The following is a 50,629-nucleotide window of genomic DNA, read 5'->3' as shown; positions in this document are numbered from 1 at the left end:
AGTCGCCTGCATCGCAGGCAAGCCAGCTCCCACAGGTTTACATCGAGTTTAGATCCAGCCGCTGCTTTGCATGGCCTTGTACACCGCCACCACCGCCAGGACGAAAAACGCCGTAGCCGCCAGTCGACGAATCAAGGTCAGCGGCAGTTTTTCCGCCGCAAAATTCCCCGCCAATACCACCGGCACGTTGGCAATCAGCATGCCCAGCGTGGTGCCGATAATCACCAGCCACAACTCCGGGTACTGCGCCGCCAGCATCACCGTGGCGATCTGGGTCTTGTCACCGATTTCGGCGAGGAAGAACGCAATCAGCGTGGTCAGGAACGGCCCGAACTTGCGCGTGGTACTGGCTTCGTCATCGTCGAGTTTGTCCGGCACCAAAGTCCACAGCGCGGTGGCACAGAAGCTCGCTGCGAGGATCCAGTGCAACACCGCATCCGAGAAGAAACTGCCGAACCAGGCCCCCACGGCACCGGCGGCCGCATGGTTGGCCAGGGTCGCGGCGACAATGCCGGCGATGATCGGCCAGGGTTTGCGAAAGCGTGCGGCAAGGATGAGCGCGAGCAGTTGCGTCTTGTCGCCGATTTCGGCCAAGGCAACGATTGCGGTAGGAACGAGTAATGAATCCAGCATCAGGTAGGTTTCCAGGGGCGGGCCGACACGGCTATGACACGTACAGCCTTCCCGCCCCGGGTAAGGTGTGCGTGTCATAGGTCTTGTCAAACCCCGGTCCGTCTGTGCGGACTCCTGGGTCGCATACGCCATGGTCTGTTGACCAAGTATGTTGACGTATGCCGGACGAGCATGGCGCTCGTGGGAGACTACTCCCCTAGGACGGAGCGGATTCTGCCTAGGCAAAACCCATTCGGCAAGCGTTCTTTTTCAAATCGCCCTCAGCCGCGTTTGGCACGGTAAATGCGAAAACCATTGCCCTCGGCCTTGATCGCACACACGCCCAAGTGCTCTTCGATCAGCGGTTGATACTTGAGGAAACTGTTGGCGACCAAGCGAAGTTCGCCACCTTTTGCCAGGTGTTTCGCCGCTTTTCGCAGCAGGTTTTCCGTAGCGAAATAATCCGTATGTACACCGACATGGAACGGCGGGTTGCTTAAAATCGCGTTCAAACCCATCGGCGCGGCGTCGATACCGTCACCGGTCAACACCTCGGCTTCCAGACCGTTGGCCGCCAGAGTCAGACGGCTGCTGGCGGCGGCGAAGGCGTCCACATCGAGCATCGTCACGCTGTTATGCGGGTAACGGCGCTTGACCGCAGCCCCGAGCACGCCGGCGCCGCAACCAAAGTCGAGCAGATGCCCGCTCGGCAACTTATCCAGATGCTCCAGCAGCAGCTCGGTGCCGCGATCCAGCCGACCATGGCTGAACACGCCGGGCAGGCTCACCACCTTCAGCGGCCCTTCGGCCAGCGGCACCTCGAAGACTTGCGCCAGGCTTTCCAGCTCGACCGCTTGCGGGGCGTTGGCCACGGTGACTTGCCACAGCTGGCAATGCCGCGCGTTGTCGAGCTTGCGCGGCTTGCCGTACGGAATCATCTGCTTGGCGGCACTTTCGATGCCGCCCTTTTTCTCCCCGACCAAAAACAGCTCGGCGCCGGGCAAGCGTGCGGCCACGGCGTTGAGCAGGTAGTCGGTGAGGTCTTTGGATTTTGGAAGGAAAATCACTGCCGCATCAAACCCGCGTTCGGGCACGTTCACGCCGAACTGGCTGCGCTCGGGAAAGCGCGCATCCAGTGCGGCCTGGTCGCCGGCATGCCAGCTCCAGCCGTGGGCATTGGGCAGTCGGCCGAGCAAGTCGTCAGCGGGCAAACCTACCAGCAGCAGGTTGCCTTGAAAAAGTTCGGCCTGACGAAGCAGTACTTCACTGCGCGGATCCATTAGTCTGCTCCTTGAAAAGGGGCGCAGTTTATCAACTGACGACGCGCAGCGGGGCACCGCTGAAAAAGCCTCGGGCGTTTTCGGCCAGTTGGCCGACGATACGCTGGCGCGCTTCGCGACTGCCCCAGGCGTTGTGCGGGGTGACGATCAAGCGGGGAATGTCGCCGGCCAGCAACGGGTTGCCATTCACGGGCGGTTCCACGCTCAGCACGTCGGTGGCCGCGCCGCCCAAATGGCCGCTGCGCAAGGCATCTGCCAGCGCCTGTTCGTTGATCAAACCACCACGCGCGGTGTTGACGATAAACGCGCCCGGCTTGAGCAGTGCCAGTTCACGGGTGCCGATAAAGTCGCGAGTGTGTTCATTGAGCGGGCAGTGCAAGGTCAGCGCGTCGACCTGTGCGAGCAACTCATCCAGCGGCACGCGGTCGGCGCGGGCAGGGCGCCCGGGAATGGCGCCGAGCACCACGCGCATGCCAAAAGCTTCGGCCAGGCGTGCCACCGCGCCGCCCAGTTCACCATGGCCGAGCAGGCCGAGGGTTTTGCCTTCCAGCTCGACAATCGGGTAGTCCAGCAGGCAGAACTGCTTGGCCTGTTGCCATTTGCCTGCCGTTACATCCTGTTGATAGTCCTTCAGACGCGTCGCCAGGTTGAGCAGCAGCATGATCGTGTGTTGCGCCACCGATGGCGTGCCGTAGCCGTGGCAATTACTCACGGTAATGCCGTGTGCGCGGGCGGCGTCGAGGTCGATGTTGTTGGTGCCGGTGGCCGACACCAGGATCAGCTTGAGCTCGGGGCAGGCCGCCAGGGTTTGCGCGTTAAGGGCAATCTTGTTACTGATCACCACCTGGGCGCCTTGCACGCGTTCAAGCACATTCTGTGGCGTGGTGTCGGTGAACAGCTGCAAATCACTGAAGCTGTTACGCAGCTCGCTGAGGTCGAGGTCGCCCAGGTCCAGGGACGGGTGATCAAGGAAGACGGCGCGGCGATTGTTCATTCTCAACTGTACCTTTTGCGACGAGGTTCGAAGGCGTAATCTGCCGAGCCTATCAGATGAGATAATCAGTTACTTAATGGAGTGAGCATGTACGTCGCCGAGTTTTTGACCGTAGCCCTGATTCACTTGTTGGCAGTGGCCAGCCCCGGCCCGGATTTCGCCGTGGTGGTGCGCGAAAGTGTTACCCATGGCCGTCGCGCCGGCACCTGGACTGCGCTGGGCGTGGGCTCGGCGATTTTCCTGCACGTGGGGTACTCGCTGCTGGGCATCGGCTTGATCGTGTCGCAGTCCATTGTGCTGTTCAACGCGCTGAAGTGGGCCGCCGCTGCGTACCTGCTGTACATCGGCTTCAAGGCTTTGCGCGCGCAGCCGGCCAAGCCGCCCGCGGAGGGCGAGTTGCACCGTGAAGTCGGCGAGCGCACCCCACGCGGGGCGTTTACCGCAGGGTTTGTCACCAATGGTTTGAACCCGAAGGCCACGCTGTTCTTCCTGTCGCTGTTCACGGTGGTGATCAACCCGCACACGCCACTGGCGATCCAGGCCGGTTATGGCGTGTACCTGGCAGTGGCGACGGCGTTGTGGTTCTGCCTGGTGGCCATGCTGTTCAGCCAGCAGCGCGTGCGCGCCGGGTTTGCGCGGATGGGGCATTGGTTTGATCGGACCATGGGCGCGGTGCTGATTGCCATTGGTGTGAAGTTGGCGTTTACCAGCATGAAATAAAGCCACACGGGTAACACACGGCCACTGTGGGAGCCGGGCTTGCCCGCGATGCAGGCGCCTCGGTGTATCAGTTGCACCGAGGCGACGCTATCGCAGGCAAGCCAGCTCCCACAGGGAATCGCTATAAGGCTCCAGTAGTGGCGCAAAGCTAGCATTTATTGGCCGCTGCAAATCATTCCTTTGGCTGATTTGGCTGAAACATTAGCGCTCTACAGTGCAGGTCTTAGCCAAGACCGTGCAGTCAGATAAGGGATTCGTATGTTGCAGACCCGTGTTATCCCGCCCGCCGAAGGCGCTTACCAATACCCGTTGTTGATCAAACGCCTGTTGATGTCCGGGGCGCGTTACGAGAAGACCCGGGAAATCATCTACCGCGACAAGCTGCGTTACACCTACCCAACCCTGATCGAGCGGGTCGCGCGCCTGGCCAATGTGCTGACCCAAGCCGGGGTCAAGGCCGGTGACACCGTGGCAGTGATGGACTGGGACAGCCACCGTTACCTGGAGTGCATGTTCGCCATCCCGATGATCGGCGCGGTGATCCACACCATCAACGTGCGCCTGTCGCCGGAACAGATTCTCTACACCATGAATCACGCCGAGGACCGCTTTGTGCTGGTCAACAGCGAGTTCGTGGGGCTCTACCAGGCGATTGCCGGGCACCTGACCACCGTCGACAAGACCTTGCTGCTCACCGACGCTGACGCCAAGACTGCCGAGTTGCCGAACCTGGTCGGCGAGTACGAAACCCTGCTGGCGGCCGCCAGCCCCAAGTACGACTTCCAGGACTTCGACGAAAATTCCGTCGCCACCACCTTCTACACCACTGGCACCACCGGCAACCCCAAGGGTGTGTACTTCACCCATCGCCAGTTGGTGCTGCACACCATGGGCGTGGCCACCATCATGGGCAGTGTCGACAGCGTGCGCCTGCTGGGCACCAACGACGTGTACATGCCGATCACACCGATGTTCCACGTCCACGCCTGGGGCTTGCCGTATGTGGCAACCATGCTCGGTTTGAAGCAGGTCTACCCCGGCCGTTACGACCCGGAATACCTGGTGGAGCTGTGGCGCAAAGAAAAGGTCACCTTCTCCCACTGTGTGCCGACCATCCTGCAAATGGTGCTCAACGCCAAGGCCGCCCAAAACGTGGATTTTGGCGGCTGGAAAATCGTCATCGGCGGCAGCGCGCTCAACCGCACGTTGTATGAAGCGTCCAAGGCGCGGGGCATTCAACTGACTGCCGCGTATGGCATGTCCGAAACCGGGCCGCTGGTGTCCTGCGCCCATCTCAACGAAGAGTTGATGGCCGGCACCGAAGACGAGCGCACCACCTACCGCATCAAGGCCGGCGTGCCCGGGCCGTTGGTGGAAGCGGCAATTATCGACGGCGACGGCAACTTTTTGCCCGCCGACGGCGAGTCCCAGGGTGAACTGGTGCTGCGTGCGCCGTGGCTCAGTGAAGGTTATTTCAATGAGCCGCAAAAGGGCGCCGAACTGTGGGAAGGCGGCTGGATGCACACCGGTGACGTGGCCACCCTGGACGCGTTTGGCGTGATCGATATTCGCGACCGCATCAAGGACGTGATCAAGACCGGCGGCGAGTGGATTTCGTCATTGGCCCTCGAAGATCTGGTCAGCCGTCACCCGGCGGTACGCGAAGTAGCGGTGGTGGGCATCGCCGACCCGCAATGGGGCGAGCGCCCGTTTGCGTTGCTGGTGGTGCGTGATGGCCATGTGATAGGTGCCCGAGAGCTTAAGGAGCACCTCAAGCCGTTCGTGGAGTTGGGGCACTTGAGCAAGTGGGCGATTCCAAGCCAGATCGCCGTTGTTACTGAAATTCCCAAGACCAGTGTCGGCAAACTCGACAAAAAACGTATCCGCGTTGACATCATCGAGTGGCAGGCCAACAACAGTACGTTCCTGTCCACGCTCTGACCCCCTTCGCCGCGCCCGTTCGGGCGCGGCAATGCTCTAACTCGCGGCTTCACTTGTGATTTCAGAATTTTCAGCCATCCTTCCCGCGCCGGCCTTCGTCGGCGTGGCGAAAGGGTTGTGGCAGACAGGTTGGTGATGCAAATCACACTTTAGAGGGATCAAGCGCTACCCCCTGCTGGCTATAGTCCCACTCAGAGTTTTTCACGGATGTTGCGCTGCGGGCCATGGGGGCCCGGTTGCCGTTCGGCATTGGAATCGTTGTATTCCGGCCGTTACATGCATCCAGAAGAAAGAACTCACTGCCATAACAATAATGCACATGGAGTAGCGTCGATGACCTCAGTAAACCAGTTCTGGCGCCGGGCAAGACTGCCCCTGGCCGTCAGTCTCGCTTCTACGCTCGCCGGGCCCGCATTCGGCGTCAGTTTCAACATCGGTGAAATCGAAGGCAGCTTCGACTCATCCCTGTCGGTGGGGGCGAGCTGGTCGACTGCCGGTCGCAATAAAGACCTGATCGGTGCCAACAACGGTGGCAGGGGGTTGTCGCAGACCTCCGATGACGGCCACTTGAACTTCGACAAGGGCGACTCCTTCTCGAAGATCTTCAAAGGTATCCATGACCTTGAGTTGAAATATGGCGACACCGGCATCTTTGTGCGTGGCAAGTACTGGTATGACTTCGCGCTGCAAAACGAAGACCTGGACTTCAAGAACGTCAGCAACAACAACCGCAAAGAGGGCGCCAAGTCTTCCGGTGGGCAGATCCTCGATGCCTTCATCTACCACAACTACACCATCGCCGATCAGCCGGGTAACGTGCGGTTTGGCAAGCAGGTGGTGAGCTGGGGTGAAAGCACCTTCATTGGTGGCGGTATCAACTCCATTAACCCGATCGACGTGTCCGCGTTCCGTCGTCCGGGCGCCGAGATCAAGGAAGGCTTGATTCCGGTCAACATGTTCTACGTCTCTCAGACGCTGACCGATAACCTGTCCGCAGAAGCGTTTTATCAGCTGGAGTGGGACCAGACCGTCACCGATAACTGCGGCACATTCTTCTCCCAGCCGGACGTCATCTCGGATGGTTGCAGCAATAACCTGCGGGTGCTGAACAAGCGCTCCACCATCCCTGGCGCGGCCTTGCCCACCCTTAACGCCCTGGGCGTGGACGTGAACAACGAAGGTGTGCTGGTACGTCGCGGCGGTGACCGTGATGCACGCGACAGCGGCCAGTTCGGCGTGGCCATGCACTACAACTTCGAGCCGCTGGACACGGAGTTCGGTGCGTACTTCATGAACTATCACAGCCGTGCGCCGATCTTCAGCGCCACCGGCGCGCCAAACTCGGCCTACACCCGTCCGCTGGGGCCGCTGGCGGCTTTGCGTCCGTTGATCGTGGCAGGCAGCTCCCAGTACTTTGTTGAGTACCCGGAAGATATCCGCCTCTACGGCTTGAGCTTCTCCACCACGCTGCCTACCGGCACCGCCTGGAGTGGTGAATTGAGCTACCGGCCAAACGCGCCGGTGCAACTGAGCACCACCGATATCCTGTACGCGGGCGTCACGCCGATTCCGGGCTTTGGCAATGCATCGGTGCTCAAGGGCACACCGGGCCAGGACCTGCACGGCTACAACCGTAAGGAAGTGACCCAGTTCCAGACCACCTTCACGCACTTCTTCGACCAAGTCATGGGCGCTTCTCGCCTGACAACCGTGGGCGAAATCGGCGTGACCCATGTGGGCGGCCTGGAGAGCAAAAACCAGGCACGTTATGGCCGTGATCCGGTCTTCGGCCCTGGCACGCTACCCGGCGGCTTCTGCAATGCGCTTAACAATTCGACAGCCAACGGCGCAGGCCTGCCCAATGCGTCCGGCCTGAACACCAATTGCAACAACGACGGCTACACCACTGCCACGTCCTGGGGCTATCGCGCCCGGGCCATCTGGGAATACCCGGATGTGTTTGCCGGTGTGAACCTCAAGCCCAACGTGGCCTGGTCCCATGACGTCAAAGGTTATTCGCCTGGCCCTGGCGGCAACTTTGAAGAAGGTCGCAAGGCCGTCAGCCTGGGTGTGGATGCCGAGTACCAGAACACCTACACCGTCAGCCTCAACTACACCAACTTCTTTGGTGGCAAGTTCACCACCGTGGATGACCGTGACTTCATCGCGCTGAGCGCCGGCGTGAACTTCTAAGCACAACCTCTTTAAGCAGTCTGTTTTCAGGAAGAACCAGAACATGAAAATAACTAAAAGTCTGTTGCACGTGGGTGTGCTTGGGCTGTCGATCCTGGCGAGTAACGTCATGGCGGCAGTCTCGGCGGATGAAGCCGCCAAGTTGGGCACGACCCTGACGCCGATGGGCGCCGAAATGGCCGGTAACGCGGCCGGCACCATTCCTAAATGGTCGCCGCTGCCTACCAACGCCGGCGCCGTGGATGCCCGTGGCTTCCTGGCCAATCCGTATGCCAGCGAACAGCCGCAGTTCACCATCACCGCGCAGAACGTCGAGCAGTACAAAGACAAGTTGGCGCCGGGGCAGTACGCGATGTTCAAGCGCTACCCTGACACTTTCAAGATGCCGGTCTACCCGACCCATCGCGGCGCTACCGTGCCGGCCGATGTGTTTGCCTCGATCAAGAAGAACGCCACCAGCACCAACCTGGTGTCCGGCGGCAACGGCCTGGAAAACTTCGAAACCGCGATTCCGTTCCCGATTCCCAAAAGCGGCGTGGAAGTCATCTGGAACCACATCACCCGCTATCGCGGTGGCAGCGTGACCCGCCTGGTAACCCAGGCCACGCCGCAAACCAATGGCTCGTTCAGCCTGGTGTACTTCCGCGATCAGTTCGTGTTCCGCGACAAAATGAAGGACTACGACCCGAAAAACCCGGGCAACGTGCTGTTCTACTTCAAGCAGCAAGTGACTGCACCGGCGCGTCTGGCCGGTGGCGTGCTGCTGGTGCACGAAACCCTGGACCAGGTGAAAGAGCCGCGTTCGGCGTGGGTCTACAACGCCGGCCAGCGCCGTGTGCGCCGGGCGCCGCAAGTGTCCTATGACGGGCCAGGTACCGCCGCCGATGGCCTGCGTACCTCCGACAACCTCGACATGTACAACGGTGCCCCGGATCGCTACGACTGGAAGCTCGAAGGCAAGAAAGAAATCTACATTGCCTCCAACAGCTACAAAATCGACGATCCGAAGCTCAAGTACGCCGACATCATCAAGGCCGGCCACATCAACCAGGACCTGGCTCGCTACGAGCTGCGCCGCGTCTGGCACGTGGTTGCGACCTTGAAGGAAGGCCAGCGCCACATCTATGCCAAGCGTGATTTCTTCATCGACGAAGACACCTGGCAAGCGGCGGTCATCGACCACTATGACGGTCGTGGCCAACTGTGGCGCGTCGCCGAAGCCCATGCCGAGAACTACTACGACAAGCAAGTGCCGTGGTACGCCATCGAAACCCTCTACGACCTGCAGTCCGGCCGCTACCTGGCCCTGGGCATGAAGAACGAAGAGAAGCAGGCCTATGACTTCGGTTTCACCGCTTCCACCGCAGACTTCTCCCCGGCGGCCTTGCGCCAGGATGGGGTTCGCTAAGCTGCTTTAACTGAGGCCGCACCCTCAGCGTGAAGCCCCGACTGGTTCGGGGCTTTTTTATGTGGGGATATTTTTTGTCGCAGTTCTTTTTCAGGCAAATGCCGCAAAGATCTACAAACCCGCCGCTTTTACCGCTAGTCTGCGGACATCTGCAATGCCGACAACAGCCTTCTACAAGAGCCCGGCGATGACTGATCTGTCCCGAATCCAAGGGCCTGCGAGCGCGGTGATTCCGACCCTGGAAGCGCGTTTCTACAGGCCACCGCTGCCTGACGGCTATGTGCTGCGCCCTCGCCTGTGCGAACGCCTGAGTGCTGGCCTTGCGGGACGACTGTTGCTGGTGAGCGCCCCGGCCGGGTTCGGCAAGAGTTCGTTGGCGGTGGAGTTTTGTCAGAGTCTGCCGGCGCATTGGCAAAGCCTGTGGCTGGGCCTGAGCCCACGGGATAACGACCCCGGCCGCTTCCTTGAGCGCTTGCTCGACGGCTTGCAGCAATACTTCCCGCAACTCGGCGCCCAATCCCTGGGCCTACTGAAAATGCGTCAGCGTCACCAACCCTTTGCCTTTGAAGAATGGCTCGACGGCTTGCTCGACGAGCTGACGTTGCACCTGTCCACACATGCGCCCTTGCTGCTGGTGCTGGATGACTACCATCTGGCCCAAGGCCCGGTGCTGGATCGCTGCCTGCAATTTTTCCTCAATCATTTACCCGATGGGCTGCTGGTTTTGGTCACCAGCCGCCAGCGCCCGGACTGGCACCTGGCGCGGCTGCGACTCTCGCGCCACCTGCTGGAGCTGCACGAACAAGACCTGCGCCTGACCCACGACGAATCGCTGGCCGTACTCGATAGGCACAGCAGCTCGTTGCGCGGCGAAGCCCTCGACAACCTGATTCGTCGCAGCGAGGGCTGGGTGGCTGGCCTGCGCTTCTGGTTGCTGGCCCTTTCCGAAGCCGGCAATGAGGCCGCGTTGCCACAACATTTGCACGGTGGCGAAGGGCTGATCCGCGACTACTTGCTCGAAGAAGTCATTGATTGCCTGCCAGCAGAAGTTCAAGCCTTCCTCTACGACACTGCGCCTCAGGATCGTTTTTGCAGTGAGCTGTGCGACGCCGTGCGCGAAGCCCACGACAGCGCGCATATCCTCGGTTATTTACAGGCCCATCAGGTGTTTCTGGTGCCGCTCGATGAGCAGGGCCACTGGTATCGCTACCACCATCTGTTTTCCGACCTGCTGCGTACCCGCCGTGCGAGCAGTGCCACCGTGCCGATTGCCAGCCTGCACCTGCGTGCCTGCCGCTGGTTCAACACCCAGGGCTTGATCGATGAAGCGGTGGAACAGGCGTTGCGCGCCGGCCACCTGGATGTGGCGGCGAACCTGGTGCAGAACCTGTCGGAGGAGCAACTGCTGGCCGAACAGAACGTCGGCATGCTGCTGCGCTGGAAGATGGACTTGCCCGACAGCCTGCTGATCAGCACGCCGCGTTTGATCGTGCTCTACAGCTGGGCATTGGGGCTGGCCTGCCAACTGGATGCGGCCGAAGAACTGTCCGGCTACCTCAGCCGCTTCCTGCCGGCACCGTCGGCCACTGCGCAAAAGTCGATGCTGGCACAGTGGCTGGCGCTGAGCGGGATTATCGCCCGTGGCCGAGGCGATCGTGAGTCGACCCTGCGCTACTGCAGCGAGGCGTTGGAAAGCTTGCCGCAAAAACGTTACGGCCAGCGCCTGATGTGCCTGTCGACCCTCTCAAACCTGGCAATCGTCGATGCCGACCTGTGGCGTGCCCGTGGCCTGAATCGTGAATCCCTCGAGCTGGCGCAGCGCGTCGGTAACCCGCTGTTCGAGGCGTTGGCCCATTACGATCGCGCGCGGGTGTTGCAGGCGCGGGGCGAAATCCTGCGTTCCCTGGACGAAGTGCGCCAGGGGCTGCAACGTCTGCATGGCTTGGCGCCGCAGCGGCTGTACGCGGTGCGCGCGCGGTTGTCGCTGTACGAGGGCTATCTGCTGCTGGTGCGCTATCAGCCCGAGGCCGGCCTTGTCCGTTTACGCGCGGGTCTGAACGAAGCCCGCGCCTGCCGGGATATCAGCGTGCTGATCGGGCATTGTGTAATTGCCAGCTTTGAAGGGCGCCGTGGGGACTTTCCCACAGCGTTTGCCGAGCTTGCCGAAGCTGAGCGCTTGATGCACATCTGGGATGTGCCGCCGATCTACTACCTGGCGATGATCACCCTGATCAAATGCGAGCTGTGGCTGGCTCAAGGCCGCACTGACTTGGCAGATGCCTGGTTGACCCGGCTGGGGCAAACCTACAACGGTGAACACGCAGCAGCAGCGCCGGAATTTCACCCGCACTTGCCACAACATATCGAGCTGCAACAGGCTGCGCTGGACGCCACCCGTCATCAGCCGGCCGCCGCGTTGCAACGCCTCGAGGAGCTGGCTCAGCAAGCGCATAACAGTGGGCGGCAAATGATTGCCCTAATGGCCCTGACCCAGCAGGTGCAGTTGCTGCTGGAGTGTGGGCAGCAAGACCAGGCCCGGCAAGTATTGGCCCGCGCCCTTGAGGCGGGCGCCGGTGGGGCGTTGCAACCCTTTCAGCGGCTGCTGGAGAGTTATCCGGACTGGATGCGTGAGCAGCTTGGCCGGGAGGCTCATGGCTTGCTGAACCAGAGTTTGTTGGTGCTGTTGCCGGTTGTAGCTGACGCCCAAGTACCGTCCGGCCAGGAAACCCTCAGCGTCCGCGAACTGGCGGTGCTGCAACTGATCGCCCAGGGGTGTTCGAACCAGGAAATCAGCAATCAGTTGTTTATCTCCCTGCACACGGTGAAAACCCACGCCAGCCATATCAACAGCAAACTGGGTGTAGAGCGCCGGACTCAAGCGGTGGCCCGTGCCAAGTCGATGGGGCTACTGGCCTGATAATGGGCCAGCTTTCCTGTAGAAGCTGGTGTGTGTGGGAGGTGGCTTATGTGGGAGCTGGCTTGCCTGCGATGCAGGCACCTCGGTCTATCAGTCAAACTTAGGTGATGCTATCGCAGGCAAGCCAGCTCCCACACTGATCTGACTGTCTCGCTACGGCGCAGTCGGGCACGCTTTCAGCGACGTGTCGGCGGTTTTGCTGACCAACGCGGCAAAACGCTTGAGGTTGTTCTGATGCGCCACCACCAGGTCGTCAATGCTCGGGCCTGCGGGTGTCTGCAAGGTGGTGCGGCAAGTCAGCGGTGCGGCATCTCCCCCGCTTGTGGACCGCAGGCGCCAGCGCACATCGAGCAGCGCGTACTGGCCCGGCACCGAGTCAAATCGCTGCACTTCAAGGCGCAACGACAGGGGCTGCCGGGCGTGACTGTTGGCCAGTTGATCCACCAGCGCGCTTTTCAGCTCATCGGCCAGGGTTGCGGCCCACCATTGGGTTTCAAGGATCGCCACGCCACTGTCGCCCTGGCGAATCACGATTTGTGCGCGGTCGACCTGGGGCGGCACGCTGATGCTTTCAATGCGGATATCGCTGGCCTGTGCCTGAGTGCTGTTATTCCAGTGCACCGGGGTGAGAGTGTGGAACGCAATCGGCTCACTGCGACAGGCCGCGAGCAGCACCAGCGCGGCGACCAGGGTAAGTTTCAAGGGAAAGGTCATGGCGGCTCCAATGGTCATTTGCGCGGCGGCCCTTGCAGGTCTGTTGGCGCGGCGTTGTCAGGGCGACCGCGAATCAGCGATTCCGGATGCCGGCCCAGGTAGTCCGACAGTTCGCGCAAGGAGCGCGACATACGCGCCAGTTCATCCAGGGTCTGGGTCAGTTGTTCACGTTGCGGCGAGTCTTCGGCCAGGGTTGAGTTGGCCGACTGCAAGGTCTTGCTCACGTCGCCCAGGGTGCTCTGCACGCCAGGCAGGGTCTTGGCGTTGAACTGGGCAAGGCTTTTGCGCAGCTCAACCAGGCTGCCGTCGAGGTTGCCGGCGATGCGCTCCATCGGCAGTTGGTTGACCTTGTTGACGATGCCTTCGAGTTTCTCCTGCAACTGTTCCAGATTGCCGGGGATGGTCGGAATGTTGACCGGGCGCAGGTTCGGGTCAAACGTGACTTTGTCGGCTTTCGGGAAAAAATCCAGGGCGATGTACAGCTGGCCTGTCAGCAGGTTGCCGCTGCGGGCCTGAGCGCGCAGGCCGTTTTCGATAAAGGTGCCGATCAGGCGCACGCCGCCCGCTTCATCGTTGGGGTCATGGTTGGTGGCCTTGAGCAGCTTGGTGTTGGCTTCGCCGAGCAACTGCGGGTAAATCACGATGCCGACGTTGATCGGGAAGCTGCGTTTTTTGGCATCGAAGTCCAGGTTGATCGACACCACCTTGCCGAATTCGACCCCAAGAAATTCCACCGGCGCGCCGACCTTGAGCCCACGCAATGCCTGATCAAAACGCAGCGCCATGTATTGCCCTTGACCGTTGGGCGGGGCGAGGGCGCTTTGCTGGTCGTCGAACAGTTCATAGGTGTGATCTTCGCTGGCCGGTTTGTCGTTGGGGCTGTAGGGCGGTGCCTGGAATGCGATGCCGCCGGCCAACATCGATGACAAGGACTCGGTTTTCAGTGCGAAACCATTGGCGCCGACGCTCAGGTCAATGCCGCTGGCATTCCAGAATCGCGTGTTTTCGGTGACGTACACATCATTGGGCGCATGCACAAAGACCTCGATCTTCACGCCCTTGCCATCGTCATCCAGCTCGTAGGCCACCACCTGGCCCACCGGGATCTTGCGGTAGTACACCGGCGAGCCGATATCCAGGGAGCCCAGGCCCTGGGTATGCAACGTGAAGCGTTTGCCCGGCTCGCCATAGGTGATGGGCGGCGGGTTTTCCAGGCCCTTGAACTGTTTGGCGCGGGTATCGGATTGGCCGATATCGGCACCGATATAGTCACCGGACAGCAGGGTATCGATGCCCGACACGCCACCGGCACCGATGCGCGGGCGCACCACCCAGAACTTGGAGTCTTCACGGGTGAAGCTTTCCGCCTGCTTGGCCAACTTGATGGTGGCGTTGACGCTTTTCTGGTCATCGCTCAAGGCCACATCCGAGACTTGGCCGATCACCACGTTGCGGTATTTGACTTCGGTTTTATTGGCGACCAGGCCGTTGCCGGTCTTGAAGTTGAGGATGATGATAGGCCCCTGTTGCAGCACGCTGTGTACCACCAGTGAGATGCCCACCAGCACCGCCACGATCGGCACGATCCACACCAGCGAAACGCTGAAGCGCCGCGTCTTGATCGCCGGTGAGCCGGCGGGGGTGTCAGTGTTGCGTGAACTCATCCGAGATCTCCTCGTTGTGTGGGTTTTCCCAGATCAGGCGCGGGTCGAAACTCATCGCCGCGAGCATGGTGAACACCACCACCAGACCAAAAAACAAAATGCCCAGGCGCGGCTCGATGGTGCCCAGCGCCTGGAACTTGACCAGCGCGGCCACCAGCGCGACCACAATCACATCGAGCATGGACCAGTAGCCGATCAGCTCGACAAACCGAAACAGCTTCGAGCGCTCCTTGCGCGCCCACTGGCTGTTGCGTTGCACGGTGACCAGCAGCAGGGTCAGCGAGAGAAACTTGATACCCGGCACCGCAATGCTGGCAATGAAAATGATCAGGGCAATGTCCCAGGCGCCATGCTGCCAGAACTCCAGCACGCCGCTCATGATGGTGCTGTCGGCGCCGGAACCAAGCAGGGTGGTGTTCATCACTGGCAATAAATTCGCCGGGATATAAAACGCCAGTGCCGTGAGCATGTAGGCCCAGGTGCGGGTCAGCGAGTGGAGTTTGCGCCGATGCAGCGGCGCGCCGCAGCGTTCACACTCGCTGGGTTCGTCGCGCATGTCGCACGGCTGGCCGCAGGTATGGCACAGGCACAGGTTGAGTTCACGGGCGGTCGGTGGTGAGTTCATACGGCGTCCCACAAGTCGCGTACGTCACGCCCGGCGATGCGAATCAGCAGCAAGGCGAGGGCGGCGAGGGCGAACAGGCCGGTGCCGGGGATCACGTCGAGCATGCCGGCCAGCTTGAACACCGCAACCATGGCGCCCAGCAGGCAGACTTCGAGCATGCTCCACGGCCTCAGCGCTTCCAGCCAGCGCATGCACAGTTTGAACGCTGGCGAGCGCTTGCCGGCCAGGGCGAAACTCAGCACCCACATCAGCAAGAGCAACTGAAACACCGGCGCGATGATGATCGAGATCGCCGCGACCAGCGCAATAAAAGTGATCGGCCCCAGGCTCAGCGCGACCACCGAGTCCCACAGGGTCGCGCTGTTTTTCAAGCCTTTGAGGCTGATGCTCATCACCGGATAGAAATTGGCAAAGGTCCACAACACGGCTGCGGTAACGGTGAGCGCGAGGCGCTGTTGCACCGACAAACCGTTGTAGCGCTGCAACACGCCCGCGCAACGGGTGCACAGGGCTTTTTGATGTTTGGCGAGCGTGACCTTTTCGTACACGCAATCGCAGTGTTCGCAGATGATCCGAGGATTGGCCATACGTCTTGCTCCAAATGCGACGCTGCGGTGCGGGTTCCATGGCGCTGGAGTAGCTTAGCAGTTGAGGCTCTTCGAATCCGCAGCAAGCTCCACCATACTGCGCCTGGAATGTGCCATAGAGCTTGCAGGAACGCCCATGAATATCGAAAAACCCGTGCTGATCCGCGAAACCTTCCCCGTTGGCCCTTTGCAGTGCAACTGCACCATCATTGGCGATCCGATCAGCAAAAAAGCCATTGTGGTCGACCCGGGCGGCAATCACGAGCTGATCCTGGCGCGCCTTGATGCGCTGGGCCTCAAGGTGGTGAGCATTATCCACACCCACGCCCACTTGGATCACTTCCTGGCGTCCGGCCAGTTGAAAGAGAAGACCGGCGCCACGCTGCATTTGCACAAAGAAGACCAATTTCTTTGGGATAACCTGGAAATGCAATGCCAGATGTTTCGTGTGCCCTACACGCCGGTGCCGTCGCCGGACCGCTGGCTGGAGGACGATGAGGAGTTGGCGTGTGGTTGTGGGGTGGCGCTGCATACGCCGGGGCACACACCGGGTTCGATGAGCTTCTGGTTTGCCGATGCCAAGCTGCTGATCGCCGGCGATACCTTGTTCAAGCGCGGCGTGGGGCGTACCGACCTGTGGGGTGGCGACCAGGCGACTATCGTGCGCTCGATCAAGCAGCGGTTGTACACCCTGGATGAGGGCGCGACCGTGGTGACAGGGCATGGGCCGGACACCTGTTTGGGTGATGAGATGCGCGAGAACCCGTTTGTGCGGGCTTGAGGGTACGCCTGGAAATAATTCCTGGGCGGGCGCTGTTCTCTCTCAAGCACCGCAGTAGCAAAAAACGCAGGTCGCGTTCAGCCTGCGTCTGCTACGGTTTCCCTGGCGGTGATAGGGGCCAGTATTTTGTTCTGGCTCGGGACGTGGCCACGGAATTTTTACCGTTTGTCGCGTTCCAAACTCCGCACAGGTCGATTGCCAATGTCCTCTGCACCACAGAATGCAAAAGTAGGAGCTCCCTTCATGTTCACTCCGCGTCGTCTGCTTGTTGTCGCTACCGCCGTAGCCCTGTTGTCCGGCTGCGCTTCACCTAATCCTTATGGCGGCAGCCAGGGACAGGCCAGCAACGGTTCCGAAGGGGGTATCAGCAAAACCGCCAAATACGGCGGCCTGGGTGCTCTGGCCGGTGCGCTGGCGGGTGCTGCCATCGACCATAACAACCGTGGCAAGGGCGCACTGATCGGTGGTGCTATTGCAGGCCTGGGCGCCGCCGGTTATGGCTACTACGCCGACCAGCAGGAAAAGAAACTGCGCGAAAGCATGGCCAACACCGGTGTTGAAGTGCAGCGCCAGGGTGACCAGATCAAGTTGATCATGCCGGGTAACATTACCTTCGCGACCAACTCCGACGCCATCGCCAGCAGTTTTTACCAGCCGCTCAACAACCTGGCCAACTCCCTCAAGCAGTTCAACCAGAACACCATCCAGATTGTCGGCTACACCGACAGCACGGGCAGCCGCCAGTTGAACATGGACCTGTCCCAGCGTCGTGCCCAGAGCGTGGCCAACTACCTGACCTCTCAAGGCGTCAGCCCGACCAACCTGAGCGCCCGCGGTGCCGGCCCGGATAACCCGATTGCCAGCAACGCCGATGTGAATGGCCGTGCCCAGAACCGTCGTGTAGAAGTTAACCTCGGCCCGATCCCCGGCCAGCAATACGGCCAGCCTGGTCAACAGCAGCAACAACAGGCGCCGCAGCAGAACAACCAGTTCCAGGGCAACCCGTACCAGCAATACCAGTAAACCCTGGGCAATAAAAAGGGCGCCGTGCAGTCAATGCACGGCGCCCTTTTTTGTGGCTGGCGATTACATCAGTCGATGTATTCGAACACTTTCACGATCTTCTGCACGCCGGACACGCCCTGTACCAGGTTGGCGGCACGGGTGGCTTCTGCCTGGGTCAGCAGGCCCATCATGTAGACGATGCCATTATCGGTGACGATCTTGATGCGCGAGCCAGGTACACCGCTGTCGGTGAGCATCTGCGCCTTGATCTTGGTGGTCAGCAGCGCATCGTTGCTGATGGCCAGCAGGGTGATCGGGTCCATGACCTGCAGCTCGTTGTGGACCTTCTTGACCCGCTGGACCGTCGAGGCGGCTTGTTCGGCCTGGGCCTTTAGGTCGGCACGCGGCGTCTGCCCGGCCAGCAGTACCACGCCGTTGAAGCTGGTGACCACAATGCGCGAGGCGCCGTTGCCCAGGTCGGTAGCGGCCTTGGCGACGTTGACCTTGACCTTGGTTTCGATCAGCGAATCGTCGATGGTGCTGCCAAAAGTGCGTGTGCCCCGGTCATCCTGAATGGGTGTGTCGCGTGTCGCAGTGATTGCCGTGCTGCACCCGCTGATGGCGAGGCACAGCGTAATGGCCAAAAGGCTGAGGCGGTTAACGGTCATTCTTCACTCCCGAACAGTTGGCTGTCGATCAGATCGCACAGGCAGTGGATCGCCAGCAGGTGGACTTCTTGAATGCGTGCAGTGACGTTGGCCGGGACACGGATCTCCACGTCCTCAGGCAATAACAGTGAGGCCATGCCGCCGCCGTCGCGCCCGGTCAAGGCTACGACAATCATTTCGCGGTCATGTGCGGCCTGGATCGCTTGAATAATGTTCGCCGAGTTGCCGCTGGTAGAAATAGCCAGCAACACATCGCCGGGTTGGCCCAGGGCGCGTATCTGCTTGGAGAAGATTTCGTTGTAGCTGTAGTCGTTGGCGATCGAAGTGATCGTCGACGAGTCGGTGGTCAGCGCGATGGCCGGCAGGCTCGGGCGCTCGCGCTCGAAGCGGTTGAGCAGCTCGGAGGAAAAGTGCTGGGCATCACCGGCCGAACCGCCGTTGCCGCACGAAAGCATTTTGCCCTCGTTGAGCAAGGCATTGACCATGACCTGACTGGCTTGCTCGATGTGCGGTGCAAGTACGTCCATCGCCTGTTGCTTGGTGTCGATGCTGGCCTGGAAAAGCTGGCGAATTCGGGATTGCATGTCCATCTGTGTGACCTTAAGTAGCGCGGCTGTTTGGCACAGAAATGTGCAGCCCGCAAAGCAAAGAGCAAAAGTGTGTGGTGAAGATATCCGGGCAATCAGCTGTCGAAGGCATTCTTGAGCCAGTTCAAATCAGCTGGGCCTGCCGGTGTGCTTTCCATGGCAACCACATCGAAACGGCAGGGGCTGTCAGCCCAGCGATGCTCTTTTTGCAGGAAAAACTGCGCGGCGAGTATCAGCTTCTGACGCTTGCGCCCATCGATACTGGCGAGCGCGCCACCCCATTGTGCGTGTTTTCTGTAGCGGACTTCGACGAATACTACTGTATCGCCGTCAAGCATGACCAGATCAAGCTCACCGCGTTTACATAACCAGTTCTGCGCCAGAAGGCGCAGACCCTGTTGTTGCAGATAGTTCAGAGCTTGCAGTTCGGCGTCCTTGCCGCTTTGTGCGCTGGACCGCTCGAGCATCAGCGCGGGGTGTCCGGCAGGCGTTGAATCTCGCCGCCGACGAACTTCGCCCATGGCATCTGGCGGTCAACACGCTGGTAGGCGCCGATACCCAGGTTGCCCGACAGGCCGTCAACGCGAGTGTCCGGCAATGCCTTGAGTTGGCCCAGGCGCGGTGCCAGGCGGTAGGCGTCCACGCCCATCGCATACAGGCGGCCAAGGCTGCCATTGGCCTGTGGCCATTGCGCGGCAACCTGGTTGCGCAGCGGGTCGGTGGTGTTGAGCAGCCACGGGGTTTCGCAGAACATCACGTTGGTCATGTCCAGGTACTGGTTTTTGTCGCCGCTGGCGCTGAACACGTGGGACGTCGCATACACAGGTACATCACCGGCGTACTGGAAGTTAAGTGTCGGTTTGATCTGCTGGGCCAGTTGCGGCGTCACAGCCAGGAAGATGAACTCGATGTCCTGGCGGCGCGAAGGTTGCGCGGCGACGTCGGTGCCGACGGTGCTTTGCAGGCTCTTGGCGCGGCCTTCGCTTTTACGCAGCTGGAACAGGTCAGCAATCTGCTGGGCGAGGGCCACCGGCTGATCGACGTACTCAACGCCAACCACGGTGCCGCCGTTGGCTTCCCAGTCCTGACGGAAGGCTTTATAGACGCGCTCACCCCATTCGCCACGCGGCACCATGGCGGCGGCGCGGTGCAGGCCGTCGGCACGGGCGCGACGCGAGACTTCGCGGGCTTCGTCTTCAGCGGCCAGGCCGAACTGGAACAGTTGCGGCGGGTTTTCGTTAAGTTCGCTGTAGTTCAGGCCCAGGGTGGTGATCGGCAATTGCCCGCGGGAGGCGAGCTGCTTGACCAGTGGTTTCTCCAGCGGGCCGACTACCAGTTGCACGCCGGCAGCCTGGGCCTTGGCGTAGAAGTCGTCGAGGGAGGTCAGGCGCGAGCTGTCATAGAACTCGATCACCGGCGGCTTCTGCCCGGCTTGTTCAGCCTGGAAGTGCGCCGCCATGAAGCCTTCGCGCAGCGCCTTGCCGACCGCCGCCAAAGGGCCTTCCTGCGGCAGCAGCAACGCGATTTTGGTCAGCGGCTGGCTGGCCAGCTCCTTGAGCTTGGTCAGCGGGGTCGGCAGGTTGACTGCCGCCGGGTGGCCTGGGTTCTGCGCGCGCCAGGTATCAATGGCGGCTTGCTGTTGTTCCAGGGTGCCGGCGCCTTTGATTGCCTGGGCCAGGGTGATCCAGCCGTCGAGGGTCGGGTTGCCGCTGGCTTGCAGTTGCTCTGCAGGCAGCGCGGCGACCAGCGCCCAGATGGCTTCGTGGTTGCTCTTGGCGGCATCACCCGTCAGCAACGGGGCCATGGCCACCCGCTCACGCGCGGCAGCCATAGTCTGGCCATCGGCTTCATAGGCGCGAGCATGCACGGCGCCGGTACGGATCTGCTGGTCAGTCGGCAGCTCCTTCAGGCTTTGCAGGCTGGGGTGGTTCAGGGCGGCCAGAGCCGCTTTGGGTTGGTTGCGCGCCATGGCCAGTTCCGCGGCCAGGGTGCTGGCAAAGACTTGTGCGGCCGGCTTCAGGACATCCAGGGGCACCTGCGCAAGAATCTGCGACGAGCGGCCAGGGTTGTTCTGGTGGTAGGCCAGGTCTGCCGCACTCAGGCGCAGCATCGCGGCCTTTTCTGGCGTACTGGCCTTTGTGGCCTGTTCGAGCAGTTGCTCGATACTGGCATCCGGGGTCCGGGGGAGGTCGCCAAGGCTGGACGAGGGCGAGCTGGCGCACGCGGCCAGTAAGGCAGCGAGGCAGAGGGCGGAGAGCAGCCGCAGGCAAGCGATCATGTAAGTGTTCCTGATACCGATCAAATTAGCGTGGAATTGTACCCAAGCACTGGCCCAGGCGCGATGTTACTGGCGTGAAACCATCGATTTAGGTCGTGTAAATGTTGCGAGCCGGCATCGATGGCCGACCTCGAGGGCATATTATCGGGGCGCCTACGCGCTACAATGCGACTTTTCCTTACCATCGAGGTGTGCGTTTTGACTGCTCCAGGTCCTTTGAATTCCACTGCAGGCTCGCTTTTTGTCGTGGCGACGCCCATTGGCAACCTGGACGACATCAGTGCTCGGGCGCTGAAAGTGTTGCGTGACGTAAAATTGATCGCGGCGGAAGACACGCGGCACTCCCAGCGTTTGATGCAGCATTTTGGCATCAGCACGCCATTAGCCGCGTGCCATGAGCATAACGAGCGCGAAGAAGGCAGCCGTTTTATCACGCGCTTGCTGGCGGGTGACGATGTGGCGTTGATCTCGGATGCCGGCACTCCGTTGATTTCCGACCCTGGCTATCATCTGGTTCGCCAGGCGCGTGCCGCTGGTATCAATGTAGTGCCAGTTCCGGGAGCGTGCGCGCTGATTGCGGCATTATCGGCCGCCGGGTTGCCGTCGGACCGTTTTATCTTCGAAGGTTTCCTGCCCGCCAAGGCGGTTGGGCGCCGTGTGCGACTGCAAGCGTTAAAGGAAGAGCCGCGTACGTTGATCTTTTACGAGGCGCCGCACCGCATTCTCGAGTGCTTGCAGGACATGGAGCTGGTGTTCGGCGGCGAACGCCTGGCGCTGTTGGCTCGGGAGCTGACCAAGACCTTCGAGACCCTCAAAGGCTTGCCGTTGGAAGAGCTGCGTGCGTTCGTTGAGGGCGACAGCAACCAGCAGCGCGGTGAGTGCGTGGTGCTGGTGGCCGGCTGGACCGCACCGGAAAATGAAGACGCGGTGGGCAGCGAGGCTATGCGCATCCTGGATCTGCTGCTTAAGGAAATGCCCCTGAAGCGTGCGGCAGCCCTGGCGGCTGAGATTACCGGCTTGCGTAAGAACGTGCTGTATCAAGTCGCGCTGGATAAGCAGAAAGCCGAATAGTTCCGGGGTTACGCCGGTATCCCGTCCGAACGTGATGGCATTGCTGCACTTTTAATACTTGTCCTCAAGCCGTCGTGCCGTTAACCTGCGCGGCGGAGAGTCGATTGGACAGTCGCTGCCCTCTATGAAAATTAGGGGGGGGAGGAAAGTCCGGGCTCCATAGGGCGAAGTGCCAGGTAATGCCTGGGAGGCGTGAGCCTACGGAAAGTGCCACAGAAAATAACCGCCTAAGCACTTCGGTGCCGGTAAGGGTGAAAAGGTGCGGTAAGAGCGCACCGCACGACTGGCAACAGTTCGTGGCTAGGTAAACCCCACTTGGAGCAAGACCAAATAGGGTCCCAAGGCGTGGCCCGCGCTGGGACCGGGTAGGTTGCTAAAGATGTCCAGTGATGGCCATCGTAGACGAATGACTGTTCAAGACAGAACCCGGCTTACAGATCGACTCTCCACCTTTTTTCCTTCTGCCCGAATCTCGGGCAGAAAACCGGTAGTAACGCAAGAATCCCTCCCTGCCAAATCATTGGCAGATGCATCTTCGTAATACCAAAAAAATCTTACTCTTAATAAATTACTTTAACTTTAAGCCGTAGCTCCATGAGCTATTTGCGGTTGCTGAGTCAAAAACATCGCCAAACTCGCGTTTCTCCTCCTTTTACGTTCCTAAATCTCCGTTCTGTAAGGCTTTTCCTTGAATCCGCGCCTTGACGGTGTGGTGGGCGCATTCCTATAGTGTGCGCAAGTGGCGGAAAGTGGCACAAAGTGGGTTTTTTGAACGTAAAACGCTAAAATTTGGAGAAACGCATCTGTGTTTCGCGGAGCTAACGCTATCAGTCTCGATGCAAAAGGCCGTCTCGCCATGCCGAGCCGGTATCGTGACGAGCTCATTTCGCGAAGTTCAGGCCAGTTAATCATCACGATTGACGCCGTTGACCCTTGTTTGTGTGTTTACCCCCTCGATGAGTGGGAGTTGATCGAAACCAAGTTGCGCGCTCTGCCTTCATTGCGTGAAGAAAACCGCCGCCTGCAGCGTCTGCTGATCGGTAATGCCGTCGACCTTGAACTCGATGGCAGTGGTCGTTTCCTGGTGCCGCCGCGCTTGCGCGAGTACGCCAAGCTGGATAAGCGCGCAATGCTGGTGGGCCAGCTGAACAAGTTCCAATTGTGGGACGAAGATGCCTGGGATGCTGTTTCTGCAGCAGACCTGGCTGCTATTCAACAACCGGGCGCTATGCCTGATGAACTGCGTGATTTGATCCTGTGACTATTGATAGCGGCTTTAACCACATCACCGTACTGCTTGACGAAGCCGTTGAGGCTCTCGCCGTACGCGCGGATGGCTGCTATGTGGATGGCACCTTCGGCAGGGGCGGGCACAGCCGGTTGATACTCAGCCAGCTCGGCTCCGACGGTAAACTCCTCGGGTTCGACAAAGACCCTCAAGCGATTGCCACCGGGCAAGCGCTAGCGGCCGAAGACGGCCGCTTTGTCGTTGTGCAGCGCAGCTTTGCCGAGCTGGGTGCCGAAGTCGCCGAGCGCGGTATGGCAGGTAAGGTGGCCGGGGTTTTGCTCGACTTGGGCGTATCCTCCCCACAGCTTGACGACCCCGAGCGCGGCTTCAGTTTCATGAACGACGGCCCGCTCGACATGCGCATGGACCCGACTCGTGGCATCAGCGCTGCGCAGTTCATCGCCACTGCGCCCCATGAAGAAATTACTCGCGTGTTCAAGGAATACGGTGAAGAACGCTTCGCCGGCCGCATGGCCCGTGCCGTGGTTGAGCGCCGTGAAATCCAGCCGTTCGAGCGCACCGCCGACCTGGCTGAAGTGCTCAAGGTCGCAAACCCTGCGTGGGAAAAGGGCAAGAACCCGGCAACCCGTGCGTTCCAGGGGCTGCGCATTCACGTCAATAACGAACTGGGCGATCTGGAAGCCGGCCTCGAAGCCGCACTGGATGCCTTGGAAGTGGGTGGTCGCCTGGTGGTGATCAGCTTCCACTCCCTGGAAGACCGCATCGTCAAACTGTTCATGCGTCGTCTGGTCAAGGGCGAGTCCGATAACCTGCCGCGCAACCTGCCGGTGCGTTTCGAAGCCTTTGTGCCGAAAATCAAAATCCATGGCAAAGCGCAGTTCGCCTCCGAAGCCGAACTCAAGGCCAACCCACGTTCCCGTAGCGCCGTTATGCGCGTCGCGGAGAAGCTGCGGTGAGCAAGCTTTTCGCCAAGCCCCTCCCGGGCGGCAGCTTCTTTATGTTGCTGTTGTTTGTCGGCGTGCTGGTGTCCGCAATTGCGGTGTCTTACAGCGCCCACTACAACCGTCAATTGCTTAACACCCTGTACGGGGAATTGAGCGTGCGTGACAAAGCGCAGGCGGAATGGGGCCGGTTGATCCTTGAACAAAGCACCTGGACGGCCCATAGCCGTATTGAAGTGCTGGCCACCGAACAGCTGAAAATGCACATTCCTGGTGCGGCCGAAGTGCGGATGGTGGCGCCATGATGAAACTTGAAGGTGCACTTTACCCGTGGCGCTTTCGCCTGATGCTCGGCATCTTGGCTTTGATGGCCGGCGCGATTGCATGGCGGATTATCGACCTGCAAGTGATCGACCGCGACTTCCTGATCGGCGAGGGTAATGCCCGTAGCCTGCGGCATATCCCGATTCCTGCGCACCGCGGCCTGATCACCGACCGTAATGGCGAGCCTCTGGCCGTGAGTACGCCGGTGACCACCCTGTGGGCCAATGCCAAGGAACTGCAAACCGCCAAGGACAAATGGCCTGAGCTGGCTGCCGCGCTGGGCCAGGACCCTAAAGCCTTGAGCGAGCGTCTGGAAGCCCAGGCCAACAAGGAATTCATCTATCTGGTGCGTGGGCTGACGCCTGAGCAGGGCCAGCAAGTGCTCGACCTTAAAGTCCCCGGTGTCTATGGCATCGAGGAGTTTCGTCGTTTCTACCCGGCGGGTGAAACCACCGCGCATATGGTTGGCTTTACCGACATTGATGACCACGGCCGTGAAGGTGTGGAGCTGGCCTACGACGAATGGCTGGCCGGCGTGCCCGGCAAACGGCAGGTCATCAAGGATCGACGCGGCAGACTGATTAAAGATGTCCAGGTGACCAAAAACGCCAAGGCCGGTAAGCCCTTGGCGTTGTCGATTGACCTGCGTCTGCAGTACCTGGCCAACCGCGAGCTGCGTAACGCGATCATCGAGAACGGCGCCAAGGCCGGTAGCCTGGTGATCATGGACGTCAAGACCGGCGAGATCCTCGCCATGGTCAACCAGCCGACCTACAACCCGAACAACCGTCGAAACCTGCAACCGGCGATGATGCGTAACCGCGCCATGATCGACGTGTTCGAGCCGGGTTCGACCATGAAAGCCATTTCCATGAGTGCCGCCCTGGAAACCGGGCGCTGGAAGCCGAGCGACAAGGTCGAGGTTTACCCAGGCACCTTGCAGTTGGGCAAATACACCATTCGTGACGTGTCCCGCAGCGAAGGGCCAGTGTTGGATTTGACAGGTATCCTGATCAACTCCAGTAACGTCGGCATGAGTAAGGTCGCCTTCGATATCGGCGGCGAAACCATCTATCACCTGGCGCAAAAAATCGGCTTGGGCCAACCCACCGGCCTGGATTTCCCAGGCGAGCGCGTGGGCAACCTGCCGAACTACCGCGACTGGAAAAAAGCCGAGACTGCCACGCTCTCCTACGGCTACGGCCTGTCGGTAACCGCGATCCAGCTGGCCCATGCGTTCTCTGTATTGGCCAATAATGGCCGTATGGTTCCACTGAGCTTGATTCACGTCGACGAAGCGCCGAAAGCCACCCAGGTAATCCCGGAAAAAGTCGCCAAGACCATACAAGGCATGCTGCAACAAGTGATCGAAGCCCCGCGCGGTGTGTTCCGGGCACAGGTGCCGGCTTATCACGTGGCCGGCAAGTCTGGTACTGCACGTAAAACCTCGGTCGGCACCAAGGGCTACGCCGAAAACTCTTACCGCTCGCTGTTCGCCGGCTTCGGTCCGATGAGCGATCCGCGCTACGCCATCGTCGTAGTGATTGATGAACCGAGCAAGGCCGGCTACTTCGGTGGCCTGGTGTCGGCTCCGGTATTCAGCAAAGTGATGTCCGGCACCCTGCGCCTGATGAATATTACGCCGGACAACCTGCCGCCGACTCAACAAGCGAACGCAGGACCACCGGCCGCAGCTGTCAAAGCCAATGGAGGGCGCGGCTGATGTCTCTTAGCCTGAACAAGATTTTTGCCCACGCCGGACGCGATCTGCTGATTCGTGAATTGAGCCTGGACAGCCGTAATGTACGCGCCGGTGATCTGTTCCTGGCGGTGCCCGGCGGCAAGCTCGATGGCCGTGCACATATCGCCGATGCCCTGCAACGAGGCGCGGCCGCCGTGGCTTATGAAGTGGAAGGCGCCACCGTGCTGCCGATCACCGACGTGCCCTTGATTCCGGTCAAGGGCCTGGCCGCGCAACTGTCGGACATCGCCGGGCGTTTTTATGGTGACCCGAGCCGTCAGTTGAACCTGATCGGTGTGACTGGCACCAACGGCAAGACCAGCGTGACCCAATTGGTTGCGCAGGCACTCGACCTGCTGGGCCAGCATTGCGGCATCGTCGGCACCCTGGGCACGGGTTTTTACGGTGCGCTGCAAAGCGGTCTGCACACCACGCCGAACCCGATCGCCGTGCAAGCGACCCTGGCCGACCTGAAAAAGGCCGGTGCCAAGGCGGTTGCCATGGAAGTGTCATCCCACGGTCTGGACCAGGGCCGTGTGACTGCCTTGGCGTTTGACGTGGCGGTGATGACCAACCTGTCTCGCGACCACCTCGACTACCACGGCACCATGGAGGCGTACGCCGCCGCCAAGGCCAAGCTGTTCGCCTGGAATGACCTGAAGTGCCGGGTGGTAAACCTGGATGACGCATTCGGCCGCCAACTGGCTGCCGAAGACAGCGAAGCACGCCTGATCACCTACAGCCTGGAAGACTCCAGCGCGTATCTGTATTGCCGTGAAGCCCAATTTAATGACGAAGGCGTGCTCGCCACGCTGGTCACGCCCCAGGGCGAACACCACTTGCGCAGCACCTTGCTCGGGCGTTTCAACCTGAGCAACGTGCTCGCGGCTGTTGGCGCATTGCTTGGCCTGGATTACGCCCTGGACGAAATCCTGCGCGTGCTGCCCAAGCTCGAAGGCCCGGCCGGCCGTATGCAGCGTTTGGGTGGCGGCTCTCAGCCACTGGTGGTGGTCGATTACGCCCACACCCCGGACGCGCTGGAAAAAGTCCTCGAAGCCCTGCGCCCACACGCCAAGGGCAAATTGCTCTGCCTGTTCGGCTGCGGCGGTGACCGTGATCGCGGCAAGCGCCCGCTGATGGCTGAAATCGTCGAGCGCCTGGCCGATGGCGTGCTCGTGACCGACGACAACCCACGCAGCGAAGACCCGAACCAGATTTTCGACGACATCCGTGTCGGCTTTAAAGACGCCACCAAGGCCACCTTCGTTGCCGGTCGCGGTGCCGCCATTGCCCAGCTGATCGCCAGCGCCAGTGCTGAGGACGTGGTGGTACTGGCTGGTAAAGGTCACGAGGACTACCAGGAAATCAACGGCGAACGCCATGCCTTCTCCGATCTGGTCGAGGCTGATCACGCCCTGACTGCCTGGGAGGTCGCCCATGCTTAAAGCGATGAAGTTCAGCGAACTGACCCAGGCCTTGTCGGCCCGCGTAGTGTCGAGCGATTGCAGCTTCGACGGCGTCAGTATCGACAGTCGCAACATCAAGCCGGGGCAGCTGTTTATTGCACTGGCCGGCCCGCGTTTCGATGGGCACGACTACCTGAACGAAGTAGCCGCCAAAGGTGCCGTGGGTGCCTTGGTGCAGCGTGAAGTCACGGACTCGACGCTGCCGCAATTGCTGGTCGCCGATACCCGCCTGGCCCTCGGGCTGTTGGGCGCGCTGAACCGCGCCGTATTTGATAAGCCCGTTGCCGCCATCACTGGCTCCAGCGGCAAAACCACGGTCAAGGAACTGCTTGCCGGCGTGCTGCGCACACGCGGGCCGGTGCTCGCCACCCGTGGCAACCTGAACAATGATTTCGGCGCTCCATTGACCCTGCTCGAACTGGCCCCGGAACACACGGCGGCGGTAATCGAGCTGGGCGCTTCGCGCGTCGGCGAAATTGCTTACACCGTGGCGCTGACCAAGCCTCACGTGGCAATTATCAACAATGCCGGCACCGCCCACGTGGGCGAGTTCGGTGGCCCGGAAAAAATCGTCGAAGCCAAGGGCGAAATCCTCGAAGGCCTCGATGCCTCGGGCACCGCAGTATTGAACCTTGACGACAAGGCCTTCGAGACCTGGCGTGTGCGCGCCGCCGGTCGCAAGGTGCTGACGTTTGCCGTGCTCAACGCGGCGGCTGATTTCCACGCAGCCGACATCACCGTCGACGCCCGTGGTTGCCCGTCCTTCACCTTGCACACACCGCAAGGCAGCGAGCACGTGCAACTGAACCTGCTGGGCAACCATAACGTCGCCAATGCCTTGGCCGCCGCCGCTGCCGCCTCCGCCCTGGGCGTATCGCTGTTCGGTATCGCCACCGGCCTGGGCGCGGTGCAGCCGGTCAAAGGCCGCACCGTGGCACAACTGGCGACCAATGGCATGCGTGTGATTGATGACACCTACAACGCCAACCAGTCCTCCGTCTGCGCCGCTATTGACCTGCTTAAAAGCTTCGCCGGGCGCAAGGTGCTGGTGCTGGGCGATATCGCCGAATTGGGCGACTGGGCCGAGCAGTCCCACCGTGAAGTCGGCGCCTACGCGAGCGGTAAAGTCGACGCGCTTTACGCCGTTGGCCCGAACATGGCCCACGCCGTTGACGCCTTCGGCCTCGGTGCGCGGCATTTCGCTACCCAGGCCGAGCTGATCCAGGCGCTGGTGGCGGCTGAACACGACAAACACACAACCATTTTGATCAAGGGATCGCGCAGCGCGGTGATGGAAAACGTCGTCGCGGCCTTGTGTGGCTCAAGTACGGAGAAACATTAATGCTGCTGCTGCTGGCTGAGTATCTGCAACAGTTCCACAAAGGCTTCGCGGTCTTTCAGTACCTGACCCTGCGCGGGATCCTGGGTGTGCTGACTGCGCTGTCTTTGTCGCTGTTCCTGGGGCCGTGGATGATCCGCACCCTGCAGAACCTGCAAATTGGTCAATCGGTTCGTAATGACGGCCCGCAGTCGCACCTGTCCAAATCCGGCACCCCGACCATGGGCGGTGCGCTGATCCTGTCTTCCATCGGTATCAGCACCTTGCTGTGGGCCGACCTGCATAACCGCTACGTGTGGACGGTGTTGCTGGTGACCCTGTTGTTCGGCGCGATCGGCTGGGTCGATGACTACCGCAAAGTGATCGAGAAAAACTCCAAGGGTTTGCCCAGCCGCTGGAAGTACTTCTGGCAGTCGGTGTTTGGCCTTGGCGCTGCGATCTTCCTGTACATGACCGCGCCAAGCGCCGTCGAAACCACCTTGATCATTCCGATGCTCAAGGACGCCAGCATTCCACTGGGCGTTGGCTTTGTGGTGCTGACCTACTTCGTGATCGTCGGCTCCAGCAACGCGGTGAACCTGACTGATGGCCTCGACGGCCTGGCGATCATGCCGACCGTGATGGTCGGTGGCGCGCTCGGCATCTTCTGCTACCTGTCGGGTAACGTAAAATTCGCTGAATACCTGCTGATCCCTTATGTGCCGGGCGCAGGTGAGTTGATCGTGTTCTGCGGCGCCCTGATCGGTGCCGGCCTGGGTTTCCTGTGGTTCAACACCTATCCCGCCCAAGTCTTCATGGGCGACGTCGGCGCGCTGGCGCTGGGCGCAGCCTTGGGCACCATCGCGGTGATCGTCCGCCAGGAAATCGTGTTGTTCATCATGGGCGGTGTGTTCGTGATGGAAACCCTGTCGGTGGTCATCCAGGTGGCCTCCTTCAAATTGACCGGGCGCCGCGTGTTCCGTATGGCGCCGATTCACCACCACTTTGAACTCAAGGGCTGGCCAGAGCCGCGTGTGATTGTCCGTTTCTGGATCATCACCGTGATTCTGGTACTGGTCGGCCTTGCCACCCTGAAACTGAGGTAGAAACGAGTGTCCCTGATCGCTTCAGACCACTTCCGCATCGTTGTCGGCCTCGGCAAGAGCGGCATGTCCCTGGTTCGCTTCCTGGCGAACCGGGGCACGTCGTTTGCCGTGGCCGATACGCGGGAAAATCCACCGGAGCTGGTCACGCTGCGCCGTGACTACCCGCACGTGGAAGTGCGTTGTGGCGAGCTGGATGTCGAGTTTCTGTGCCGTGCCGATGAGCTCTACGTGAGCCCCGGCCTGGCCTTGGCGACACCGGCCCTGCAAGCGGCAGCGGCGCGTGGCGTGAAGCTGTCCGGCGACATCGACCTGTTTGCGCGCTATGCGAAGGCACCGATCGTGGCCATCAGCGGCTCCAACGCGAAAAGCACCGTGACCACCCTGGTCGGCGAGATGGCGGCTGCGGCCGGCAAGCGCGTGGCCGTGGGCGGTAACCTCGGCACGCCAGCGCTGGACCTGCTCAGCGACGACATCGAGTTGTACGTGATGGAACTGTCGAGCTTCCAGCTCGAAACCACCCACGATCTGGGGGCTGAAGTCGCCACCGTGTTGAACGTGAGTGAAGACCACATGGACCGCTACAGCGGCCTGCCGGCGTACCACCTGGCCAAGCACCGGATTTTCCGTGGTGCCAGGCAATTTGTGGTCAACCGCCAGGATGCCCTGAGCCGTCCGCTGATGGGCGAAGGCATGCCCTGCTGGACCTTTGGCCTGGGCAAGCCGGATTTCAAAGCCTTCGGCATTCGCGAAGAGAACGGCGAGAAATACCTGGCCTTCGAATTCCAGAACCTGATGCCGGTACGTGAATTGAAAATCCGTGGCGCGCACAACCAATCCAATGCATTGGCGGCCCTGGCGTTGGGTCACGCCGTCGGCCTGCCATTTGATGCGATGCTGTCGAGCCTGCGCACCTTCGGCGGCCTCGAGCATCGCTGCCAGTGGGTACGCGACCTCAATGGCGTGAGCTACTACAACGATTCCAAGGCCACCAACGTGGGTGCCGCACTGGCTGCCATCGAAGGGCTCGGCGCTGATATCGACGGCAAGCTTGTGCTGATCGCCGGTGGCGACGGCAAGGGTGCCGACTTCAAAGACCTTAAAGGCCCGGTGGCTGCACATTGCCGCGCCGTGGTGCTGATCGGCCGTGACGCGGACTTGATCGCCGCCGCGTTGGGCGACGCAGTACCGCAGGTACGCGCAACCTCGCTGGACGATGCGATTGCTCAATGCAAGGCCCTGGCCCAGCCGGGGGATGCGGTGTTGCTGTCGCCGGCGTGCGCCAGTTTCGACATGTTCAAGAACTACGAAGAGCGCGGCCAGCTGTTCGCTCGCGCCGTGGAGGCCTTGGCATGAATTTCAGAAATATTATCAAGCCGTACCCGTCGCCGATCATCACAGGTCGCGGTATCGACCTCGACTTCCCAATGCTCGCCGGCTGCCTGGCGCTGCTGGGCCTGGGGTTGGTCATGATCACTTCGGCGTCCTCGGAAGTGGCCGCAGTGCAGTCGGGCAACACCCTGTACATGATGATCCGTCACCTGGTGTACCTGGTGATCGGTCTCGGCGCCTGCATCGTCACCATGATGATCCCCATCGCTACCTGGCAGCGCCTGGGTTGGCTGATGCTGATCGGCGCGTTTGGTTTGTTGATCATGGTGATCCTGCCCGGCATCGGCCGTGAGGTGAACGGTTCGATGCGCTGGATCGGCTTCGGCGCGTTTAACGTGCAGCCGTCGGAAATCGCCAAGGTGTTCGTGGTGATCTACCTCGCCGGCTACCTGGTCCGTCGCCAGAAAGAAGTACGCGAAAGCTGGATGGGCTTCTTCAAGCCGTTCATCGTGCTGCTGCCCATGGCTGGCCTGTTGCTGATGGAGCCCGACTTCGGTGCCACCGTCGTAATGATGGGCGCGGCGGCGGCGATGCTGTTTCTCGGCGGTGTGGGCTTGTTCCGGTTCGCCATGATGGTGGTGCTGGCGGTGGTCGCGGTTTACCTGCTGGTGGAAGCACAACCGTACCGTATGGCGCGCCTGATTACCTTTACCGACCCCTGGTCCGATCAGTTCGGCTCCGGCTACCAGTTGACCCAGGCGCTGATCGCCTTTGGTCGCGGCGGATGGCTGGGTGTTGGGCTGGGCAATAGCGTGCAGAAGCAGTTCTACCTGCCGGAAGCGCATACCGACTTCGTGTTCTCCGTGCTGGCCGAAGAACTCGGTGCCGTGGGTTCCCTGTGCACCGTTGCACTGTTCATGTTCGTCTGCGTACGGGCGCTTTACATCGGTCTTTGGGCCGAGAAAGCCAAGCAGTTTTTCGCAGCTTATGTCGCCTACGGCTTGGCGTTTTTGTGGATTGGTCAGGTGCTGATCAACATCGGGGTAAACATCGGTCGCTTGCCGACCAAGGGTTTGACCCTGCCGTTTCTCAGCTACGGCGGCAGCTCGTTGGTCATCTGCTGCGTGTGCCTGGGCTTGCTGCTGCGCATCGAGTGGGAGAGTCGCACCCACCTGGGCAGCGAAGAGATGGAATTCAGCGAGAGCGATTTTGCCGAGGAGCCGGACCATGGGCGCTAACGTGCTGATCATGGCAGGCGGCACCGGGGGCCATGTGTTCCCGGCCCTGGCTTGCGCGCGCGAATTCCAGAACCGTGGCTACACCGTGCATTGGCTCGGTACGCCACGTGGCATCGAAAACGAATTGGTCCCGAATGCCGGCTTGCCGCTGCACTTGATCAACGTCACCGGCTTGCGTGGCAAGGGCAAGTTGTCCCTGCTCAAGGCACCGTTCGTGTTGCTCAAGGCGGTGTGGCAGGCGCGCAAAGTGATTCGTGAGTTGAAGCCGGTGTGCGTGCTGGGCTTTGGTGGTTATGTGACTGGCCCTGGTGGTGTTGCCGCCAAGCTCGCCGGCGTACCGGTGATCGTGCACGAACAGAACGCCGTTGCCGGCACTGCCAACCGCCTGTTGGTGCCTTTGGCCAGCCGAGTGTGCGAGGCGTTCCCGAAGACTTTTGGCGCCTCGGACAAGTTGCGTACCACCGGCAACCCGGTGCGCACCGAACTGTTCATGGCCATTGCCCGTCAGGCGCTGGAGGGCCGTAAGCCACACTTGCTGATCCTGGGCGGAAGCCTGGGCGCGGAGCCGTTGAACAAATTGCTGCCCGAAGCCTTGGCGCTGCTGCCCGTGGACCTGCGTCCCGAAGTGTTCCACCAGGCCGGTAAAAACCACGATGAAATCACCGCTGCCCGCTATCGCGAGGCCGGTGTCGAGGCGAATGTACAGCCTTTCATCAAAGACATGGCCCATGCCTATGGCTGGGCCGACCTGGTGGTCTGTCGCGCTGGTGCGCTGACCGTCAGTGAACTGGCCGCCGCCGGTCTGCCGTCCTTGCTGGTGCCTTTGCCCCACGCCATCGACGATCACCAGACCCGCAACGCCGAATATTTGGCCGGGGAGGGCGCTGCCTTCCTGCTGCCGCAAAGAACGACTGGCGCCGCCGATTTGGCCGCACGCCTGACCGAGGTTTTGATGCAACCGGAACGACTCAACAGCATGGCGAGCACCGCAAGCCGCCTGGCTAAACCTGACGCAACCCGCACCGTGGTCGATATCTGCCTGGAGGTGGCCCATGGTTGAGAATCAGAAAGCCATGCCGCAGCCCGAAATGCGCCGCATCCGTCGTATCCACTTCGTCGGCATCGGCGGCGTGGGCATGTGCGGGATTGCCGAAGTACTGCTGAACCTGGGCTATCAAGTGTCCGGCTCAGACTTGAAAGAGTCGCCGGTGACCGATCGCCTGAAAACCTTCGGCGCACAGATCTTTATCGGCCACCGCGCCGAGAACGCCGCCGAGGCTGACGTGCTGGTGGTGTCCAGCGCCGTGAACACCTCCAACCCGGAAGTGGCCACCGCCCTTGAGCGCCGTATTCCAGTGGTGCCACGCGCCGAGATGCTGGCCGAGCTGATGCGCTATCGCCACGGTATCGCCGTGGCCGGTACGCACGGCAAAACCACCACCACCAGCCTGATCGCCTCGGTGTTCGCCGCCGGTGGCCTGGACCCGACCTTCGTGATTGGTGGCCGCCTGAATGCAGCCGGCACCAATGCCCAGCTCGGCACCAGCCGTTACCTGATCGCCGAAGCCGATGAAAGTGATGCGAGCTTCCTGCACCTGCAGCCGCTGGTCGCTGTGGTGACCAACATCGACGAAGACCACATGGCCACCTACGACGGTGACTTCAACAAGTTGAAGAAAACCTTCGTCGAGTTCCTGCACAACCTGCCGTTCTACGGTTTGGCCGTGGTGTGCCTGGACGATCCGGTGGTGCGTGAGATCCTGCCATCGGTCAAACGCCCAACCGTGACCTACGGCTTCAGCGAAGACGCCGACGTGCGCGCGATCAATGTGCGCCAGGAAGGCATGCAAACCTTCTTCACCGTGCTGCGCCCTGACCGCGAGCCGTTGGACGTATCGGTGAACATGCCGGGCAACCACAACGTATTGAATTCGCTGGCGACCATTTGCATTGCTTCCGATGAAGGCGTCAGCGATGAAGCCATCGTCGAAGGCCTGTCGCGTTTTGCCGGTGTCGGCCGGCGCTTCCAGGTCTACGGTCAACTGCCGGTAGAAGGCGGCGACGTGATGCTGGTGGACGACTACGGTCACCACCCAACTGAAGTTGCAGCCGTTATTAAAGCCGTGCGCGGTGGCTGGCCGGAGCGCCGTCTGGTGATGGTTTACCAGCCGCATCGCTACAGCCGCACCCGCGACCTGTACGACGACTTTGTGAATGTATTGGCCGATGCCAACGTGCTGCTGCTGATGGAAGTCTACCCGGCCGGTGAAGAGCCGATTCCGGGCGCCGACAGCCGCAAGCTGTGCAACAGCATCCGTCAGCGTGGCCAGTTGGACCCGATCTACATCGAGCGCGGTGTGGACCTGGCGCCGATCGTCAAGCCGCTGCTGCGTGCCGGTGACATCCTGCTGTGCCAGGGCGCCGGTGATATCGGTGGCCTTGCGCCCAAGCTGCTCGCCAGCCCGCTGTTTGCGGCTGCAAAGGGGAAGTCGAAATGATCACGCATTACGACACTCTGTTCTCGACCATAACGCCTGCCGACTTCGGCCGCGTAGCGGTATTGTTCGGCGGCAAGAGCGCTGAGCGCGAAGTCTCGCTCAAGTCCGGCAATGCCGTACTGGAAGCGCTGCAAAGCGCCGGCGTAAACGCATTCGGTATCGATGTGGGCGATGATTTCCTTGCCCGCTTGCAGGCCGAGAAGATCGACCGTGCCTTCATCATTCTGCACGGCCGTGGCGGTGAAGACGGCAGCATGCAAGGCTTGCTCGAGTGCGCTGGCATCCCTTACACCGGCAGCGGAATCCTCGCTTCGGCACTGGCCATGGACAAGTTGCGCACCAAGCAGGTGTGGCACAGCCTGGGTATTCCAACCCCACGTCACAGCGTGCTGTGCAGCGAAGACGATTGTATTTCTGCAGCCAAGGAACTGGGCCTGCCTTTGATCGTCAAACCTGCCCATGAAGGCTCAAGTATCGGCATGGCCAAAGTGAACTCGGCCGCCGAATTGATCGACGCATGGAAAGCGGCAAGTACCTATGATTCGCAAGTGTTGGTGGAACAGTGGATCCAGGGTCCCGAGTACACCATCGCCACCCTGCGTGGCCAGGTATTGCCACCTATCGCATTGGGCACGCCCCACACCTTTTACGACTACGACGCCAAGTACGTGGCTTCCGATACTCAGTACCGGATCCCGTGTGGCCTCGACGCAACCAAGGAACAGGAATTGATGGACCTCACGGCGAAAGCCTGTGAGGCACTGGGTATCGCCGGTTGGGCGCGGGCAGACGTGATGCAGGATGACCAAGGGAATTTCTGGTTCCTTGAAGTCAACACCGCTCCCGGCATGACCGATCACAGCCTGGTACCTATGGCAGCCCGTGCTGCCGGTCTGGACTTCCAGCAGTTAGTGCTGGCGATCCTGGCCGCAAGCATTGAGCCAAGAGGCTAACCCCATGAACGGCGCATCGCTTCGTCATCAGCAACCTCCAGTGCCCAGCCGCAAGCCGGTGCCTCGAGGTGCCAGCCGAATGGTGGCTAAAGAGCCGATGTCGGCGCGCCTGCCGAAAGCCAACTTTGGTTTTCTTAAAGCGCTGTTCTGGCCGGTGTTGCTGGTGGCGTTGGGCTTCGGTACTTACGAGGGCGCACAACGCCTGTTGCCGTATGCCGACCGGCCGATCACCAAGATCAGCGTGCAGGGCGACTTGAGCTACATCAGCCAGCAAGCGGTACAGCAGCGCATCGGCCCGTACCTGGCGGCGAGCTTCTTTACCATCGACCTGGCGGGTATGCGCGCAGAACTGGAACAGATGCCGTGGATCGCTCACGCCGAAGTCCGCCGTGTATGGCCGGACCAGGTGACGATCCGCCTGGAAGAACAACTGCCCGTGGCCCGTTGGGGCGATGGCGCACTGTTGAACAACCAGGGCCAGGCGTTCGCGCCGCGTGAGGTGGCCAACTATGAGCACCTGCCGCAGTTGTTCGGGCCACAGCGGGCGCAGCAGCAAGTGATGCAGCAGTACCAGGCGCTGAGCCAGATGCTGCGGCCACTGGGTTTCTCCATCGCACGCCTGGAATTGCGTGAGCGGGGCAGCTGGTTTTTGACCACCGGGGCAGGCAGTTCCGGCCCGGGCATCGAGTTGTTGCTGGGACGCGACCGCTTGGTGGAAAAGATGCGCCGCTTTATTGCCATCTATGACAAGACCTTGAAAGAACAGATTACGAACATTGCGAGCGTCGACCTGCGTTACGCCAACGGCCTGGCCGTCGGCTGGCGTGAACCAGCTGCGCCGACGACAGCCAAACCCGCTGTCGCGAAGAATTAAGAAGAGGCAGGACCCATGGCAAACGTGCAAAGCGGAAAAATGATCGTCGGTCTCGATATCGGCACCTCCAAGGTGGTGGCGCTGGTCGGCGAGGTCGGGGAAGACGGTGTGATCGAAATCGTCGGTATCGGCACGCATCCGTCCCGGGGCCTGAAGAAGGGCGTGGTGGTGAACATCGAGTCCACCGTGCAGTCGATCCAGCGCGCCATTGAAGAAGCGCAGCTGATGGCCGGTTGCCGGATTCACTCGGCGTTCGTCGGCGTGGCCGGCAACCATATCCGTAGCCTGAACTCCCACGGCATCGTGGCGATCCGTGATCGTGAAGTCAGCTCGGCCGACCTTGAACGCGTACTCGACGCCGCCCAGGCCGTGGCGATCCCGGCTGACCAGCGCGTGCTGCACACCTTGCCGCAGGACTACGTGATCGATAACCAGGAAGGCGTGCGTGAGCCGCTGGGCATGTCGGGCGTGCGCCTGGAAGCCAAGGTTCACGTGGTGACCTGTGCCGTCAACGCCGCACAGAACATTGAAAAATGCGTGCGCCGCTGCGGCCTGGAAATCGACGACATCATTCTTGAGCAGTTGGCCTCGGCCTACTCAGTACTCACCGACGACGAAAAAGAGCTGGGCGTGTGCCTGGTCGACATCGGCGGTGGCACCACCGACATCGCGATCTTCACCGAAGGTGCGATCCGTCACACTGCCGTGATCCCGATTGCGGGCGACCAGGTCACCAACGACATCGCCATGGCGCTGCGTACACCGACCCAGTACGCCGAAGAAATCAAGATCCGCTACGCCTGCGCCCTGGCCAAACTGGCCGGTGCCGGTGAAACCATCAAGGTGCCGAGCGTGGGCGACCGTCCACCGCGCGAACTGTCGCGCCAGGCCCTGGCCGAAGTGGTCGAACCACGCTACGACGAGCTGTTCACCCTGATCCAGGCTGAACTGCGCCGCAGCGGCTACGAAGATTTGATCCCGGCCGGCATCGTGCTGACTGGTGGCACCTCGAAGATGGAAGGCGCGGTCGAACTGGCCGAGGAAATCTTCCATATGCCAGTGCGCCTGGGCGTGCCCCATGGCGTCAAAGGCCTGGGCGACGTGGTGCGCAACCCGATTTATTCCACCGGCGTGGGCTTGCTGTTGTACGGGCTGCAAAAGCAGACCGACGGCATTTCCCTGTCGGGCCCGAGCATCCGTGACAGCTACCGTGGCGGCGACGATGAAGCCAAAGCGCCGTTGTTCGAGCGGTTGCAGGCTTGGGTAAAAGGCAATTTCTAAAGATTTACCGCAACACCGCAGTAAGTAGTAGGCGAAAAAACTAGAGAAAACGAAAGGAGAGGGAACATGTTCGAACTCGTAGACAACATCCCCGCAAGCCCGGTTATCAAAGTAATCGGTGTTGGCGGTGGCGGCGGCAACGCTGTCAATCACATGGTCAAGAGCAACATTGAAGGCGTTGAATTCATCTGCGCCAACACTGATGCCCAGGCGCTGAAAAGCATCGGCGCGCGGACCATCCTGCAATTGGGCACAGCCGTGACCAAGGGCCTCGGCGCTGGCGCCAACCCGGAAGTCGGCCGTCAAGCCGCGCTGGAAGACCGCGAGCGTATTGCTGAAGTGCTGCAAGGCACCAACATGGTGTTCATCACCACCGGCATGGGCGGCGGTACCGGTACCGGTGCTGCTCCGATCATTGCCGAAGTGGCCAAGGAAATGGGGATTCTGACCGTTGCTGTCGTGACGCGTCCGTTCCCGTTCGAAGGTCGCAAGCGCATGCAGATCGCCGACGAAGGTATCCGTCTGCTGTCTGAAAGCGTCGACTCGTTGATCACCATCCCCAACGAGAAGCTGCTGACCATCCTGGGCAAGGACGCAAGCCTGCTGTCCGCATTCGCCAAGGCTGACGATGTACTGGCCGGTGCCGTTCGCGGAATCTCCGACATCATCAAGCGCCCAGGCATGATCAACGTCGACTTTGCCGACGTGCGTACCGTGATGAGCGAAATGGGCATGGCGATGATGGGCACTGGCTGCGCCAGCGGTCCGAACCGTGCACGCGAAGCCACTGAAGCGGCGATCCGCAACCCGTTGCTCGAAGACGTGAACCTGCAAGGCGCACGCGGCATCCTGGTGAACATCACCGCCGGCCCTGACCTGTCCCTGGGTGAGTACTCCGACGTGGGTAGCATCATCGAAGCCTTCGCTTCCGAGCACGCGATGGTCAAAGTCGGTACCGTTATCGACCCGGACATGCGCGACGAACTGCACGTGACCGTGGTTGCCACCGGCCTGGGCGCAAAAATCGAGAAGCCTGTAAAGGTCATCGACAATACCGTTCACACCGGCCACAACAGCCACGCCAGCCAGCAAGCTGCCGCTCCAGCGCCTGCGCGCCAGGAACTGCCGTCTGTGAACTATCGTGACCTGGACCGTCCGACCGTGATGCGCAACCAGGCTCAGGCCGGTGCTGCGGCGTCCCGTAGCCCGAATCCGCAAGATGACCTGGACTACCTGGACATCCCGGCATTCTTGCGTCGTCAGGCCGATTAATGGAATGTATCAGGGCTATGAAGGTGATTGGTGTTCAGCAAAGGTCTGGTCTGTTATTATCGCCAGCCTTTGTTGATACCAGTTCGCAATTTGCGCTGAAGCGGTCCAAGCCATGATTAAACAACGCACCCTGAAGAATATTATCCGTGCCACAGGTGTAGGTCTGCACTCCGGGGAGAAGGTATACCTGACCCTCAAGCCCGCACCTGTCGACACCGGCATCGTGTTTGTTCGTGCCGACCTGGACCCTGTGGTGCAGATTCCTGCTCGCGCGGAAAATGTTGGCGAAACCACGATGTCGACCACGTTGGTCAACGGTGACGTCAAAGTGGACACGGTGGAGCACTTGCTCTCGGCCATGGCTGGCCTGGGCATCGATAACGCCTACGTCGAGCTCTCCGCGTCCGAAGTCCCCATCATGGATGGCAGCGCTGGACCCTTCGTATTCTTGATTCAATCTGCCGGCCTGGAAGAACAGGACGCAGCCAAGAAGTTCATTCGCATTCTGCGGGAAGTGACAGTAGAAGACGGCGACAAGCGCGCCACCTTCGTCCCGTTCGAAGGCTTTAAAGTGAGCTTTGAGATCGATTTCGATCACCCGGTATTCCGTGACCGCACCCAAAGTGCAAGCGTGGATTTTTCCAGCACTTCGTTCGTAAAAGAAGTCAGCCGCGCCCGTACCTTTGGTTTCATGAGTGACATCGAGTACCTGCGCAAGCACAACCTCGCACTCGGCGGCAGCGTTGAAAACGCCATTGTGGTCGACGCGGATGGTGTACTGAACGAAGACGGCCTTCGCTATGAAGACGAATTCGTGAAGCACAAGATCCTCGATGCAATCGGTGACCTCTACCTGCTGGGCAATAGCCTGATAGGCGAGTTCAAAGGCTTCAAGTCGGGCCACGCCCTTAACAACCAGCTGCTGCGCAAGTTGATTGAGCAGACAGACGCTTGGGAAGTCGTGACCTTCGAAGATGCCAGCACCGCACCGATCTCTTACATGCGTCCCGTTGCGGCGGTGTAAGTAACAACTCTCTTTCTTTAGTTTTGAAAGGCCACCTTCGGGTGGCCTTTTTTTTATGCCGATCGTTCCCACGCGCGTGGGAATGCAGCCCTGGACGCTCCGCGTCCCGAAGCCTGACGCAGAGCGTCAGAAGAGGCATTCCCACGCGGAGCGTGGGAACGATCACCTAGCGGGCCGCAGCCTCCACAATGCGGTTGCGCCCGGTGTGCTTGGCCTCATACAGCGCCTGATCAGCATTGAGCAGCAAGTCCTCAAGTGCCATGCGGCTGCGCTTTTGCCAGGTGCTCATGCCGATACTCACTGTAATAGGCCCGTCGGCACCGGCCACCCGTGGCAAATGCTCGACGCTGCTGCGGATATGTTCGGCAATCAACCAGGCACCCTTGGCGTCGGTATGGGGCAGCACCACTGCAAACTCTTCGCCACCGTAGCGCGCTGCCAGGTCAGCCGGGCGGCGGATGTTGTCTTCGATCACTTGGGCAACCGCGCGCAAAGCCTCATCGCCGCCGTGATGGCCATGCAGGTCGTTGAAGGCCTTGAAGTGATCCACGTCGATCATCAGCAGGCTCAGCGGCTCGGTTGAGCGTTGTGCGCGGTCCCATTCCAGGCGCAGGCGCTGGTCCAGGGTACGGCGGTTGGCAAGGCCGGTGAGGGCGTCGGTGGCTGCCAGTTCTGACAGCACTTGTTCGGCACGATGACGGCGACGCAGCTCCTTGCTCAGCATCCAGGTCAGCCACAGCAGGCCGATGCACAACACGCCCGTTGCTATGCTGACCAGCCACGCGGCACGCCGCCATGGGGCAAAGATTTCATCGCTGGACAACGCCACCGCGACAATTAAGGGCAAGCTGCCCACATTCGAGAAACTATAGAGCCGTGGCTGGTTGTCGACGCTGGAGACGCCCCGAAAGCTGCCGTCGCGTTCACGCAGCATACGCGCGACATTGGGCCGCTGGCTCAAGTCCTTGTCGATCATGTCCACTTCCAGCAGCGGTTGTTGCGCCAGCAGGATGCCTTGGTGGTTGATCAGGTTGATGGTGCCGTTGCTTCCGATGTTCAGGCCGCTGAACAACTGTTGGAAGTACGACAGGCGCATCGAGGCCACCGCCACGCCCAGGAAGCGCCCGTCCGGCGATGACACGCGGCGGCTGAATGCGATGCGCCACTGGTCATCACACACGCAACGGGCCAGGAATGGGCGGCTGATATACAGCCCCAGGTCGGGGTTTTTGCGGTGTGCCTGAAAATAATCGCGATCAGCGAAGTTGCCGGTCTTGGGTGTGAGCAGCGAGGAGTCGGCTATCACTTCACCACTGGGGTCCAGCAACAGAATGTCGCCCTTGAAGGGTGCAGCGGCAGAGCGATCGAACAGCACCAGATGGCGGATACTGGCGGACACACCCTGCAGGTCGCTGCGTTCGGTGGCGGCGATCAGGCCCTTGAGGGCCATGTCATAGAGTTCGACGTTACGCAGCACATCGGCGTCGATCAGTTGGGTGATGTTATTGGCGGTGCGCTTGGCGGTCTGCAAGGTGTTGGCATGTTCGCGAATCAGCAGCGCGGTGACGATCGCCACGATCACAAAGACCGTGAGGCAACTGCCCAGGATCAGCAAGCGTTCCGGGCGAGGGGTGGGTCGGTAGAGACTTGGGCTCATCGGGCGTACTTCTGCTTCGAGGATGCCAATAGCGTAGTAGGCAATCGCAGGTTTGGTGGGAGCTGGCTTGCCTGCGATGCAGACACCTCGGTACATCTATAACACCGCAGCGATGCTATCGCAGGCAAGCCAGCTCCCACACAAGCCAGCTCCCACATCAGCTATTCATCGTCTGGCAGATTTATGCCTAAAACACGTTGATCGGGTAATCCACAATCACGCGGTATTCATCCACATCCCGGTCCACCGCCGAGTAGCCATTGCCACCGCGATTGGTTGCCCATTGCAGGCGCACGGCCAGGTCCTTGGCTTTGCCGCCTTGCACCACGTACTTCACGTCGATGTCGCGTTCCCAGTGCTTGGCGTCTTTGCCGTCGGCGCTGTACCAGGCGCTGTAGCCGCGGCTGTTGGGGTCGACCTTGGTCAGGTCGGTCTTGCCGCTGATATACGACACGGCGGACGTCAGCCCGGGCATGCCGAGGCCTGCAAAGTCGTAGGCGTACTTGAGCTTCCACGAGCGCTCGTTGGGGCCGTTGAAGTCCGAGTATTGCTGGGAATTGTCCAGGTACACGCTGTCGCCCTGGGTGATGTAGTCGAACGGCGTGTTGCCGTTGACCCGCTGGTACGCGGCGGTGACGCTGTGGTGACCAACACCTACGGTGAAATGCAGGCTGTAAGTGTTGTTGTCGATGCTGCCGAGCAACGACTGGCCGGTGTCCTGGGTGTGGTAGTAGTGCAGGCCTGGGTTGAGGCTGACAAGATCGTTCAGCGCGTAGGTGTAGTCCAGGTCGTAGTAGTACTGGTGCCATACATCCTTGAGTTCGGAGGCGTACAGGTTGCTGGTCAGGCCCGGGACGCCGCTGAAGGACACACCGGCCCAGTTCAGGTGTTGGCTGTCGGCGTTGGCGGGCAGGGTGCCGTAGCTGGTGCCGATGCGTCGGTGGCCGCTCTGGTTGTAGAGTTTGGTAAAGCTGGCCTGGCCGCCTTCGAACATCCAGCCGTCGAAGCTGTGGTTGGCCAGGCTCACACCCCGGAACGTCTGCGGCAACATGCGGGTCATGCCGCCGGCGATCACCGGGTTGTTGAGGAACAGGTCGCCGGCTTTGAGTTCGGTGTCGAAGGCACGCATTTTCAAAGTGCCGCCCGCGGTGGAGAACGAGCCAGGCGCTTTGCCGTTGCCGCTGCCGTACGGCAGGATGCTGGAACCGTCAGTGCCACCGCCGCCGTCGAGCTTGAGGCCGAGCATGGCATTGAGGTCCAGGCCAAAGCCGACGGTGCCTTGGGTGTAGCCGGATTCGAATGTGCCGATGAAACCCTGGCCCCATTCTTTGCTGTCATCGGTGTGAGTGTCGCGGCGGTCGCGGTTCATGTAGTAGTTGCGGGTGTTGATCTTCAGGCTTGAGCCTTCGACGAAACCGTCAGCGGGGGTCGAGTCTGCCGCGTGGGCAAGGGGGACGATCGTTGCTGCAATCGCGAGGAATAACGGGGTGAACGTCAGCGAGTTCTTCACCGGTTTAGCTCCTTTGGTCAATCGAAAACGGCCAATGTCGTGGGGGTGTGCCTGGCCTTTTTTTACGGCAAAAAAAAGCCGCTGAAGTCAGCGGCTTTAAACAGATTCCCAGTGTAGAGCCCTGGAAATAAGTCGAGGGAAATTCGGGTGAGCGGGAAGCTGCCTTGCCGTCGCGCTCATCGGTGCGTCAAAGTAACGCAGGTGAGCGGTGCGATATAGAGTGTAACAAGATAATGACTGTTGCCCAAACCGCAACAGTCAGACCTTTGAGATCCAGTGGGGAAGCTGGCTTTGTGGGATCTGGCTTGTGTGGGAGCTGGCCCACACTGGATCGATGTGTTCTGGTGAGTCAGACCGGCAAGGTAATGCCAAAAGTATTGCCACCGCCCTCACTGCGCACAAACACATCACCGCCGTGCATCAATGCAATCGCCTTGACGATCGCCAGCCCCAGCCCATGATTTGCGCCGCTGTTACTGCGCGACGCGTCCACCCGGTAGAAGCGTTCAAACAAGCGCGGCAAATGCTCACGGGCGATCTCATCGCCGGGGTTGGTCACCCCGATCGCCACCCACTGCTCCTGCACCTCAATGCTCACGTCGATGATCTGCCCCGGCGCAGTGTGCTGCACCGCATTGCTCAGCAGGTTGATCAGCGCGCGGCGCAGGTGGGCTTTTTCGATGTGCACCAAGGCATCTCCGTGTACGCGCACTTTGACTTGGGCGTCCTCGAGGATGAAGTCCAGGTAGTCGAGGGTGGTGGCGACTTCATCGGCCAGGGAGCTTTCGATCAGTTTGGTGGCCTTGCTGCCCTGGTCGGCGCTGGCCAGGAACAGCATGTCATTGATGATCGAGCGCAGGCGTTCCAGCTCTTCGAGGTTCGATTGCAGCACCTCGAAGTAATGCTCGGCCGAACGACCACGGGTGAGCGCCACTTGGGTCTGGCCGATCAGGTTGGTCAGCGGCGAGCGCAGTTCGTGGGCCACATCGGCATTGAACGACTCCAGGCGTGAATACGCCTGTTCGACCCGATCCAGGGTGGAGTTGAATGAGTTGACGAACTGGCTCAGCTCCGGCGGCAAGGGCGATAACTGCAGGCGCCCGGAGAGTTTGGGCGGTGCGAGTTTTTGCGCTTCATCCGAAAGTTTGCCCAGCGGCTTGAGGCCGATACGCGAGACCCAAAAGCCCAACAGTGCCGCCAGCGCCACACCGACACAGGCCAGGCCGATCAAGGCCATCAACAGATGGTGCTGAGTGGCGCGGAAGTTCTCGGTGTCGATGGCGATCATAAAGCGCAGCGGCGGGCGTTGATCCTTGGCCGCGAACTGGCTGAGCAACACCTTGAACGGGTATTCATGCCCAGGCAGGCGCAAGTCGCGTTTGCCGGTCGGCCCTTGGGCGAATGCGCGGATCTGCGCGTCGGGGGTGCCGTATTCGTAGCTCGGGTCGCTGCTCACCACCCAGAAGCGGATGCGCGGGTCTTCTTCGCCGAGCAACTTCAACTTGGCGGTGATTTTTGCCCAGTGGTCCGGCGTGCCGAAGCGGTTCACCGAGGATTCCAGCACGCTGTAGCGCGCATCCAGTTCGGCGCCCGGCAACAAGCCCAGGCCGCGATCCACTTGCTGGTACAGCGCGCCGCCGATCAACACGAAAATCAGCAGCGCCACCAGCGTGAACATGCCGCTCAGGCGCAGGGCGATGGAGTTAGCCGACACTTCTGCTCTCCAGCACATAACCCATGCCACGAATGGTGTGCAGCAACTTGTGTTCGAACGGCCCGTCGAGCTTGGCGCGCAGGCGCTTGATCGCCACTTCCACCACATTGGCGTCGCTGTCGAAATTGATGTCCCAGACCATTTCCGCAATCGCGGTCTTGGACAGGATTTCACCCTGGCGCCGTGCCAATACGCTGAGCAGCGAGAACTCTTTGGCGGTCAGGTCCAGGCGCAGGCCGTTGCGGCTGGCCTTGCGGCTGATCAGGTCGATCCACAGGTCGGCCACGGTGACTTGCACCGGCTCATGCCCGCCACTGCGGCGGGTCAGCGCTTGCAGGCGCGCCACCAGTTCGAGGAACGAAAACGGTTTGCCCAAATAATCATCGGCGCCTTCACGCAAGCCACGGATGCGGTCTTCCACACGCTCGCGAGCAGTGAGCATGATCACCGGCGTCTGCTTGCGTGCCCGCAGTGCGCGCAACACCCCAAAGCCGTCGAGGCCGGGCAGCATCACGTCAAGCACGATCACCGCGTAGTCGTTTTCCAGCGCCAGGTGCAAACCCTCGACGCCTTCGCGCGCCACATCCACGGTGTAGCCTTGTTCGGTCAGACCACGGTGCAAGTAGTCTGCGGTTTTTTCTTCATCTTCAATAATCAGGACGCGCATGACCCCGCCTTTAGTGTGTGGTCGCCAGCGCCAGCGCTGGTTTGGGCCTGTGGAAAAACTTCTCAAGGTACAAGTATATGACCGGTGTGGTGAACAGCGTCAGCGCCTGGCTCACCAACAGGCCGCCGACCACCGCGATCCCCAGCGGCTGGCGCAGTTCGGCGCCTGGCCCGGAGCCCAGCATCAACGGCACGGCGCCGAGCAGGGCGGCGAGGGTGGTCATGATGATCGGCCGGAACCGGGTGACGCAGGCTTCATAAATCGCCTCCTCAGGTGGCAGCCCGCGCACGCGCTGGGCCTCCAGGGCAAAGTCGATCATCAGGATGCCGTTTTTCTTGACGATACCGATCAGCAGCACCAGCCCGATCAAGGCCATGATCGAAAAGTCCTGGCCCAGCAACCACAGCATGATCAACGCGCCCAAGCCCGCCGAGGGCAAGGTGGAGATGATCGTCAGCGGGTGCACGAAGCTCTCATAGAGCACGCCCAAAATAATATAGACCGCCACCAGCGCCGCCAGGATCAGCCACGGTTGGCTGGCCAAAGAGCTTTGGAACGCCTGGGCCGCACCCTGGAAGGTGCCGATCAGGGTGGTCGGCATGCCGATTTCGTTTTTGGCCTGGTTGAGCATGATCACCGCATCACCCAATGCCACGCCGGGTGCCAGGTTGAATGACAGGTTGGCCGCCGGGAACATGCCGTCATGGCTGATGGACAACGGCCCCACGCTGGGCGGGTCGACCTTGGCCAGTGCCGACAGCGGCACCATCTCGTTGGTCAACGGTGAGCGCAGGTAAAAGTAGTTCAGGCTTTCGGCCTTGCCGCGCTGTTGGGTGTCGAGTTCCAGCACCACCTGGTACTGGTTGATCTCGGTCTGGAACTCGTTGATCTGGCGCTGGCCGAACGCGTCATACAGCGCCTGGTCGACATCGGTAGCGGTGAGGCCAAAGCGCGCCGCCGCCTGGCGGTCGATGCTGATGTGAGTGATGCTGCCGCCCAGTTGCAAGTCGTTGGACAGGTCGCGAAAGGCCGGGTTGGCGCGCAGTTTTTCGGTCAGGCGTTGGGTCCAGGTATTGAGCGTCGCGCCGTCGTTGCTCTTGAGCACATATTGATACTGGGCGCGGCTTGGGCCGGAACTCAAGTTGATGTCCTGGCCGGCGCGCAGGTACAAGACGATGCCAGGCACCTTGGCCAGTTTGGGGCGGATGCGGTCAATGAACTGGCTGGCGGATACATCGCGATCACCGCGGTCCTTCAAGGCGATCCAGAAACGGCCGTTGGCGATGGTCTGGTTGCTGCCGGTCACGCCCACCGAGTGGGAAAACGCGGCCACTGCCGGGTCGTCCTTGACGATCTCGGCCAGCGCCTTGTGCTTGGCGACCATGTCCGGGTACGACACATCGGCCGCCGCTTCGCTGGTGCCGAGTACAAAGCCGGTGTCCTGCACCGGGAAGAAACCCTTGGGGATAAACACGTAGCCGACCACGGCCAACGCCAGGGTCAGCATAAAGATCGCTGCCATGCTGCGTTGATGCGCCAGCGCACGGCGCAGGTTGCGCGCGTAGCCAGCGAGCAGGCGCTCGCTGAAGCCCGGTTTGTCATGGGCATGATGAGTCGGCGCGCGCATGAACAGCGCGGCCAGGGTCGGCGCCAAAGTCAGCGAAACCACCACCGAAATCAGGATGGTCGAGGTGGCCGTCAGCGCAAACTCCTTGAACAGCCGCCCGACCACACCGCCCATGAACAGCAGCGGAATAAACGCCGCCACCAGCGAGAAGCTGATGGACACCACGGTAAAGCCGATCTCGCCCGAGCCCTTGATTGCCGCCTCGCGTTTATCCAGGCCCGCCTCCAGGTGACGGTGAATGTTCTCCACCACCACGATGGCATCGTCGACCACAAAGCCCACGGCGATCACGATCGCCACCAGCGTCAGGTTATTCAAGCTGAAGCCCAGCACATACATCAGCGCGAAACTGGCGATCAGCGACACGCCGAGTACGCTGGACACAATCAGCGTCGCCGACAATTGGCGCAGGAACAGCGCCATCACCGCCACCACCAGCAGGATGGCGATCAGCAGGGTCACTTCCACTTCATGCAAGGACGCGCGGATGGTCTTGGTGCGGTCGGTCAACACGCTGACCTGCACCGAGGCGGGCAGCATGCCTTCCAGGCGCGGCAGTTCGGCTTGAATGCGGTCCACGGTCTCGACAATGTTGGCGCCGGGCTGGCGCGAAATCACCAGGTTGACCCCGGGCGTGTCACCGGACCAGGCCTGCACGTAGGCGTTTTCCGAACCGTTGATGACTTTGGCGACATCACGCAGCTGCACCGGCGCGCCGTTCTTGTAGGAAACGATCAGTTGGCCGTATTCCTCGGGGTGAAACAGCTGGTCGTTGGTCGATATCGTCGACACGCTGTTCTTGCCGTAAATCGCACCTTTGGCCAGGTTCAGGCTGGACTGCTGGATGGCCAGGCGCACATCGGCGAGGGTCAGGCCGATGGCCGCGAGTTTGTCCGGTGAAGCCTGTACGCGAATCGCCGGGCGTTGCTGCCCGGTGATATTGATCTGGCCAACGCCGTCAATCTGGCTGATCTGCCGCGCCAGCAAGGTTTCTACATAGTCGCTCAGCTCGGTGCTGGGCATGCTGTCGGAGCTGACGCTGAGGATCAGCACCGGGCTGTCGGCCGGGTTGACCTTCTTCCAGGTCGGCAGGCTCGGCATGTCGCTGGGCAGCTTGCCGGAGGCGGTGTTGATCGCCGCCTGCACTTCCTGCGCGGCGGTGTCGATGCTTTTGTTCAGGGTGAATTGCAGGGTCAGCAGGCTTGAACCCAAGGCGCTGCTGGAGGTCATCTGGGTCATGCCAGGGATGGCGCTGAATTGCACCTCCAAGGGCGTGGCCACGGATGAGGCCATGGTGTCCGGGCTGGCGCCGGGCAAGGTGGCGGTGACCTGGATGGTCGGGAACTCCGCTTCCGGCAGCGGCGCCACAGCCAGGCGCGGGAAGGCAATCAGCCCCAGCAACACCAGCGCAAAGGTCAGCAACAGGGTGGCAACCGGATGGTCGACGCACCAGGCGGACGGGGAACGGCTGCCGCTCATGGTTGCACCTTGGTCTGGGCGGTCTGGATCACTTGTGGTGGCTCTTTGAGCACCTCGATTTGCGCACCGGCCTTGAGCCGCGACTGGCCGTCGCTGACCAGCACATCACCGGCTTGCACGCCCTTGATGATGGTCACGTCGCTGTCCTGATACGCCACCTGCACCGGCACAACCTCAACCTTGTCACCGTTGACGCGGTACACAAAATGCGCGTCGAGCCCACGTTGCACCACGGTCGGTGGCACCACCAGCGCGTTCTTGTCGAGGGCGGTCTGGATCTTGATAGTCACCAGTTGCCCCGGCCACAGACGCTGCGAAGCGTTGTTGAATTCAGCCTTGGCGCGCAGGGTGCCGGTGGTGGAGCTGATCTGGTTGTCGATCAGGCTCAAGTGGCCTTCGCCGAGCAGGTCGCCGGTCTGGCCGTCGGTGTCGGCGCCCATGTAGGCATCGACGCTGGCTTGGGTGGGCGCGGCGATCAAGCCTTGCAGGGTCGGCAACATTTGTTGCGGCAACGAGAACTCCACGGCGATCGGATCGATTTGCGTCACCGAGAACAAGCCTTGGGTATCACTCATGCGCAGGAAGTTGCCTTCATCCACGGTGCGAATGCCGACACGGCCAGTCACCGGCGAGCGAATCTGGGTGTAGGACAGCTGTACCAGGGCCGAATCAATGGCGGCCTGATTACCTTGCGCCGTGGCCTTGAGCTGGTTGACCAGGGCTTGCTGCTGGTCATAGGTCTGCTTGGATACGCCGTCGTCGACGCTCAGCTCTTTGTAGCGCTTGAGGTTTACCAACGCCACTTGCAACTGCGCCTGGCTTTCGCCCAACTGCGCCTTGGCCTGATCAAGGCTCGCGCGGATCGAGCGGTCATCGATGGTCGCCAGCAGGTCACCGGCCTTGACCAATTGGCCCTCCTTGACCAGCAGCTTGGTGAGGATGCCGTCGATTTGCGGGCGGATCACCACGCTGTGCAGCGACAGCACCGAGCCGATACCGCTGACAAATCGAGGAATGTCCTGCTGTGTGACGCTCACCACTCGCACCGGGATAGCGGTGGACACCGCCAGTTTGGTTTTCGCCGGTCGGTTGAAGGCCCAGGCTGCAACTGCCACGACCACCAGGGCAGCCACGATCAGGGCGGTTTTTCGTTGAATGTGCATGGGGTGGGGCGCCGGGGCAAAGGGTTGGGAGAGTGATCGTTCTTTATAGCCCGCCAACCCGGTCAGCACGGTGACTGCTAACTGACAGCGCTGTCAGTAAAGTCCGACCATTCGTACCGGCGGTGGTTAAAGATCCAAGGCGCGCAGGTATAC

41 protein-coding genes, 1 other RNA gene and 1 riboswitch are annotated in these 50,629 nt (G+C 60.9%); of the genes, 25 read left to right on the top strand and 17 right to left on the bottom strand.

Going from position 1 to position 50,629, the window contains the following annotated elements; all coding sequences use genetic code 11:
• Positions 1-48: 48 nt before the first annotated feature.
• From GIW28_RS22240 to GIW28_RS22230, 3 genes are all read right to left on the bottom strand, one after another.
• Entirely contained in the window at positions 49-633 is a 585-nt protein-coding gene (locus tag GIW28_RS22240; RefSeq protein ID WP_016974259.1) for a TMEM165/GDT1 family protein, read from the bottom strand.
• 88 nt (positions 634-721) lie between these two features.
• A riboswitch (yybP-ykoY riboswitch) is annotated at positions 722-843 on the bottom strand.
• Positions 844-893: 50 nt separating this feature from the next.
• Entirely contained in the window at positions 894-1,892 is a 999-nt protein-coding gene (locus GIW28_RS22235) for a class I SAM-dependent methyltransferase (RefSeq protein WP_017138209.1), read from the bottom strand.
• Between the two features lie 31 nt (positions 1,893-1,923).
• Positions 1,924-2,886, bottom strand: a complete 963-nt coding sequence (locus GIW28_RS22230; protein WP_099548405.1) for a 2-hydroxyacid dehydrogenase — start codon at positions 2,884-2,886, stop codon at positions 1,924-1,926.
• Positions 2,887-2,973: 87 nt separating this feature from the next.
• Between GIW28_RS22230 and GIW28_RS22225 the strand changes: the two genes are divergently transcribed.
• The 5 genes from GIW28_RS22225 (at position 2,974) to GIW28_RS22205 (ending at position 12,065) form a co-directional block, all read left to right on the top strand.
• Positions 2,974-3,606, top strand: coding sequence for a LysE family translocator (locus GIW28_RS22225; protein ID WP_056859000.1), 633 nt, complete (start codon positions 2,974-2,976; stop codon positions 3,604-3,606).
• Positions 3,607-3,864: 258 nt separating this feature from the next.
• On the top strand, positions 3,865-5,547 hold the full coding sequence (locus GIW28_RS22220; protein ID WP_017138206.1) for a fatty acid--CoA ligase: 1,683 nt from the start codon (positions 3,865-3,867) through the stop codon (positions 5,545-5,547).
• A 333-nt stretch (positions 5,548-5,880) separates the two neighbouring features.
• A complete protein-coding gene (locus tag GIW28_RS22215; RefSeq protein WP_017138205.1) occupies positions 5,881-7,740 on the top strand; it encodes a DUF1302 domain-containing protein in 1,860 nt (619 codons plus the stop codon).
• A 43-nt stretch (positions 7,741-7,783) separates the two neighbouring features.
• Positions 7,784-9,148, top strand: a complete 1,365-nt coding sequence (locus GIW28_RS22210) for a DUF1329 domain-containing protein (RefSeq protein WP_017138204.1) — start codon at positions 7,784-7,786, stop codon at positions 9,146-9,148.
• Between the two features lie 187 nt (positions 9,149-9,335).
• The gene (locus GIW28_RS22205) at positions 9,336-12,065 is read left to right on the top strand and encodes a LuxR C-terminal-related transcriptional regulator (protein WP_099548408.1); all 2,730 of its coding nucleotides are present in this window, start codon (positions 9,336-9,338) and stop codon (positions 12,063-12,065) included.
• A gap of 153 nt (positions 12,066-12,218) precedes the next feature.
• Here GIW28_RS22205 and GIW28_RS22200 read toward each other — a convergent pair whose 3' ends face one another.
• From GIW28_RS22200 to GIW28_RS22185, 4 genes are read right to left on the bottom strand one after another with little or no spacing between them, the layout of a single operon-like run.
• The gene (locus GIW28_RS22200; RefSeq protein ID WP_138449577.1) at positions 12,219-12,779 is read right to left on the bottom strand and encodes a PqiC family protein; all 561 of its coding nucleotides are present in this window, start codon (positions 12,777-12,779) and stop codon (positions 12,219-12,221) included.
• A 14-nt stretch (positions 12,780-12,793) separates the two neighbouring features.
• Complete coding sequence (locus tag GIW28_RS22195) at positions 12,794-14,443, bottom strand: PqiB family protein (protein ID WP_236446086.1); 1,650 nt, start codon at positions 14,441-14,443, stop codon at positions 12,794-12,796.
• Positions 14,424-15,068 (bottom strand): paraquat-inducible protein A, encoded by a 645-nt coding sequence (locus tag GIW28_RS22190; RefSeq protein WP_170036285.1) that lies wholly within the window; start codon positions 15,066-15,068, stop codon positions 14,424-14,426. Before GIW28_RS22190 ends, GIW28_RS22195 begins: the two co-directional genes overlap by 20 nt.
• Positions 15,065-15,655, bottom strand: a complete 591-nt coding sequence (locus GIW28_RS22185) for a paraquat-inducible protein A (RefSeq protein WP_017138199.1) — start codon at positions 15,653-15,655, stop codon at positions 15,065-15,067. The genes GIW28_RS22190 and GIW28_RS22185 overlap by 4 nt, the downstream gene beginning before the upstream one ends.
• A 136-nt stretch (positions 15,656-15,791) precedes the next feature.
• Here GIW28_RS22185 and GIW28_RS22180 point away from each other — a divergent pair, with 136 nt between their 5' ends.
• Together GIW28_RS22180 and GIW28_RS22175 are read left to right on the top strand one after the other, a co-directional pair.
• The gene (locus GIW28_RS22180; protein ID WP_017138198.1) at positions 15,792-16,436 is read left to right on the top strand and encodes an MBL fold metallo-hydrolase; all 645 of its coding nucleotides are present in this window, start codon (positions 15,792-15,794) and stop codon (positions 16,434-16,436) included.
• Positions 16,437-16,679: 243 nt separating this feature from the next.
• Positions 16,680-17,459, top strand: coding sequence for an OmpA family protein (locus GIW28_RS22175; protein WP_017138197.1), 780 nt, complete (start codon positions 16,680-16,682; stop codon positions 17,457-17,459).
• 68 nt (positions 17,460-17,527) lie between these two features.
• Here the strand turns inward: GIW28_RS22175 and GIW28_RS22170 are convergent, their stop codons facing one another.
• From GIW28_RS22170 to GIW28_RS22155, 4 genes are all read right to left on the bottom strand, one after another.
• Positions 17,528-18,109 carry a BON domain-containing protein gene (locus GIW28_RS22170; RefSeq protein ID WP_017138196.1) on the bottom strand — a complete coding sequence of 194 codons (582 nt, stop codon included), beginning with the start codon at positions 18,107-18,109 and terminating at the stop codon, positions 17,528-17,530.
• Positions 18,106-18,699 (bottom strand): phosphoheptose isomerase, encoded by a 594-nt coding sequence (locus GIW28_RS22165; protein ID WP_007904374.1) that lies wholly within the window; start codon positions 18,697-18,699, stop codon positions 18,106-18,108. The genes GIW28_RS22170 and GIW28_RS22165 overlap by 4 nt, the downstream gene beginning before the upstream one ends.
• 92 nt (positions 18,700-18,791) lie before the next feature.
• A complete protein-coding gene (locus GIW28_RS22160; RefSeq protein WP_017138195.1) occupies positions 18,792-19,163 on the bottom strand; it encodes a YraN family protein in 372 nt (123 codons plus the stop codon).
• Positions 19,163-20,974 carry a penicillin-binding protein activator gene (locus tag GIW28_RS22155; RefSeq protein WP_236446085.1) on the bottom strand — a complete coding sequence of 604 codons (1,812 nt, stop codon included), beginning with the start codon at positions 20,972-20,974 and terminating at the stop codon, positions 19,163-19,165. The genes GIW28_RS22160 and GIW28_RS22155 overlap by 1 nt, the downstream gene beginning before the upstream one ends.
• Positions 20,975-21,139: 165 nt before the next feature.
• Between GIW28_RS22155 and rsmI the strand changes: the two genes are divergently transcribed.
• From rsmI to lpxC, 18 genes are all read left to right on the top strand, one after another.
• Entirely contained in the window at positions 21,140-22,045 is a 906-nt protein-coding gene (rsmI, locus tag GIW28_RS22150; protein ID WP_236446084.1) for a 16S rRNA (cytidine(1402)-2'-O)-methyltransferase, read from the top strand.
• 96 nt (positions 22,046-22,141) lie between these two features.
• Positions 22,142-22,495: RNase P RNA component class A (gene rnpB / locus GIW28_RS22145), an RNA gene on the top strand.
• A gap of 355 nt (positions 22,496-22,850) precedes the next feature.
• Positions 22,851-23,306 (top strand): division/cell wall cluster transcriptional repressor MraZ, encoded by a 456-nt coding sequence (gene mraZ / locus GIW28_RS22140; protein ID WP_003171868.1) that lies wholly within the window; start codon positions 22,851-22,853, stop codon positions 23,304-23,306.
• Positions 23,303-24,250: a 16S rRNA (cytosine(1402)-N(4))-methyltransferase RsmH gene (gene rsmH / locus GIW28_RS22135; protein ID WP_017138192.1), complete on the top strand. Its 948-nt coding sequence runs from the start codon at positions 23,303-23,305 to the stop codon at positions 24,248-24,250. The genes mraZ and rsmH overlap by 4 nt, the downstream gene beginning before the upstream one ends.
• On the top strand, positions 24,247-24,540 hold the full coding sequence (gene ftsL, locus GIW28_RS22130; protein ID WP_003216203.1) for a cell division protein FtsL: 294 nt from the start codon (positions 24,247-24,249) through the stop codon (positions 24,538-24,540). The genes rsmH and ftsL overlap by 4 nt, the downstream gene beginning before the upstream one ends.
• Positions 24,540-26,282 carry a peptidoglycan D,D-transpeptidase FtsI family protein gene (locus GIW28_RS22125; protein WP_169986985.1) on the top strand — a complete coding sequence of 581 codons (1,743 nt, stop codon included), beginning with the start codon at positions 24,540-24,542 and terminating at the stop codon, positions 26,280-26,282. The genes ftsL and GIW28_RS22125 overlap by 1 nt, the downstream gene beginning before the upstream one ends.
• Positions 26,282-27,745: a UDP-N-acetylmuramoyl-L-alanyl-D-glutamate--2,6-diaminopimelate ligase gene (locus GIW28_RS22120; RefSeq protein WP_017138190.1), complete on the top strand. Its 1,464-nt coding sequence runs from the start codon at positions 26,282-26,284 to the stop codon at positions 27,743-27,745. The genes GIW28_RS22125 and GIW28_RS22120 overlap by 1 nt, the downstream gene beginning before the upstream one ends.
• Positions 27,738-29,108 carry a UDP-N-acetylmuramoyl-tripeptide--D-alanyl-D-alanine ligase gene (locus GIW28_RS22115; protein ID WP_236446083.1) on the top strand — a complete coding sequence of 457 codons (1,371 nt, stop codon included), beginning with the start codon at positions 27,738-27,740 and terminating at the stop codon, positions 29,106-29,108. The genes GIW28_RS22120 and GIW28_RS22115 overlap by 8 nt, the downstream gene beginning before the upstream one ends.
• The gene (gene mraY / locus GIW28_RS22110; RefSeq protein ID WP_017138188.1) at positions 29,108-30,190 is read left to right on the top strand and encodes a phospho-N-acetylmuramoyl-pentapeptide-transferase; all 1,083 of its coding nucleotides are present in this window, start codon (positions 29,108-29,110) and stop codon (positions 30,188-30,190) included. Before GIW28_RS22115 ends, mraY begins: the two co-directional genes overlap by 1 nt.
• Positions 30,191-30,196: 6 nt before the next feature.
• Positions 30,197-31,543: a UDP-N-acetylmuramoyl-L-alanine--D-glutamate ligase gene (gene murD / locus GIW28_RS22105; protein WP_017138187.1), complete on the top strand. Its 1,347-nt coding sequence runs from the start codon at positions 30,197-30,199 to the stop codon at positions 31,541-31,543.
• Positions 31,540-32,757, top strand: coding sequence for a putative lipid II flippase FtsW (gene ftsW, locus GIW28_RS22100; protein WP_020372698.1), 1,218 nt, complete (start codon positions 31,540-31,542; stop codon positions 32,755-32,757). Before murD ends, ftsW begins: the two co-directional genes overlap by 4 nt.
• The gene (gene murG, locus GIW28_RS22095; RefSeq protein WP_017138185.1) at positions 32,747-33,817 is read left to right on the top strand and encodes an undecaprenyldiphospho-muramoylpentapeptide beta-N-acetylglucosaminyltransferase; all 1,071 of its coding nucleotides are present in this window, start codon (positions 32,747-32,749) and stop codon (positions 33,815-33,817) included. Before ftsW ends, murG begins: the two co-directional genes overlap by 11 nt.
• Positions 33,810-35,255 carry a UDP-N-acetylmuramate--L-alanine ligase gene (murC, locus tag GIW28_RS22090; RefSeq protein ID WP_017138184.1) on the top strand — a complete coding sequence of 482 codons (1,446 nt, stop codon included), beginning with the start codon at positions 33,810-33,812 and terminating at the stop codon, positions 35,253-35,255. The genes murG and murC overlap by 8 nt, the downstream gene beginning before the upstream one ends.
• A complete protein-coding gene (locus tag GIW28_RS22085) occupies positions 35,252-36,208 on the top strand; it encodes a D-alanine--D-alanine ligase (RefSeq protein ID WP_017138183.1) in 957 nt (318 codons plus the stop codon). The genes murC and GIW28_RS22085 overlap by 4 nt, the downstream gene beginning before the upstream one ends.
• 4 nt (positions 36,209-36,212) lie before the next feature.
• Positions 36,213-37,082, top strand: a complete 870-nt coding sequence (locus GIW28_RS22080; RefSeq protein WP_017138182.1) for a cell division protein FtsQ/DivIB — start codon at positions 36,213-36,215, stop codon at positions 37,080-37,082.
• A gap of 15 nt (positions 37,083-37,097) precedes the next feature.
• Entirely contained in the window at positions 37,098-38,363 is a 1,266-nt protein-coding gene (gene ftsA / locus GIW28_RS22075) for a cell division protein FtsA (protein ID WP_017138181.1), read from the top strand.
• A gap of 66 nt (positions 38,364-38,429) precedes the next feature.
• Positions 38,430-39,635: a cell division protein FtsZ gene (ftsZ, locus tag GIW28_RS22070; protein ID WP_017138180.1), complete on the top strand. Its 1,206-nt coding sequence runs from the start codon at positions 38,430-38,432 to the stop codon at positions 39,633-39,635.
• A gap of 112 nt (positions 39,636-39,747) precedes the next feature.
• Positions 39,748-40,659, top strand: coding sequence for a UDP-3-O-acyl-N-acetylglucosamine deacetylase (gene lpxC, locus GIW28_RS22065; protein WP_003171886.1), 912 nt, complete (start codon positions 39,748-39,750; stop codon positions 40,657-40,659).
• A gap of 166 nt (positions 40,660-40,825) precedes the next feature.
• On the opposite strand, the gene GIW28_RS22060 is transcribed toward lpxC, so the two are convergent.
• The 6 genes from GIW28_RS22060 to GIW28_RS22035 form a co-directional block, all read right to left on the bottom strand.
• A complete protein-coding gene (locus tag GIW28_RS22060; protein ID WP_026013783.1) occupies positions 40,826-42,316 on the bottom strand; it encodes a diguanylate cyclase in 1,491 nt (496 codons plus the stop codon).
• Between the two features lie 187 nt (positions 42,317-42,503).
• Positions 42,504-43,826, bottom strand: a complete 1,323-nt coding sequence (locus tag GIW28_RS22055; RefSeq protein WP_186616761.1) for an OprD family porin — start codon at positions 43,824-43,826, stop codon at positions 42,504-42,506.
• Positions 43,827-44,175: 349 nt separating this feature from the next.
• Positions 44,176-45,540 (bottom strand): heavy metal sensor histidine kinase, encoded by a 1,365-nt coding sequence (locus tag GIW28_RS22050; RefSeq protein ID WP_236446082.1) that lies wholly within the window; start codon positions 45,538-45,540, stop codon positions 44,176-44,178.
• Positions 45,530-46,207 carry a heavy metal response regulator transcription factor gene (locus GIW28_RS22045; protein ID WP_017138176.1) on the bottom strand — a complete coding sequence of 226 codons (678 nt, stop codon included), beginning with the start codon at positions 46,205-46,207 and terminating at the stop codon, positions 45,530-45,532. The genes GIW28_RS22050 and GIW28_RS22045 overlap by 11 nt, the downstream gene beginning before the upstream one ends.
• Before the next feature lie 10 nt (positions 46,208-46,217).
• The gene (locus tag GIW28_RS22040; protein WP_017138175.1) at positions 46,218-49,313 is read right to left on the bottom strand and encodes a multidrug efflux RND transporter permease subunit; all 3,096 of its coding nucleotides are present in this window, start codon (positions 49,311-49,313) and stop codon (positions 46,218-46,220) included.
• The gene (locus GIW28_RS22035) at positions 49,310-50,476 is read right to left on the bottom strand and encodes an efflux RND transporter periplasmic adaptor subunit (RefSeq protein WP_017138174.1); all 1,167 of its coding nucleotides are present in this window, start codon (positions 50,474-50,476) and stop codon (positions 49,310-49,312) included. Before GIW28_RS22035 ends, GIW28_RS22040 begins: the two co-directional genes overlap by 4 nt.
• Positions 50,477-50,629: the final 153 nt, after the last annotated feature.

It is taken from the genome of Pseudomonas sp. PA-5-4B, assembly GCF_021606215.1.
Taxonomy (GTDB): Bacteria; Pseudomonadota; Gammaproteobacteria; order Pseudomonadales; family Pseudomonadaceae; genus Aquipseudomonas; species Aquipseudomonas edaphica.
Note: the sequence above shows the minus strand (reverse complement) of the source record. Positions and strands in the feature narration are given on the sequence as shown.

What these genes read in the sequence shown, in the direction of transcription:
- GIW28_RS22240 (WP_016974259.1), bottom strand. Translation starts at nt 633, where the DNA reads ATGCTGGATTCATTACTCGTTCCTACCGCAATCGTTGCCTTGGCCGAA.
- GIW28_RS22235 (WP_017138209.1), bottom strand. Translation starts at nt 1,892, where the DNA reads ATGGATCCGCGCAGTGAAGTACTGCTTCGTCAGGCCGAACTTTTTCAA.
- GIW28_RS22230 (WP_099548405.1), bottom strand. Translation starts at nt 2,886, where the DNA reads ATGAACAATCGCCGCGCCGTCTTCCTTGATCACCCGTCCCTGGACCTG.
- GIW28_RS22225 (WP_056859000.1), top strand. Translation starts at nt 2,974, where the DNA reads ATGTACGTCGCCGAGTTTTTGACCGTAGCCCTGATTCACTTGTTGGCA.
- GIW28_RS22220 (WP_017138206.1), top strand. Translation starts at nt 3,865, where the DNA reads ATGTTGCAGACCCGTGTTATCCCGCCCGCCGAAGGCGCTTACCAATAC.
- GIW28_RS22215 (WP_017138205.1), top strand. Translation starts at nt 5,881, where the DNA reads ATGACCTCAGTAAACCAGTTCTGGCGCCGGGCAAGACTGCCCCTGGCC.
- GIW28_RS22210 (WP_017138204.1), top strand. Translation starts at nt 7,784, where the DNA reads ATGAAAATAACTAAAAGTCTGTTGCACGTGGGTGTGCTTGGGCTGTCG.
- GIW28_RS22205 (WP_099548408.1), top strand. Translation starts at nt 9,336, where the DNA reads ATGACTGATCTGTCCCGAATCCAAGGGCCTGCGAGCGCGGTGATTCCG.
- GIW28_RS22200 (WP_138449577.1), bottom strand. Translation starts at nt 12,779, where the DNA reads ATGACCTTTCCCTTGAAACTTACCCTGGTCGCCGCGCTGGTGCTGCTC.
- GIW28_RS22195 (WP_236446086.1), bottom strand. Translation starts at nt 14,443, where the DNA reads ATGAGTTCACGCAACACTGACACCCCCGCCGGCTCACCGGCGATCAAG.
- GIW28_RS22190 (WP_170036285.1), bottom strand. Translation starts at nt 15,068, where the DNA reads ATGAACTCACCACCGACCGCCCGTGAACTCAACCTGTGCCTGTGCCAT.
- GIW28_RS22185 (WP_017138199.1), bottom strand. Translation starts at nt 15,655, where the DNA reads ATGGCCAATCCTCGGATCATCTGCGAACACTGCGATTGCGTGTACGAA.
- GIW28_RS22180 (WP_017138198.1), top strand. Translation starts at nt 15,792, where the DNA reads ATGAATATCGAAAAACCCGTGCTGATCCGCGAAACCTTCCCCGTTGGC.
- GIW28_RS22175 (WP_017138197.1), top strand. Translation starts at nt 16,680, where the DNA reads ATGTTCACTCCGCGTCGTCTGCTTGTTGTCGCTACCGCCGTAGCCCTG.
- GIW28_RS22170 (WP_017138196.1), bottom strand. Translation starts at nt 18,109, where the DNA reads ATGACCGTTAACCGCCTCAGCCTTTTGGCCATTACGCTGTGCCTCGCC.
- GIW28_RS22165 (WP_007904374.1), bottom strand. Translation starts at nt 18,699, where the DNA reads ATGGACATGCAATCCCGAATTCGCCAGCTTTTCCAGGCCAGCATCGAC.
- GIW28_RS22160 (WP_017138195.1), bottom strand. Translation starts at nt 19,163, where the DNA reads ATGCTCGAGCGGTCCAGCGCACAAAGCGGCAAGGACGCCGAACTGCAA.
- GIW28_RS22155 (WP_236446085.1), bottom strand. Translation starts at nt 20,974, where the DNA reads ATGATCGCTTGCCTGCGGCTGCTCTCCGCCCTCTGCCTCGCTGCCTTA.
- rsmI (WP_236446084.1), top strand. Translation starts at nt 21,140, where the DNA reads ATGCGACTTTTCCTTACCATCGAGGTGTGCGTTTTGACTGCTCCAGGT.
- GIW28_RS22125 (WP_169986985.1), top strand. Translation starts at nt 24,540, where the DNA reads ATGAAACTTGAAGGTGCACTTTACCCGTGGCGCTTTCGCCTGATGCTC.
- GIW28_RS22120 (WP_017138190.1), top strand. Translation starts at nt 26,282, where the DNA reads ATGTCTCTTAGCCTGAACAAGATTTTTGCCCACGCCGGACGCGATCTG.
- GIW28_RS22115 (WP_236446083.1), top strand. Translation starts at nt 27,738, where the DNA reads ATGCTTAAAGCGATGAAGTTCAGCGAACTGACCCAGGCCTTGTCGGCC.
- mraY (WP_017138188.1), top strand. Translation starts at nt 29,108, where the DNA reads ATGCTGCTGCTGCTGGCTGAGTATCTGCAACAGTTCCACAAAGGCTTC.
- ftsW (WP_020372698.1), top strand. Translation starts at nt 31,540, where the DNA reads ATGAATTTCAGAAATATTATCAAGCCGTACCCGTCGCCGATCATCACA.
- murG (WP_017138185.1), top strand. Translation starts at nt 32,747, where the DNA reads ATGGGCGCTAACGTGCTGATCATGGCAGGCGGCACCGGGGGCCATGTG.
- murC (WP_017138184.1), top strand. Translation starts at nt 33,810, where the DNA reads ATGGTTGAGAATCAGAAAGCCATGCCGCAGCCCGAAATGCGCCGCATC.
- GIW28_RS22085 (WP_017138183.1), top strand. Translation starts at nt 35,252, where the DNA reads ATGATCACGCATTACGACACTCTGTTCTCGACCATAACGCCTGCCGAC.
- GIW28_RS22080 (WP_017138182.1), top strand. Translation starts at nt 36,213, where the DNA reads ATGAACGGCGCATCGCTTCGTCATCAGCAACCTCCAGTGCCCAGCCGC.
- ftsA (WP_017138181.1), top strand. Translation starts at nt 37,098, where the DNA reads ATGGCAAACGTGCAAAGCGGAAAAATGATCGTCGGTCTCGATATCGGC.
- ftsZ (WP_017138180.1), top strand. Translation starts at nt 38,430, where the DNA reads ATGTTCGAACTCGTAGACAACATCCCCGCAAGCCCGGTTATCAAAGTA.
- lpxC (WP_003171886.1), top strand. Translation starts at nt 39,748, where the DNA reads ATGATTAAACAACGCACCCTGAAGAATATTATCCGTGCCACAGGTGTA.
- GIW28_RS22060 (WP_026013783.1), bottom strand. Translation starts at nt 42,316, where the DNA reads ATGAGCCCAAGTCTCTACCGACCCACCCCTCGCCCGGAACGCTTGCTG.
- GIW28_RS22045 (WP_017138176.1), bottom strand. Translation starts at nt 46,207, where the DNA reads ATGCGCGTCCTGATTATTGAAGATGAAGAAAAAACCGCAGACTACTTG.
- GIW28_RS22040 (WP_017138175.1), bottom strand. Translation starts at nt 49,313, where the DNA reads ATGAGCGGCAGCCGTTCCCCGTCCGCCTGGTGCGTCGACCATCCGGTT.
- GIW28_RS22035 (WP_017138174.1), bottom strand. Translation starts at nt 50,476, where the DNA reads ATGCACATTCAACGAAAAACCGCCCTGATCGTGGCTGCCCTGGTGGTC.